The sequence below is a fragment of the Micromonospora sp. H33 genome (assembly GCF_052068455.1).
In the GTDB taxonomy this organism is placed as follows: Bacteria; Actinomycetota; Actinomycetes; order Mycobacteriales; family Micromonosporaceae; genus Micromonospora.
In genome coordinates, this window is record NZ_JBQHDE010000007.1 from 112,950 (window position 1) to 170,620 (window position 57,671).

Annotated in this window: 41 protein-coding genes (2 of these 41 cut by a window edge); 12 read left to right on the plus strand and 29 right to left on the minus strand. The window is 72.2% G+C overall.

Going from position 1 to position 57,671, the window contains the following annotated elements; all coding sequences use genetic code 11:
- From ACTMS0_RS17730 to ACTMS0_RS17780, 11 genes are all read right to left on the minus strand, one after another.
- Positions 1-456, minus strand: partial view of a TetR/AcrR family transcriptional regulator gene (locus ACTMS0_RS17730; RefSeq protein ID WP_441156316.1) — the 5' portion only. Its footprint begins 147 nt before the window's first position; only the first 456 of its 603 coding nucleotides appear in the window; its start codon is at positions 454-456; its stop codon lies beyond the left edge, outside the window.
- A 106-nt stretch (positions 457-562) separates the two neighbouring features.
- On the minus strand, positions 563-1,276 hold the full coding sequence (locus tag ACTMS0_RS17735; protein ID WP_441156317.1) for an alpha/beta hydrolase: 714 nt from the start codon (positions 1,274-1,276) through the stop codon (positions 563-565).
- 425 nt (positions 1,277-1,701) lie between these two features.
- Positions 1,702-3,183, minus strand: coding sequence for a rhamnulokinase (locus ACTMS0_RS17740; protein ID WP_441156318.1), 1,482 nt, complete (start codon positions 3,181-3,183; stop codon positions 1,702-1,704).
- Between the two features lie 32 nt (positions 3,184-3,215).
- Positions 3,216-3,431 (minus strand): helix-turn-helix domain-containing protein, encoded by a 216-nt coding sequence (locus tag ACTMS0_RS17745; protein WP_441156319.1) that lies wholly within the window; start codon positions 3,429-3,431, stop codon positions 3,216-3,218.
- A gap of 38 nt (positions 3,432-3,469) precedes the next feature.
- On the minus strand, positions 3,470-5,500 hold the full coding sequence (locus ACTMS0_RS17750; protein ID WP_441156320.1) for a bifunctional aldolase/short-chain dehydrogenase: 2,031 nt from the start codon (positions 5,498-5,500) through the stop codon (positions 3,470-3,472).
- 4 nt (positions 5,501-5,504) lie between these two features.
- Positions 5,505-6,686 carry an L-rhamnose isomerase gene (rhaI, locus tag ACTMS0_RS17755; protein WP_441156321.1) on the minus strand — a complete coding sequence of 394 codons (1,182 nt, stop codon included), beginning with the start codon at positions 6,684-6,686 and terminating at the stop codon, positions 5,505-5,507.
- Complete coding sequence (locus tag ACTMS0_RS17760) at positions 6,683-7,024, minus strand: L-rhamnose mutarotase (RefSeq protein ID WP_441156322.1); 342 nt, start codon at positions 7,022-7,024, stop codon at positions 6,683-6,685. The genes rhaI and ACTMS0_RS17760 overlap by 4 nt, the downstream gene beginning before the upstream one ends.
- Positions 7,025-7,044: 20 nt before the next feature.
- The gene (gene rhaS / locus ACTMS0_RS17765) at positions 7,045-8,100 is read right to left on the minus strand and encodes a rhamnose ABC transporter substrate-binding protein (RefSeq protein WP_441156323.1); all 1,056 of its coding nucleotides are present in this window, start codon (positions 8,098-8,100) and stop codon (positions 7,045-7,047) included.
- On the minus strand, positions 8,097-9,125 hold the full coding sequence (locus ACTMS0_RS17770; protein WP_441156324.1) for an ABC transporter permease: 1,029 nt from the start codon (positions 9,123-9,125) through the stop codon (positions 8,097-8,099). The genes rhaS and ACTMS0_RS17770 overlap by 4 nt, the downstream gene beginning before the upstream one ends.
- Entirely contained in the window at positions 9,115-10,173 is a 1,059-nt protein-coding gene (locus ACTMS0_RS17775; protein ID WP_441156325.1) for an ABC transporter permease, read from the minus strand. The genes ACTMS0_RS17770 and ACTMS0_RS17775 overlap by 11 nt, the downstream gene beginning before the upstream one ends.
- Before the next feature lie 55 nt (positions 10,174-10,228).
- Positions 10,229-11,725 (minus strand): sugar ABC transporter ATP-binding protein, encoded by a 1,497-nt coding sequence (locus ACTMS0_RS17780; RefSeq protein WP_441156326.1) that lies wholly within the window; start codon positions 11,723-11,725, stop codon positions 10,229-10,231.
- A gap of 221 nt (positions 11,726-11,946) precedes the next feature.
- Between ACTMS0_RS17780 and ACTMS0_RS17785 the strand changes: the two genes are divergently transcribed.
- Positions 11,947-12,987 (plus strand): LacI family DNA-binding transcriptional regulator, encoded by a 1,041-nt coding sequence (locus ACTMS0_RS17785; protein WP_441156458.1) that lies wholly within the window; start codon positions 11,947-11,949, stop codon positions 12,985-12,987.
- A gap of 155 nt (positions 12,988-13,142) precedes the next feature.
- Here the strand turns inward: ACTMS0_RS17785 and ACTMS0_RS17790 are convergent, their stop codons facing one another.
- Positions 13,143-16,997 (minus strand): family 78 glycoside hydrolase catalytic domain, encoded by a 3,855-nt coding sequence (locus ACTMS0_RS17790; protein ID WP_441156327.1) that lies wholly within the window; start codon positions 16,995-16,997, stop codon positions 13,143-13,145.
- 45 nt (positions 16,998-17,042) lie between these two features.
- A complete protein-coding gene (locus ACTMS0_RS17795; protein ID WP_441156328.1) occupies positions 17,043-21,716 on the minus strand; it encodes a family 78 glycoside hydrolase catalytic domain in 4,674 nt (1,557 codons plus the stop codon).
- A gap of 202 nt (positions 21,717-21,918) precedes the next feature.
- Between ACTMS0_RS17795 and ACTMS0_RS17800 the strand changes: the two genes are divergently transcribed.
- The 7 genes from ACTMS0_RS17800 (at position 21,919) to ACTMS0_RS17830 (ending at position 31,246) form a co-directional block, all read left to right on the plus strand.
- The gene (locus ACTMS0_RS17800) at positions 21,919-22,590 is read left to right on the plus strand and encodes a GntR family transcriptional regulator (RefSeq protein ID WP_441156329.1); all 672 of its coding nucleotides are present in this window, start codon (positions 21,919-21,921) and stop codon (positions 22,588-22,590) included.
- Positions 22,591-23,322, plus strand: a complete 732-nt coding sequence (locus ACTMS0_RS17805; RefSeq protein ID WP_441156330.1) for a (Fe-S)-binding protein — start codon at positions 22,591-22,593, stop codon at positions 23,320-23,322. It abuts the gene before it with no gap.
- Complete coding sequence (locus tag ACTMS0_RS17810) at positions 23,319-24,782, plus strand: lactate utilization protein B (protein ID WP_441156331.1); 1,464 nt, start codon at positions 23,319-23,321, stop codon at positions 24,780-24,782. Before ACTMS0_RS17805 ends, ACTMS0_RS17810 begins: the two co-directional genes overlap by 4 nt.
- Positions 24,769-25,386: a LutC/YkgG family protein gene (locus ACTMS0_RS17815; protein WP_441156332.1), complete on the plus strand. Its 618-nt coding sequence runs from the start codon at positions 24,769-24,771 to the stop codon at positions 25,384-25,386. The genes ACTMS0_RS17810 and ACTMS0_RS17815 overlap by 14 nt, the downstream gene beginning before the upstream one ends.
- Before the next feature lie 120 nt (positions 25,387-25,506).
- Positions 25,507-28,389 carry a hypothetical protein gene (locus tag ACTMS0_RS17820; RefSeq protein WP_441156333.1) on the plus strand — a complete coding sequence of 961 codons (2,883 nt, stop codon included), beginning with the start codon at positions 25,507-25,509 and terminating at the stop codon, positions 28,387-28,389.
- Between the two features lie 24 nt (positions 28,390-28,413).
- Positions 28,414-30,705: a M23 family metallopeptidase gene (locus ACTMS0_RS17825; protein WP_441156334.1), complete on the plus strand. Its 2,292-nt coding sequence runs from the start codon at positions 28,414-28,416 to the stop codon at positions 30,703-30,705.
- A 109-nt stretch (positions 30,706-30,814) separates the two neighbouring features.
- Entirely contained in the window at positions 30,815-31,246 is a 432-nt protein-coding gene (locus ACTMS0_RS17830) for a TIGR03668 family PPOX class F420-dependent oxidoreductase (protein ID WP_441156335.1), read from the plus strand.
- A gap of 28 nt (positions 31,247-31,274) precedes the next feature.
- On the opposite strand, the gene ACTMS0_RS17835 is transcribed toward ACTMS0_RS17830, so the two are convergent.
- The gene (locus tag ACTMS0_RS17835) at positions 31,275-32,186 is read right to left on the minus strand and encodes a TIGR03619 family F420-dependent LLM class oxidoreductase (protein ID WP_441156336.1); all 912 of its coding nucleotides are present in this window, start codon (positions 32,184-32,186) and stop codon (positions 31,275-31,277) included.
- 286 nt (positions 32,187-32,472) lie between these two features.
- Here ACTMS0_RS17835 and ACTMS0_RS17840 point away from each other — a divergent pair, with 286 nt between their 5' ends.
- Together ACTMS0_RS17840 and ACTMS0_RS17845 are read left to right on the plus strand one after the other, a co-directional pair.
- Complete coding sequence (locus ACTMS0_RS17840; protein ID WP_441156337.1) at positions 32,473-33,756, plus strand: erythromycin esterase family protein; 1,284 nt, start codon at positions 32,473-32,475, stop codon at positions 33,754-33,756.
- 176 nt (positions 33,757-33,932) lie between these two features.
- Positions 33,933-36,557: a tetratricopeptide repeat protein gene (locus ACTMS0_RS17845; protein WP_441156338.1), complete on the plus strand. Its 2,625-nt coding sequence runs from the start codon at positions 33,933-33,935 to the stop codon at positions 36,555-36,557.
- A 108-nt stretch (positions 36,558-36,665) separates the two neighbouring features.
- Here the strand turns inward: ACTMS0_RS17845 and ACTMS0_RS17850 are convergent, their stop codons facing one another.
- The 10 genes from ACTMS0_RS17850 to ACTMS0_RS17895 all read right to left on the minus strand — a co-directional run bounded on the left by ACTMS0_RS17850 (position 36,666) and on the right by ACTMS0_RS17895 (position 49,121).
- Positions 36,666-38,153, minus strand: coding sequence for an aminotransferase class V-fold PLP-dependent enzyme (locus tag ACTMS0_RS17850; RefSeq protein WP_441156339.1), 1,488 nt, complete (start codon positions 38,151-38,153; stop codon positions 36,666-36,668).
- Between the two features lie 73 nt (positions 38,154-38,226).
- The gene (locus tag ACTMS0_RS17855) at positions 38,227-39,579 is read right to left on the minus strand and encodes an amino acid adenylation domain-containing protein (protein WP_441156340.1); all 1,353 of its coding nucleotides are present in this window, start codon (positions 39,577-39,579) and stop codon (positions 38,227-38,229) included.
- Positions 39,576-40,784, minus strand: coding sequence for a cytochrome P450 (locus ACTMS0_RS17860; protein WP_441156341.1), 1,209 nt, complete (start codon positions 40,782-40,784; stop codon positions 39,576-39,578). Before ACTMS0_RS17860 ends, ACTMS0_RS17855 begins: the two co-directional genes overlap by 4 nt.
- Positions 40,781-41,011 carry a phosphopantetheine-binding protein gene (locus ACTMS0_RS17865; RefSeq protein WP_441156342.1) on the minus strand — a complete coding sequence of 77 codons (231 nt, stop codon included), beginning with the start codon at positions 41,009-41,011 and terminating at the stop codon, positions 40,781-40,783. The genes ACTMS0_RS17860 and ACTMS0_RS17865 overlap by 4 nt, the downstream gene beginning before the upstream one ends.
- Entirely contained in the window at positions 40,989-42,080 is a 1,092-nt protein-coding gene (locus ACTMS0_RS17870) for a hypothetical protein (RefSeq protein WP_441156343.1), read from the minus strand. Before ACTMS0_RS17870 ends, ACTMS0_RS17865 begins: the two co-directional genes overlap by 23 nt.
- The gene (locus ACTMS0_RS17875) at positions 42,073-43,401 is read right to left on the minus strand and encodes an MFS transporter (RefSeq protein WP_441156344.1); all 1,329 of its coding nucleotides are present in this window, start codon (positions 43,399-43,401) and stop codon (positions 42,073-42,075) included. The genes ACTMS0_RS17870 and ACTMS0_RS17875 overlap by 8 nt, the downstream gene beginning before the upstream one ends.
- Entirely contained in the window at positions 43,398-44,576 is a 1,179-nt protein-coding gene (locus tag ACTMS0_RS17880; RefSeq protein WP_441156345.1) for a condensation domain-containing protein, read from the minus strand. The genes ACTMS0_RS17875 and ACTMS0_RS17880 overlap by 4 nt, the downstream gene beginning before the upstream one ends.
- 273 nt (positions 44,577-44,849) lie before the next feature.
- Positions 44,850-46,139 (minus strand): MFS transporter, encoded by a 1,290-nt coding sequence (locus tag ACTMS0_RS17885; protein ID WP_441156346.1) that lies wholly within the window; start codon positions 46,137-46,139, stop codon positions 44,850-44,852.
- A 435-nt stretch (positions 46,140-46,574) separates the two neighbouring features.
- Entirely contained in the window at positions 46,575-48,161 is a 1,587-nt protein-coding gene (locus tag ACTMS0_RS17890) for a beta-N-acetylhexosaminidase (protein ID WP_441156347.1), read from the minus strand.
- A gap of 531 nt (positions 48,162-48,692) precedes the next feature.
- The gene (locus tag ACTMS0_RS17895; RefSeq protein WP_441156348.1) at positions 48,693-49,121 is read right to left on the minus strand and encodes a nuclear transport factor 2 family protein; all 429 of its coding nucleotides are present in this window, start codon (positions 49,119-49,121) and stop codon (positions 48,693-48,695) included.
- A 291-nt stretch (positions 49,122-49,412) separates the two neighbouring features.
- On the opposite strand from ACTMS0_RS17895, the gene ACTMS0_RS17900 reads away from it, so the two are divergent.
- Together ACTMS0_RS17900 and ACTMS0_RS17905 are read left to right on the plus strand one after the other, a co-directional pair.
- On the plus strand, positions 49,413-49,922 hold the full coding sequence (locus ACTMS0_RS17900) for a hypothetical protein (RefSeq protein WP_441156349.1): 510 nt from the start codon (positions 49,413-49,415) through the stop codon (positions 49,920-49,922).
- Complete coding sequence (locus ACTMS0_RS17905) at positions 49,919-52,789, plus strand: M48 family metalloprotease (protein ID WP_441156350.1); 2,871 nt, start codon at positions 49,919-49,921, stop codon at positions 52,787-52,789. The genes ACTMS0_RS17900 and ACTMS0_RS17905 overlap by 4 nt, the downstream gene beginning before the upstream one ends.
- Before the next feature lie 63 nt (positions 52,790-52,852).
- Here ACTMS0_RS17905 and ACTMS0_RS17910 read toward each other — a convergent pair whose 3' ends face one another.
- From ACTMS0_RS17910 to ACTMS0_RS17930, 5 genes are all read right to left on the minus strand, one after another.
- The gene (locus tag ACTMS0_RS17910; protein ID WP_441156351.1) at positions 52,853-54,466 is read right to left on the minus strand and encodes a beta-N-acetylhexosaminidase; all 1,614 of its coding nucleotides are present in this window, start codon (positions 54,464-54,466) and stop codon (positions 52,853-52,855) included.
- A complete protein-coding gene (locus tag ACTMS0_RS17915) occupies positions 54,463-55,311 on the minus strand; it encodes a carbohydrate ABC transporter permease (RefSeq protein WP_441156352.1) in 849 nt (282 codons plus the stop codon). Before ACTMS0_RS17915 ends, ACTMS0_RS17910 begins: the two co-directional genes overlap by 4 nt.
- The gene (locus ACTMS0_RS17920; RefSeq protein ID WP_441156353.1) at positions 55,308-56,252 is read right to left on the minus strand and encodes a carbohydrate ABC transporter permease; all 945 of its coding nucleotides are present in this window, start codon (positions 56,250-56,252) and stop codon (positions 55,308-55,310) included. The genes ACTMS0_RS17915 and ACTMS0_RS17920 overlap by 4 nt, the downstream gene beginning before the upstream one ends.
- A gap of 5 nt (positions 56,253-56,257) precedes the next feature.
- The gene (locus tag ACTMS0_RS17925; RefSeq protein WP_441156354.1) at positions 56,258-57,559 is read right to left on the minus strand and encodes an extracellular solute-binding protein; all 1,302 of its coding nucleotides are present in this window, start codon (positions 57,557-57,559) and stop codon (positions 56,258-56,260) included.
- 97 nt (positions 57,560-57,656) lie between these two features.
- Positions 57,657-57,671 carry the 3' portion of an alanine racemase gene (locus ACTMS0_RS17930; RefSeq protein WP_441156355.1) on the minus strand. 1,218 nt of this gene lie beyond the right edge of the window, so 15 of the gene's 1,233 nt are visible here — the last part of the coding sequence; the start codon falls outside the window, past its right edge; it ends in the stop codon at positions 57,657-57,659.

The following is a 57,671-nucleotide window of genomic DNA, read 5'->3' on the forward strand; positions in this document are numbered from 1 at the left end:
CCGGGCCGGATCGTCGGCGCCGGCAGCCGCGGCGAGGTCCTGGACCCACTGGCGTACCGCACGCTTGTGGTTGACGGCGACCTCGTACTGCGGTGTTCCGGGTTCGCTCTCCATCATGGCCTGGAAGAAGGCGCAGCCCTGGAAGTCCTCGGACCGGTACAGGGAGTTCAACGCGTCGAACATCGCTGACAGCTGGGCCGCAGGGTCCGTACCGCCGGCCGCGGCGGCCTGCTTCAGGCTGTCGGTCCAGGCCCGGTCGCGACGGCGCAGATACTCCGCGGCGAGTTGATCCTTTGAAGGGAAGTTGCCGTAGAGCGTCGCCTTGGCGACTCCGGACTCGGCGATGACCCTGTCCACCCCGACACCGCGCAGGCCGTGACGGTAGAACAGCTCGTCGGCGGTCCGCAGAATGCGCTCACGGGCGGAAGGCCGCTCCGACGCTGCCTGCGCCGCCATGGCCGTCTCCTCTCACATCCCATTGCACCGGATGGCCTACAGACTATTCCGTCTGCCCTTCTCGGTGGCCGTGGCGGGGCCCCCGCCGCGGCCACCGGTGCGAGGCTCAGGCGGTCTCGGTCGCCGCCCGCTTGATCAGCTGGGCTGTGGCGCCGGGCTGGGAGACGAGCACGGCGTGGGAGGCGTCCTGCACGGTCACCACGGCGCCGCCCGCACGCTCCGCCATGAAGATCTGGGCGATATGCGGGATGTTCTTGTCCGCGGTCGGAATCAGGTGGTACGAGGGCAGGAGCCGCCAGGCCGGGGCGCCGGAGGGCTCGTTGAGGGCGGCCACCGCGATCGGGCGCTGCGCCACGGCCATGAGTTCAGCGTCGTCCTGCTTCACGTCCGCCGCGAACTGCTGGTGGAACAGGTCCTGGCGGACGCGCACGTCGGCCTGGTTGTCGGGGAGTGCGATCTCCTCGAGGGTCTCCCCCAGCGTGCTTCCAGGGAACCGGCCCGAGAGCTCGGCGGCCGTCTCGCCGGCGTCTGGGGCGAAGCCGGCCACGTAGACCAGGGCCCGAACATTCCGCTGGTCGCGGGCGGCGGTGGTGATGACGCTCCCGCCGTAGGAGTGGCCGACGAGGATGACGGGTCCGTCGACGGCCGCAACCGTGGCCGCCACGTAGGCGGCATCCGATGCGACGCCGCGCAGCGGGTTCGCGACCGCGAGCACCGGGTAGCCGTCCGCGCGCAGCAAGCGGGTGACGTCGTTCCAGCTGGAGGAGTCGGCGAACGCTCCGTGGACGAGCACGATCGTGGGCTTGGCTGAGTCGGCCATGAGGGATCTCCAATCGCGTGGTGGACATTTCCGAACAGACAGGTCTGTCTGTTCGGAACAGTAACCGCGAGGCCGCTGCATGTCAACAGACAGGTCTGTCCGCTTCGCTCCGGGCCAGCTCGCCTCGGTGCACGACCCGCGCCGCCGTCGTCACACCGCTACCCGCGGCCCCAGGCCTTCGCGGTGCGGGCCCGGCCGCGGCAGTGCAGGGCGACGTCGGTGACCACGCCGACGCGACGATCAGGGCGAGCCGGCGAAGATTGGCCGAGCCGTCCGGGCCCCGGCTCGCATGCGGAGCTGGACGCGGCGGTCGACGCGGTGCGGGACCGGTTCGGGTCGAAGGCGCTCACCCGGACGGTACTGCTCGGCCGTGACCCGGGCCTGGAGATGCCACTTCTGCCGAATTGACACGTGGCCCGGCGGCACTAGGTGGTAGCGGGCGCGAGCCTTGTCGCGGCAGCCGCCCAGGCCCCGATGTCGCCGCTCGGCTCGTAGCGGCGGATCTGCTGGGTGGTGCGCAACAGCGACCGCATCGCGGCCAGATCCGCGCCGGTGGCCGCGAGCGCCCGTCCCTGGACAAGCACGTTGCCCAGCGCGCCCGCCTCCACCGGTCCGGCCTCTGCGGGTAGGCCGCACGCATCGGCGGTGAGCTGGCACAGCAATTCGTTGCGGGCACCGCCACCGACGATGTGGATGACGTCGACCTCGCGGCCGGAGAGTCGTTGCGCGTCCGCCACCGCAGAGCGGTAGGCCAGCGCGAGGCTCTCCAGGATGCACCGGACTGTCTCGGCCGGGGTCCGTGGCGGTGGTTGGCCAGTGGTGCGGCAAGCGTTGGCGATGCGGGTGGGCATGTCGCCGGGCGGTAGGAAGACCGGGTCGTCGGGGTCGATGACGGCGGTGAAGGCGGGCACCCGGGCGGCTTCGCGGAGCAGGGCGTCCAGGTCGGTGGGGAGGCCGGCTGCACGCCAGGCGCGCATCGACTCCTGCAGCAGCCACAGCCCCATCACGTTGCGCAGGTAGCGGACCGTGCCGTCGACGCCGACCTCGTTGCTGAAGTTTGCCGCCCGGCTCTCCTCGGTGAGCACCGGAGCGGACAGCTCGACACCGACCAGTGACCAGGTGCCGCAGGAGACGTACGCGAAGTTCTCACCCCGTGCTGGTACGCCGACGACGGCGGAGGCGGTGTCGTGTGAGCCGACCGACGTCACCCGCACCGTTCCGGTCAGCGTGGTTGTCCGGGCGACGTCGGGCAGCAGATCACCGATCGGGTCGCCCGGGTGACGCAGGGCGGGGAACAGGTCGGGTCGAAGGCCCACCCTGCGCATCAAGTCGGTGGCCCATTCACCGGTACGGGCGTTGAGCAGCTGCGTCGTCGAGGCGTTGGTGAGTTCGGCCCCGACCGTCCCGGTCATCCAGTAAGCGATGAGGTCGGGGATCTGCAGCAGTGTGGACGCCGCGGCGAGTTGGGCGGTGCCGGCCGCCGCGGCGAGCTGATAGATGGTGTTGAACGGAAGGAACTGCACCCCGGTGATCCGGTAGAGCTCCGCCGCCGGAACCTCGGCGGTCACCTTGTCGGCGACGCCGTCGGTGCGCCCGTCGCGGTAGTGCACGGGGTTGCCCAGCAGCCTGCCGTCGGCGTCGAGCAGTCCGAAGTCGACTCCCCAGGAGTCCACGCCGATCGAGGCGACGGGCCCGGCGTGCCGGCCGGCGGCGCGCAGCCCGTCGAGCACCCCCTGGTAGATCCGGAGGATGTCCCAGTGCAGGGTGCCGCCGGCGCGGACCGGAACGTTGTCGAACCGTTCGACCTCGGTGAGGTCGAGCGTGTCCGGTCCAACGCGGCCGAGCATCACCCGGCCGCTGGAGGCGCCGAGGTCGACTGCGGCGACGGTGACGGGCTTGGCGGTCACGTGCTTCTCCCCATACCAGAGTGGACCCTCGTTCAGAGCAGCCCGCGGCGGGCGGCCCACACCACCGCGGCGATGGGTGCCGGTACGCCGAGCCGGTCGCAGATGGCGCGCGCCCGGCGGCGTACGGTGCGCTCGGAGGTGTCGAGCCGGCGGGCCACGGCATCTGTCGGCAGTCCCTCGGCGAGCAGGCGTAGCAGGGTCAGGTCGTCTTCGTCGAGTGGTCGGTGCTCCATGGTCGGCGTGGCCACAGGGACCATTCCTTCCTGTTGGACGGCACGGCCGGTACTTACCGCAGGAACGCCGCCGCGACGCCGGCGTCGACGGGAATGTGCAGGCCGGTGGTGAGGGGCAGGTCGCCGGCGGTGAGCGCGACCACGGCCGCCGCGACGTGCTCGGGCAGGACCTCCTTCTTCAGCAGCGTGCGTTGGGCGTAGAAGGCGCCAAGCTCGGACTCCGGCACGCCGTAGACCGCGGCGCGTTGGGCAGCCCACCCGCCGGCGAAGATCCCCGATCCGCGGACCACCCCGTCGGGATTGATGCCGTTGACCCGGATGCCGTGCTCCCCCAGCTCGGCGGCGAGCAGCCGCACCTGGTGCGCCTGGTCGGCCTTGGCCGCGCCGTACGCGACGTTGTTCGGGCCGGCGAAGACGGCGTTCTTGCTGGCGATGTAGACGATGTCGCCACCGCCGCCCTGCTCGATCATCACCCGGGCCGCCTCGCGGGAGACGAGGAAGGAGCCGCGAGCCATGACGTCGTGCTGCAGGTCCCAGTCGTCGGTGGTGGTCTCCAGCAGCGGTTTGGAGATGGAGAGCCCGGCGTTGTTGACGACCAGGTCGACGCCGCCGAACCGGAGGACCGCCGCGTCGAACGCCGCCCGCACCGCAGTCTCGTCGGTGACGTCGACCGGCACGGCCAGCGCGGCGTCGGCGGAGCCGATCTCGTCGGCCACCCGGGCCGCCGCGTCGGCGTCCCGGTCGGCGAGCACCACGCAGGCGCCCTCCGCGGCGAGCCGGCGGGCGACGGCCCGGCCGATGCCCGAGCCGGCCCCGGTTACGAACGCCACCCGGGTGGCCAGCGGCTTCGGCGCCGCCATCCGGCGCAGCTTCGCCTCCTCCAGGGCCCAGTACTCGATGCGGAACTTCTCCGCCTCGTCGATCGGCGCGTACCGGGACACCGCCTCGGCGCCGCGCATCGCGTTGATGGCGTTGACGTAGTACTCGCCGGCGACCCGGGCGGTCTGCTTGTCCCGACCGAAGGAGAACATGCCCACGCCCGGCACCAGCACGATGGCCGGGTCGGCGCCGCGCATCGGCGGGGTGTCCGGGCCGGCGTGCCGGTCGTAGTAGGCGCGGTAGTCGTCGCGGTAGGCGGCGTGCAGTTCCCGCAGCCGCGCCACCACGTCGGGCAGCGGCGCGGTCGACGGCAGGTCCAGCAGGAGGGGGCGGACCTTCGTCCGCAGGAAGTGGTCCGGGCACGACGTGCCGAGCGCGGCCAGCCGCGGGTGGTCCTCGCCGGCCAGGAAGTCGAGCACGGCGTCGCTGTCGACGAAGTGTCCGACGACGCGCTGGTCGGTGGAGGCCAGCTCGCGGATGACCGGGGCCAGGGCCGCCGCGCGGGTGCGGCGCTCGGCGACGGGCAGCGCCGCGTTCGCGGGCACCGCCGGGCCGAACGGTTCGGGCCGGCCCCGCTGGTCGAGGAACGCCTGCGCGGTAAGGATGATCTCCAGCGAGTTGCGCTCGCACTCCTCGCTGGTGCTTCCCCAGGCGGTGATGCCGTGCCCGCCGAGGATCACCCCGATCGCGCGCGGGTTGGTCCGGTGCACCGCGGCGATGTCCAGACCCAGCTGGAAGCCCGGGCGGCGCCACGGCACCCACACCACCCGGTCGCCGAAGCACTCCTTGGTCAGCGCCTCACCGTCGGCGGCGGTGGCCAGCGCGATGCCCGCGTCGGGGTGCAGGTGGTCGACGTGGGCGGCGTCGACGAGGCCGTGCATGGCGGTGTCGATCGACGGTGCCGCTCCCCCACGCCCGTGCAGGCAGTAGTCGAAGGCGGCCACCATCTCGTCCTCGCGCTCGACGCCCGGGTAGACGTCCACCAGCGCCCGCAGCCGGTCCAGCCGCAGCACGGCCAGGCCGGCGGGCGTGAGCGTGCCGAGGTCCCCGCCGGACCCCTTCACCCAGAGCAGCTCGACTTCGCCGCCGGTGACGGGGTCGATGTCGTGGCCCTTGGCCGAGGTGTTGCCGCCGGCGTAGTTGGTGTTGCGGGGATCGGCCCCGAGCCGCCGGGACCGGGCGACAAGCTCCTGTGGTGTGGACATCGTGTCACGCCCCCCAGCCGGCGGCCTGCCCGCCGACGCGTTCGGTTCTGGCCTTCTCGAAGTAGCCGGAGCGCTGGTACGCGCCGACCGGGTCCGGGTCCAGCCCCATGTCCTCGCGCAGCTGCCTCAGCAGCGGCCGGACGTCGGTGTGGTAGGCGTCCATGAGCACCGCGTTGGCGGCCAGCACGTCGCCGTCGGCCTGCGCGGCGCGCAGCGCCTCGTGGTCGACCAGCAGCGCCTTCGCGGTCGCCTCCTGCACGTTCATCACCGAGCGGATGACCGCCGGGATCTTCGGCTCGATGTTGTGACACTGGTCGAGCATGAACGCGATCCCCGCGCCGGGCCGTACGGCGTCGGCGAGCACGATCTCGTGCATGATGCGGAACAGCTGGAACGGGTCCGCCGCGCCCACCATCAGGTCGTCGTCGGCGTAGAACCGCGAGTTGAAGTCGAACGCGCCGAGCTTGCCCTCGCGGAGCAGGAACGCGACGATGAACTCGATGTTCGTGCCGGGTGCGTGGTGTCCGGTGTCGATCACCACCTGGGCCCGCTCGCCCAGTCGCAGACAGTGGGCGTAGGCGGTGCCCCAGTCGGGGACGTCGGTCAGATAGAAGGCCGGCTCGAAGAGCTTGTACTCCAGCAGCATCCGCTGCCGCGGCCCCAACCGGTCGTACGTCTCTCGCAGGGCGGCGGCGAGCCGGTCCTGCCGGGCGCGGGTGTCGTCCTGCCCCGGGTAGTTGGTGCCGTCGGAGAACCACAGCTTCAGGTCGCGGGACCCGGTGCGGTCCATCACGTCGACGCACTCGAAGAGGTGGCCGATCGCCTTGCGCCGGATTCCCGGGTCGGGGTTGGTGACGCTGCCGAGCTTGTAGTCGTTGTCCTGGAAGACGTTGGCGTTGATGGTCCCCAGCGTGATGCCCTGCTCGGCGGCGTACCGGGCCAGGTCGGCGTAGTCGTCGACCAGGTCCCAGGGGATGTGCAGGGCGACGGTGGGTGCCACCCCGGTGAACCGGTGCACGGTGGCCGCGTCCGCGACCTTCTCGTACGGGTCGCGGGGCACGCCCTCCTGCGGAAACACCTTGAACCGGGTGCCCGAGTTGGCGTACGCCCAGGACGCCGTCTCGATGCGCTGGTCGCGCAGCGCCGCCGCAACCCGTGATCGGGTCGCCGGGGCCAGGTCAGTCATCCGTGTCTCCCCAGTTGCTCGTTCAGATCGAAGATCTCGGCCAGCACCTGCATGCCGCGATCGGGCCGGCCGTCCGGCAGGTCGGCGAAGAACGGGGCCATCTCCGCCTGCCAGCGGCGGTTGACGCCGGTGGCGTCCATGGCGGCCAGCGCGGCGTCGAAGTCGTCGGTGTGGAGGTAGCCGACCAGCAGGCCGTCCTCGCGCAGGAACAGCGCATAGTCGTGCCAGCCGGCCGCCCGCAACGCGGTCAGCATCTCGGGCCACACCGCGGCATGGCGGCGCCGGTACTCCTCCAGCCGGTCCGGCCGTACCTGGAGGGTGAAACAAACCCGGCGCACGCCATGCCTCCCCATGTGGGTCAGAAGGTGAACTGGTCGACGTTCTCGGCGGTGAAGGTGAACGGATCGCCGAGCACGACCACGCCGTCCTTGCCGACGGTGAACTCGCCCAGCTTGCCGGCGGTGAACTTGTCACCCTCCTTGCCGCTGATCTGGCCCGAGGCCAGCGCGCCGCCCGCGTACGCGGCCAGGTAGCCCAGGTCGGCGGGGTTCCACAAGGCGAACGCCTTCACCGTGCCGTCCTTGACGTACGCGCGCATCTGGTTCGGCGTGCCCAGGCCGGTCAGCTGCACCTTGCCCTTGTACGCGGAGCCGGACAGGTAGCGGGCCGCCGCGGCGACACCGACCGTGGTCGGCGAGATGATGCCCTTGAGGTTGGGGTGCTTGGCGAGCAGGCCCTGGGCCTCCTGGAACGACTTCTGGTCGTCGTCGTCGCCGTAGACCGTGTCGACGAGCTTGAGCTTGGCGTACTCCGGCTTGGCCAGCTCGGTCTTCATCATCTCGATCCACGCGTTCTGGTTCGTCGCGTTCGCGGTGGCGGACAGGATCGCGATCTCGCCGCCCTCCGGACCGATCGCCTCGGAGATCAGCTTGATCTGCGACTTCGCGATGCCCTCCGCGGTCGCCTGGTTGATGAACAGGTCCCGGCAGGACGGGTTGGTGTCCGAGTCGTAGGTGACGACCTTCGCGCCTGCCTGCTGGGCCTCCTCGAGCGCCCCGCAGATCGCGTCCTTGTCGTTGGCCGAAACCACGATGACGTCGGTCTGCTGCTGCGAGAGGGTGTTGATGTAGCTCACCTGCGCCGACGGGCTCGCCTCCGACGGGCCGGTCTGGCTGTAGGAGCCCTTGAACTCCTCCACCGCGACCTTGCCGCCCTTGTTGTCGGAGGTGTCGAAGTACGGGTTGTTCACCTGCTTGGGCAGGAACGCCACCTTCAACCCGGACTTGATGGCGCCGTTCCCGGCGCTGCCGTCGTCGCCGGCTCCGGAGCCGGCGTCCTCGGCGCACGCGGTGGTGGTGAACAGCAGCGCCAGCAACGCCGCCGACGCGATCGTTCGTATGCGTCTGGTGCTCATGCGGGTGTCCTTTCAACGGCGGGGATGGGTCGTCGCCGGCTCAGCCGGTCACGGGCCAGGCGAACGACGTTCGGCCCGACGACGGAGAGAATGAGCAGGGATCCGGTCACGATGGTCAGCGCGTTGGCCGGCACGTCGGCCAGTTGCAACGCGTTACGCAGGGTCCCGAGCAGGGCGACGGCGGCGAGCACTCCGACGAGACCCCCGCGCCCGCCGAAGATCGATACGCCACCCAGCAGGACCGCCGCGACAACCGACAACTCCAGGCCGGTCGCGTTGTCCGCGCGGGCGCTGGCGAAGCGGAACGTCCAGAAGACGCCGGCCAGCGCGGAGACCGCACCGGTGGCGACGAAGAGCCAGAACTTGGTACGGGCCACCGAGATGCCGGAGAACGTGGCCGCCTCTGCGTTGTTGCCCATCGCGTAGAGGCCCCGACCGATCGGGGTGTAGTGCAGGACCGCCCCGAAGAGCACCGCCAGCGCGGCGACCACGAGGACGAACCACGGGATGGTGGTGCCCGGGATCGGACTGATCGCCTGCCGGGTCCACTCGACCGGGTAGTCCGCCACCGCTCGGTCGCCGAGCACCACGTAGGCCAGGCCGCGGTAGAGCGCGAGCGTGCCGATGGTGACCGCCAGCGATGGCAGCCCGAACACGGTGACGAACAGGCCGTTGACCGCGCCGAGGAGGGCACCCAGCGCGAGGCTCGCCACGACGAGCACCGGCAGAGACGTGACACCCAGGTGCCAGAGTTGTCCGAGCACGGCGCACGTCAGTCCCACGATGCTCGCCACCGACAGGTCGATCTCGCCGGTGATCACGACGAGGGTGAGCGGCAGGGCGATCAACGCGATCGGAATCGCTTCCAGCACCAGGAACCGGTAGAACCGGGGGTTGCTGACACCGTCGATGGTCAGGCTCCCCACGACGATCACGGCGACGAGCGCGACGATGACGACGGCGTCCCAGGAGCCCAGCACCGACCGCCAGGCCGGCCGGTTCGGCAGGGTGTGCTCACGCGCCACGGGCCTTGCCTCCTTGCAGACGGTGGGCCATGCGCACGGCGAGCGCGCGGTCCAGCCCGATGGCGGCCAGGATCAGCGCACCGACGGCGGCGCGCTGCCAGAAGGGGTTGATGCCGAGCACCGGCAGGGCGCTGCCGATGGCGGTGAGCAGCACGGCGCCCAGCGCCGCGCCGTAGACCGAGCCGCTGCCACCGAAGATGGCTACGCCGCCCACCACGACCGCCGCCACGACGTTGAGTTCCGAGCCGAGACCGGCGTTGGCGTCGAGCGTGCCGAAGCGGGCGGCGTAGAGCACGCCGGCGAGCCCGGCGAGCGCGCCGCTGACCACGAAGGCGGCGAAGACCCGCCGGCCGACGGGGATCCCGGACAGGCGGGCCGCGTCGGGGTCCGAACCGATCGCGTAGAGCTCCCGGCCGCTGCGGTACGAGTGCAGGGCGTATCCGGCGACGACGAGCACCACGACCGCGAACAGGGTGAGCACGGGGACGCCGAGCACCGTGGCGGTGCCCATGCGCAGGAATCCGGCGGGCATGTCGGCGGCGTTGATCTGCCGGCCGGTGGCCCAGGTGTAGTCGATGCCGCGGAAGACGTACAGGGTGCCGAGGGTGACCACGAGGGCGGGCACCCGGGCGGCGGCGATCAGCGCGCCGTTGACGGCGCCGCACACCGCGCCGAGCGCGGTGCCGACGCCGATGGCGAGCGGGATCGGCAGTCCGGGAGCGGCGAGGAACAGGGTGCCGGTCGCGAACGCCGACAGGCCGAGGATGGAACCGACCGACAGGTCCACGTTGCGGGTGATGATGACGATGGCCTGGCCCACCGCGAGGATCGCCAGGATGGTCGAGCCGAGCAGCAGGTCCTTGACGCTCTGCGCGGACAGGAACCGCGGGTTGGTCAGCGCGGTCCCGGCCACCAGCAGCGCGAGGGCGAGGGCGATGCCCAGCTCCCGGACGACGAACAGGCGGTGCGCGGCGCGCGCTCCGGCCCCGGCCTGCGGTGGTGAGCCGCCCGGCGTCGGGTCGGCCCGGCGTACGTCCGTGGTGGTCACGGGCGCCTGCCCTGGTTCGCGACGGCGGTGCTCCGCCGCGTTGCGCTGCTCGCGCTCACGATCCCTCCCGTTGTCCGGTTGCCGCGAACATGACCGACTCCTCGTCGGCCTCCTCGCGGCCGATCTCGCTGACCAGTCGGCCCTCGTGCATGACCAGCACCCGGTCCGCCATGCCGAGTACCTCGGGCAGCTCGCTGGAGACCATCAGGACGGCAACGCCCTCCGCGGCCAGCCCGGACAGCAGCCGGTGCACCTCGGCCTTGGTGGCGATGTCGATGCCGCGGGTGGGTTCGTCCACGATCAGCACCCGCGGTGCGGTCGACAGCCATTTGGCCAGGACGACCTTCTGCTGGTTACCGCCGGAGAGGGTGGAGACCGGATCGGTAAGCCGGGCCGCCTTCACCTGCAACCGCTGGGTCCAGCTCCGCGCCGACCGGCGCTCGGCCGAACCGAAGAGCAGGCCCAGCCGGCTGAGCGACCAGCGCCGCGGCAGCGTCGTGTTCTCCGCCACCGACAGGTCCATGACGAGTCCCTGCTGGCGGCGGTCCTCGGGCACCAGGGCGAGCCCGGCGGCGATCGCGGCCGGGGTGCTGCCGCCCGGTAGGCGGCGCCCGCCGACGAGGACCTCGCCGCGGTCGTACCGGTCGATGCCGAAGATGGCCCGGACGACCTCGCTGCGGCCGGCGCCGACGAGACCGGCCAGCGCGACGATCTCGCCGCTGCGGACGGTCAGGTTGACGCCTTCGAAGTGGCCGTACCGGGTCAGGTCGCGGACCTCCAGCCGCGCCTCACCGATCTCGGCGGGGAGCTTGGGGTAGAGCGAGGAGACGTCGCGGCCGACCATCCGGCGGACCAGCTGGTCGACGGTCAGCTCCTCCGCCCGGTCGGTGGACACCCACCGGCCGTCGCGCATGACGGTGATGCGCTGGCAGAGGGCGTAGACCTCGTCGAACCGGTGGGAGATGAACAGGACGGCCGCGCCGGCCTCGCGCAGCGACCGGGCCACCGCGAACAGCCGCTGCACCTCGACGCCGGACAGCGCGGCGGTGGGTTCGTCCATCACCAGCACCCGCGCGTCGAACGAGAGCGCCTTGGCGATCTCCACCAACTGCTGGTCGGCGATGGAGAGCCCACGGGCCGGCCGGTCCGGGTCGATGTGGACCCCGAGCCGGGCGAACAGCTCCCGCGTCCGCGACCGCATCGCGGCGGCGTCGATGCGCCGCATCCCGCGCAGGGGTTGCCGCCCGATGAAGATGTTCTCGGCCACCGAGAGGTCGGGGAAGAGGGTCGGCTCCTGGTAGATGACGGCGATGCCGGCGGCCCGGGCGTCGGCGGGGCCGCCGAAGACGACCTCGCGCCCGTCGAGGGTCACCGTCCCGGTGTCGGGCTGGTGGACCCCGGCGAGGATCTTCACCAGGGTGGACTTGCCGGCGCCGTTCTCCCCCACCAGCGCGTGGGCCTCACCGGCGTGCAGGTCGAGGCGCACGTCGCGCAGCGCGGCCACGGCCCCGAAGGATTTGCTCACGCCGTGCAGTGACAGCACCGGTTCCACCGCGGCTCCCTTCAGAGCATCGACGGTCGACGACTTGACGAAGTGATGAAACGTTTCATATCTTCGTGGCCACGACACTAGGGACGACCGCATCGATACGTCAAGGGTTTCGCAGGAGTTACCTGGTTGTTACGTCCGAGCGGAGGCACACTCCTCAGTGGAACGATTCAATCCGGCCTCCGTCCACGCGCCGCTGGCACCCGATGGAGAGACTGGTGAGCATGTCGACCACGAGCATCAAGGAGGTCGCCCGCCACGCCGGCGTGTCGATCGGCACCGTCAGCAATGTGCTCAACCGGCCCGACCTCGTCGCGCCCGCGACCCGCCAGCGGGTGCTCGACGCCATCGGTCAGCTCGGCTACGTCCGCAACGACTCGGCCCGTCAACTGCGGGCCGGCCGCAGCCGCACCATCGCGATCGTCGTGCTCGACGTCGCCAACCCGTTCTTCGCCGACGTCGTGCGCGGCGCCGAGATGGAGGCCGAACAGGCCGGCGGCGTGGTCGTCGTCTGCAACAGCGGCGAGGACGCCGCCCGGGAGCGCCGCCACCTCGACATCCTCGAGGAGCAGCGCGTCCAGGGCGTACTCATCACCCCGGTGCACGACGGCCCCGACTCCCGCCTGGAACAGCTCATCTCCCGGGGCACCCCGGTCGTCCTGGTCGACCGCGGCTCCGGCCACCACCACCGCTGCTCCGTGGCCGTCGACGACGTGCTGGGCGGGCGGCTGGCCGGTGCGCACCTGGTCGAGCAGGGGCACAGCCGGATCGCCTACGTCGGCGGGCCGGCCTCGATCCGGCAGGTCGCCGACCGGCACGCCGGCGCCGCCGCCGCCATCGGCACCAACGGCGACCTGCGGCTGGTCGAGACGGCGAGCCTGACCGTGGCGGCCGGCCGGCGCGCCGCCGATGAGATCGCCGACCTGCCCGCGCGGGAACGGCCCACCGCCGTTTTCTGCGCCAACGACCTGCTCGCCCTCGGCGTCCTGCAGGAAATGACCCTGCGAGGCCTGCGCGTCCCGCGCGACATCGCCATCGTGGGCTACGACGACATCGAGTTCGCCGCCGCCGCTGCCGTCCCGCTGTCCTCGGTGCGCCAACCCCGCGAGCAGCTCGGCCGGACCGCGACCCAGCTGCTGCTGGAGGAGGTCAACGACCAGGACCGGCACCAGCACCGGCACGTCGTGTTCCAGCCGGAGTTGGTGGTACGCGAATCCAGCAGCCGCCAGCACCGCCGGCGAGCTCGGGCCAACCCCGCGGGGTGAGGCGACGGCCCGCCAGGCGCACCGCCGGGCCACGGCGACGGCCCGTCCCGGCGCGGCGGGCGGCAGCCCGCGACGGTGGGGAGCGCCGGCCGCGCCCCGACCGGGCCGGCCAGGTGGTGGCGCCGGCCGCCCGACGACGGCCGGCGCCACCACCGTCACATCGCCGGTTCCGACCGGCTCACGAACCGCCAGGTCCCCGAACCCACGGTGTGGACGAGGTAGCCGGGCTCCATCCGCCGGGCCGACACCAGCCCACCCGGCGACGCCTCCACGTCCTGCGCGCGCTCGGCCGGAACGTGCACCTCCGCGGTGGCTCCCACGGGCACCTCGACGGTCAGCAGGAACTCCCCGTCCGCGCGCCGCCACGCCAACGACACCCGGCCACGGACCGTGTCCATGCCCAGGGAGGCCGACGACACGGCGCTGCGCGCGTCAGGACGGACGACGAACCGCTCCCAGCCGTTGGCGGCCGGCCGCAGGCCCGCCACGTTCTCGTACAGCCACTGCACGACCGTCCCCTGAAAGTAGTGCTGCCGGGACCGGGTCGACGTGGGCCACATCTCCCACATCGTGTCGGCGCCGTTGTCGACCCAGTAGCCCCAGCTCGGGTACGTCCGTTGCCGCGCCACGCGGGCCGCCACCTCGGCATGGCCGTGCGCGGTCAGCACCGGCAGCAGGACACTGGTCCCGAGGCAGCCGGTGTTGAGGTGCCACCCGCGCGCCTCGATGTCGGCCACCAGGTTGTCGACGACCGCCCGCACCATGTCGTCGGGTACCAGCCCGAACGCCAGCGGGACGGCGTTCGAGGTCTGCCGGTAGCCGGGGTCCCGGCTCGTCCGGTACAGCCCGCGCGCCCGGTCGAGGAAGGTCTCGTTGAGCCGGTCGCGCAGGCCGGCGGCCGCCTGCCGCAGCCGGGTGGCCTCCGCGCCGTGCCCGGTCAGCTCGCCCACCTCGGCGATCGAGATCAGCGCCCGGTGCAGGTACGCGGTCGCGGTCAGCCGAGTGTCCTCGGGCGGGTTGCCCCCGGTGCCGGGCGACAGGTAGTCGCCGAGTGCCGTCACGGCCAGGCCGTTCTGCAGCCGCCCGAGTTCCCAGTCCAGGTAGTCGACCACCGGCTCCCAGTGCTCCCGCAGCAGCCGGTCGTCGCCGTACCAGCGGTGCATCTCCCGCAGCAGGTACGGGTAGACCGTGGTCCACTCCGGCGCGGGCGCCAGTTCCTGGTATCCCCAGCCGCCGCTCGGCACGATCACCGGCACCTGGCCGGAGGAGACCTGGCTGTCGCGCAGGTCGCCGAGCCACTTCGTGAAGAACCGCGCCAGGTCGAGCTGCCCGGCCATCGTCGGCGCGGCCACCTGCGCGTCACCGGTCCAGCCGTTCTTCTCGTACATCGGCGTGTCGGTGGGGATGCCGTGCAGGTTGTTCCGCACGGTACGGCCCATCATCCGTTCGAACTGCTCGAAGAGCGGCTCGCTGCACCGGAACTGCCCGGCGTCGCGGACGTCGGAGTGCACCACCTGCATCGTGACCGTGCCGGTGGTGGCCGCCCCGGCCAACCCGTCCAACTGGACGTACCGGAACCCCTTGTACGAGAAGCGCGGCTCCCACACCTCCTCGCCGCCGCCGCGGGCGACGTACTCGTCCTGCTGGAACCGTCCGCCCTGGACGTGGCCGGTCGACGCCTCGACGGTGCCGTCGGCCCGCAGCTTCTCCCCGTACTGGATGCGGATGGTGGTACCCGGCGCGGCGGCGGTCCGCAGGCGCACCCAGCCGGCCGTGGTCCGCCCGAAGTCCGCCACCCAGACACCGGCGCGCGGCGACGTGAGGCGCACCGGCGCCACGCTCTCGACGACCCGGATCGGCTCGTGCTCCTGCGCGGTCAGGGTGCCGGCCGGGGCGTCCAGGACCATCGCGCGCTCCCAGGCGGAGTCGTCGAAGCCGGTCACCGACCACCCCGCCGGTTCCCGCCGCGCGTCGTAGGTTTCCCCCGCGTAGAGCGAGTTGGACAGGGTCGGGCCGGAGGTGACCCGCCAGGCGTCGTCGCTGACGATCTCGGTACGCGAACCGTCGGGGTGGTCGACGACCAGGCGCGCGAGCAGTCGGGGCTCACCGTGCCAGGGCGGCTGGTGCCAGCGCCACACGTTCCGGGTGGTCATGCCGTAGAAGCCCCGCCCGAGTTCCGCGCCGAGGACGTTCTCCCCCTCGTCCAGCAGGTCGGTGACGTCGTGGGTCACGTACAGCACGGTCTCGTCGTAGTCGGTGAACCCGGGGTCGAGCACGGACGTGCCCACCCGCGCCCCGTTGACGTGCAGCACCTGGTAGGCGAGACCGCTGGCGTACAACCGGGCCCGCGTCACCGGCTTGGCGAGCCGGAACGCCCGCCGGAGCAACGGCGCGGGCCGCTCCTCCACCGGCGGCTCGACGCCGCTGCCCCACGGTCCCTGCCCGTACGGCGCCAGCACCACGACCGGCGACCACGCCGCGTCGTCGTGACCGGGCTGCTCCCATCCGGCCTCGTTCGCGCCGGCCGTCCGCCACCCGCCGTCGGTGACCAGGACCAGTTCCCGGCTGTCGGCGGTACGGACGACGAGTTTCGCGATGAGGCCGCCCGGGTTGACCGACGGGCCGCCCCGGTTGGTGGCGACCGCCGCCAGCACGAGGTCACCGCCGATGGCCTGCCGGACCTGCCCGGTCACGTCCGCGACGCGGGCGGTGCGCCACCCGTCGGTCTGCTGGGGTGCGGAGAGGGTGAGCTGACCCTGCAGGTAGGCGGTGAAGTCGTCGTCGGCAGACATGATCAAACGCGCGGAGGCGACCTCGACGTCCGCCGGCAGGGCCAGCCGGCCGCGGAACCAGCGCGGCCCCACGGGCGCGTTGTTGACCGTCGCTCCCGGGCCCCAGATCCACGACGAGCCGACCAGGTCGAGCGCCCGCGGTTGGGGAACGGTGACGTTGCTCCCCCACGGCCCCTGGCCGTACGGCGCGAGGACGGCCACCGCCGTCCATCCGCTGTCGTCGTGCCCGGGCTCCTGCCAGCCCGGGCGTTCGCTGTCGCTGCTGCGCCAGGTGCCGTTCGTGCTCCGCACCAGACGCTCCCCGGCGGCGGTGACCAGGACCAGCTTCCCCAGCAGGCCGGCCGGGTTGACCGACGGGCCCGGCCGGTTGGTGGCCACGGCCGCCACCACCAACGCGCCGCCGACGGCCGCCCGGGCGAGTTCGGTGACGTCGGCCACCTCGGCGCTGCGCCAGCCGTTCGCCTGCTGCGGCGCGTGCAGGATCTGCCGGCCGTTGACGTACGCCGTGTAGTCGTCGTCGGCGGTCACGACGAGGTGCGCGGCGGCGATCTCGACGCCGGCGGGGACGTCGAGCCGCCCGCGGAACCAGCGTGTCCCGGCCGGCGCGCTGCTCGCCGTCGCGTCCGGCGACCAGATCCAGGCCGCGCCGGTCAGGTCGAGCGGCACCTGCTCCACATCGGGTCGGGCCCCGACCCACCGGGCCGCCCCGAAGCCCTCCTCGAGCAGCCCGGTCTCGAACCAGGCGGGGGCGGCCCAGGCGGTCACCCGGCCCGCCGCATCCCAGACCCGCACCGTCCAGTGGTAGCGGGTTCGCGCGACCAGCGGCGGCCCCGCGTAGGGCACCCCGAGGGCCTGCGCGGACGCCACCCGGCCCGAGTCCCAGACGTCCGCCTCGCCGGGCGCGAGCCGGTCGCGGCTCGTGGCGACGAGAACCTGGTAGGCGCTCTGCGTGGCGCCGTGCCCGAGCGCGGTGCCCACCCAGGACAGCCGGGGCTTCCGCACGTCGGTCCCAAGCGGCTCGGCGGCGTACTCGGTGCTCAGGCGGCCCAGCGCGAGCGGGCCGGCGCCGGTCGACGGGGCCGGCGCGGCCGCCGCCGGCGCGGCGACCGTGGCGCCGAACGCGACGGCTCCCGCGCCGGCGACGCCCCAGCCGAGGAACAAACGGCGGTCGAGCCCTGGTTGCGGCTCACCCGGGACCGGACGTGGTGTCTGCGCCATGGGTCATCTCCTCGAGACGGTCGTGGACGTGGTCGACGGGCGGGATCAGGGCGTGCTGCCGACGGCCGGGCCAGCCGGCACCGGCGTCGACCAGACGTCGGCGATCGACGGGTCGTAGCCCTCGCCGGTGTCGCGGAACCGCACCCGCACGGTCCCGTCCTGCGTCGCCTCCGGCAGGTCCACGACGAACTGGTAGCTCACCGTGCCGGCCCCGCCAGCGGTGCGCCGGTACGAGCGGGAGTGCGCGAGCGCACCGTCGACGACGACCTCGTAGTCCTTCAGCTGCGCCTGGTCGTACGTCTCGACCGCCCGCAGGATGAACGGCCGGCCCGGCTCGACGGCGAGGTCGAACTCGAACCAACCGCCGGGGTAGCTGACATTCGTGTAGCGCCGCGTCACGCCGGCCTCGACGTTGGTGCCCGAATGGGTCGAGGCGACGAGCCGGTGGGCCTGCTCCGACGCGGCGTCGCCCAGGTCGACGTGGTCGAGCACGACCGCAGGCGGGTTGTCGAGGCGTACCGGCACGGCGAACGTCCGGCGTTCCGCATCGGTGGCCCCGGTGGCGACGGTGACACCGGTCGGCCCCTCCGTCACCGACAGCGGTGCCGTGAGGACCACCGGCACGATCGTCTCCGCGCCGGGCGCGAGCTCGTACGCCTTCGTGGCCGGTTCGACGCTCCACCCGTCCGGTGCCACGGTGGTGAGCTGACCCGTCACCGGCACCGTCGCGCGGTTGCGCAGCGCGGTGCGCACCGTCGTCGCCCCGCCGGGCGTGACCCCGGCCGGCTCGGCGGCCGTCGACACGATCGCCACCGCGGGCGCGGTGGTCAGCGAGCCGGCGACCGGCACGGTCGCCATGCCGGCCTGGTGGCGGTAGCCCGCCGACCCGGTCACCGGCACCGTCGACGGCGACTGGCCGGCCGGGACGCGCAGGTCGTAGCTGTGCCGTACGGCCGCTCCCGGGGCCACCTCCGTGGGGTGGCCGCCGACCGGGGTCACCGTCCAGCCCTCCCCCACCCCTAGCGTGGAACTCAGGCCGGTGAGCGGGGTGGCGCCGCCGTTGGCGATGACGACGGTCGCCCGGACCACGTCGCCGGGCAGCCGCTCGCCGACCGGGAGGTCGAGTTTCGCCACCGCGCCGATCAGTGCCGACGACGCGGCGGAGAGGCGCTCGTCGATCCGGGTGAGCGGCGCGCTGAGCCGGTCGGCGGTCGCCGCCGGCACCCGAGCGACCTTGACCTGCGTACGCAGCCACCGGTCGAGGTCGGCTGCGGTGGCCAGGGCCCGGTGGACGCCGGCGGCCGTGGCGAGCCGGTCGCCCGCCGCGTACGACGTGCGCGCCTTCGCCGTCTCGGCGGTGAGCTGGGCGAGCCGGGCCCGCAGGTGCTCGACCACGGACGGACCGAGGTCGCCGGTGAGTTCGTCCACCAGCGCGACCAAGGCCGCCACCGCGTCGGCGGCCTCGCCAAGGTCACCGAGCACCCGGTCGACGGCGAAGGCGTAGGAGCCGGAGCCGATCTCGAAGACCGCGTTGCCGCCGTCCATCGTCACGAACCGCACGCCGTCGGCCTGTTCCGCCGGCCGCCCGCCCTCGGTGACCGCGTGCCGGCCGGGTGCGGGGACGCGGACGGTGGCCGTGGTGTTGGCGGGAACGGACAGGTTCAGCCGCATGTCGCCCCGCTCGTCGAGCTTCCAGTCGGTGCGGACGACGCCGTGCACCGACCGGTACGACGCCCGGGCCCAGGTGAGGTTCCCGCCAGGCCGGGGGGCGATCGTGAGGTGGGCGTAGCCGGGGTTCTCCGGGTCGGGCTGGATGCCGGCGACGGTGCGGTACATCCAATCGCCGACGGCACCGTAGGCGTAGTGGTTGAACGAGTTCATCGACACGTCGCCGAAGCTGCCGTCCGGCATGATCGAGTTCCACCGCTCCCAGATGGTCGTGGCGCCCTTGGCGATCTCGTAGCCCCACGACGGGTAGGTGTCGTTCAGCAGCAGCCGGTAGGCGACGTCCAGGTGTCCGGTGTCGCTGAGCGCGGGCAGCAGGTCGGGCGTGCCGAGGAAGCCGGTGGCCAGGTGCCAGTCGTGCCGCTTGACGTTGGCGACCAGCCGCTCGGCGGCCTTGGCCCGCAACTTGCCGGGGAGCAGGTCCATGCCGATGGCGAGGACATACCCCGTCTGGCTGTCGCCCTGGACCGTGCCGTCGGCCGCCACATAGGAGTCGACGAACGCTTCGGCGATGTCCTTCGACAGCGCCGCGTAGCGTGCGGCGTCGGCGTCCTTGCCGATGGCGCCGGCCATCTCGCCGAGCAGGCGGATGCTGTAGGCGTAGTAGGCGGTGCCGATGACGCCGGCGGGCGTCGGATCGTCGAGGTTGAGCCAGTCCAGGTACGGCCCGGCGTTGGTACGCCGCTTGCCGGAGCTGGTGTTCTGCAGCCAGGTGGCGTAGCGCACCATCGACGCGTAGTGCTCCTCGATGACCCGGGTGTCGCCGTAGCGCTGCCAGAGGGTGTGCGGGACGGTGATGCCGGCGTCGGCCCAGCCGGTCGCGCCGTCGCCGCAGCAGGCGCGCGGCGCGACGTCGGGGTAGGCGCCGTTGGCCGACTGCGCGTCGCGCAGGTCCTGCAGCCACTTGGTCAGGAAGGTCAGGCTGTCCATGTTGAACGTGGCGGTCTCGGCGAAGACGTTGATGTCGCCGGTCCAGCCGAGACGCTCGTCGCGCGCGGGCGTGTCGGTGGGGATGGAGAGGAAGTTGCCCCGCTGGCCCCAGGTGATGTTGCTGTGGAGCTTGTTCACCATCGCGTTCGACGTCTCGAACTCGCTGGTGAGCTCGCCGTCGGTGTGCATGACGAGCCCGGTCACCGTGCTGAGGTCGGGGGTTCCCGGGTAGCCGGTCACCTCGACGTAGCGGAATCCGTGGAAGGTGAAGGTCGGCTCGTACGTCTCGGGACCGCCGCCGGCGAGCCGGTAGTGGTCGGTGGCCTTCGCCGAGCGCAGGTTGTCGGTGTAGGCGGTCCCGTCCGGGTTGAGCACCTCGGCGTGCCGGATGCGCACCGTCGCGCCGGCGGGGCCGTCGACCCTGAGCCGCACCTTGCCCACCATGTTCTGGCCGAGGTCGAAGATCCAGGTGCCGGGCGTGGGCTGGGTCAGTGTCTTCGCGGGCAGCTGCTGCACGACCCGGACGGGCGGGTCGACCTGGGCGACCAGCCGGGCGGTGGCGCCCGTGTCGTCGACGGTGGCCGGTGACCAGCCGGAGTCGTCGAAGCCGGGCCGGTCCCAGCCGGCCGGCAGCCGGCGCGCGTCGTAGGTCTCGCCGTGGATCAGGTCGCTCTGCAGGAACGGGCCGGGCGTCGCCCGCCACGAGCCGTCGGTGCGCACGGTCTCGGTCCGACCGTCGGCGTAGTCGATGACGAGTTGGGCGCTCAGGTGCGGCCGGGAGCCGTAGTTGTCGGTGCCGAACCAGGCGATCGTGCCGGAGTACCAGCCGTCGCCGAGCATGGCGCCGAAGGCGTTGTCGCCCGGCCGGAGCTGGCTGGTGACGTCGTACGTCTGGTACTGGACCCGCTTGGCGTAGTCCGTCCAACCGGGCGCCAGCTCGTGGTCGCCGACGCGCTGGCCGTTGAGGGACAGCTCGTAGACGCCGAGCGCCGTCGCGTAGACCCGTGCCCGGGAGACCTCGCCGTCGACCCGGAAGCCGCGGCGCAGCAGCGGGTTCGCGTCCAGCGCCGTCAGCATGGCCTCGGTGTTGCCCGAGATGCGCAGGCCACCGGGGGTCGGGGTGCCGGCCGCGAACGGGTTCTCGCCGTCGGTGAGCGGTGCCGAGAAGAGGGTCCGGCCGCCGCTGGTCACCGAGAAGTCGGAGAAGACGCCGGCCTCGGTCCCGCTGGAGCGCAGGCCGACGGAGCCGGAACGGTGCGCCGTGCTGCTGGTGACGTCGACCTGGACGTCGTCGACCCAGGTGGTGAGGGTGTCGCCGGTCGCCGTGATGCGCAGGGTGTGCGGGGCGGTCAGCTTGTCGGCCGGTACCACGTTGCCGAGCGGCACCTCCTTGATGACCGCCCAGTTCCCGGCGGTGCGTACGTGCGGCCGCAGCTTGGCGATGCCGCCGGTGATGGAGAACTGCCACATGTAGGCGTTGGCTGGGCCGCTGGCCCGGAAGAAGATGCCCGCGGCGTCCCGCTCCAGGCGCACCGTCGTCCGCACGGTGTAGTCGGTCCAGGACTCTGCGGGTGAGGCCAGGCCGATCCAGTCGGCCTGCCATCCGTCGGCGCCCCTCACGCCGGTCTCCCAGAAGGCGGGCGTGCTCCAGCCGGAGGTGCGGCCCGCGCTGTCCCAGACCCGGACCTGCCAGGCGTAGCGGGTACGCGGCTGCAGAGCCGGGCCGGCGTACGCGACCAGGGAGCTGCGCCGGGACGTGACCCGGCCGCTGTCCCAGACGTCGGGGTCGCCAAGGCGGTCCGGGGCGGTGGCCACCCGCACCTGGTAGGCCTCCTGGACCACTCCGCGTGCGGTGGCGCTGATCGTCCAGCCCAGGCGGGGCCGCGCGACGTCCAACCCGATCGGGTTCGTCGCCCGCTCGGTGCTCAGGCCGCCGACCGTCAGCTGGGGGGTCTCCGGTTCCACGGCGATCGCCGGACCCGCCGCGAACGCGAGCCCCGAGAGGCCTAGCAGCAACACGAGTACGGCGGACAGTCCGGGCCGGAGCCGCCTCGTTGGCACCATGCGCCGACTCCTCACCTCGACGGTATGAAACGTTCTAAGAGCCTTCTCGAAATGCATCCTTCACAATCGGCCCCGCCCGGATCAATGGATCCGGATGGCCAGATCCGGACAACGGCCCTCGCGTGGCGGGGCCGGGTCGGGTCCGGCACCGCAGGTCGGGCGGCACTTCCCGGAGCCCCCCCGGATCCTATAGGATTCGGCCATGCGTGCCGGCCGACGGATCCTCACCGAGGACGTCTACAGCGCCATCCAGGCCCTGATCATGGATCACGCGGTCGCCCCCGGGGAGCGCATCGGCATCGACGCGCTCGCCCGACGGCTGGCCGTGTCACCCACCCCGGTCCGGGAGGCGCTGGCCCGGCTGGAGTCCGACGGACTGGTCCGCAAACGCCCCCTGGCCGGATACACCGCCACCCCGCTGCTCACCCGCGCCGAGTTCGACGAACTTGTCGAAATGCGACTGATCCTGGAGACCGCCGCCGCGCGCCGGGCCGCCACCGAGGTCGCCGCCGGCACCGTGGGCGCGGACGACCTGTCCCGACTCCGCGGCGAAGCCGACCTGCCCGGCGCCACCCCCGACGCGACCGGCTTCGCCGCGATCGCCGCGTTCACCGCCCAGGACGCCCGCTTCCACCACCTGCTCGCCGAGGTCGCCGGCAACCGGATGCTGCACCAGGCCGTGGTCCGGCTCCGCGCCCACCTGCACCTGTTCCGGCTGCACTTCCCGACCAGCCACTACGGAGTCAGCACCGCCGAGCACCATCGCGTCGTCGACGCCGTCGGCGCCGGCGACCCCGACGACGCCGCCGACGCGATGCGCGCCCACCTGCTCGCCGCCCGCGAGCGCCACCTGCCCTTCTTCGAAGGACCGTAGATGCGTGTCGCTCTCTTCGTCACCTGCGTGAACGATCTGGTGTTCCCCGGCACCGGGCAGGCGGTGGTGCGGGTCCTGGAGCGGTTGGGTCACCGCGTGGAGTTCCCCCAGGCGCAGACGTGCTGCGGGCAGATGCACGCGAACAGCGGCTACCGGGCCGAGGCGATGCCGATGGTGCGCGGTTTCGTCGAGACGTTCGAGCAGTACGAGGCGGTGGTCGCCCCGTCCGGTTCGTGTGTGGCGATGGTCCGCGACGCGTACCCCCGCCTGGCGGCACCGGAACCGCGGCTCGCGGCGGCGGTCGCCGCCCTCGCGCCGCGGACCTTCGAGTTCTCCGAACTGCTGGTGGACGTGCTCGGGGTGACCGACGTCGGCGCCGAGTTCCCGCACCGGGTCGCCTACCACCCGACGTGCCACGGCCTGCGGATGCTGCGCCTAGGCGACCGGCCGCAGCGACTGCTGCGCGCGGTGCGCGGGCTGGAGCTGCTGCCGCTGGCCGACGCGGAGCAGTGCTGCGGGTTCGGCGGCACGTTCGCGGTGAAGAACAGCAAGGTCTCGACCGCGATGCTCGCCGACAAGTGCGCCGCCGTGGCGGACACGGGGGCGGAGTTCCTGGCCGCCGCGGACAACTCCTGCCTGGCACACATCGGCGGTGGACTGTCCCGCCGGGACGGCGTGGCCCGACCGATCCACTACGCCGAGATCCTGGCGAGTACGGGAGGCAGCACGTGACCGGCACCGGCAACATCATCGCCCGGCTCCCCTTCCCCACCGCCGCCCGCGAGCAGCTGGCGAACCCACAGCTGCGAGCGAACCTGCACCGGGCCACCCGGACCATCCGGGACAAGCGGCTGCGGGTCGTCGGCGAACTCGACGACTGGGAAGGGCTGCGGCTGGCCGGCGCCGCGATCAAGGACGACACCCTGAGCCGGCTGCCGGAGCTGCTGGAGCAGTTCGAGGCCGCCGCGACCGCCGCCGGCGCCGTGGTGCACTGGGCGCGGGACTCCGCCGAGGCGTGCGAGGTGGTCACGGGCCTGGTCCGGCGTACCGGCGCCGACGAGGTGGTCAAGGTCAAGTCGATGGCCACCCAGGAGATCGGGCTGAACGAGGCCCTCGCCGAGGCCGGCATCACCGCCGTCGAAACGGACCTCGCCGAGCTGATCGTGCAGCTCGCCGACGACACCCCCTCGCACATTCTGGTGCCGGCGATCCACTACAACCGTGCCCAGATCCGCGACATCTTCGCCCGCCGCATGCCCGGGGTGGATCTGGGACGGTTGACCGACGAGCCGGCGGTGCTGGCCGAGGCCGCCCGCCGGCACCTACGGCAGCGGTTCCTCACCGCGCGCGTCGCCGTCTCCGGCGCGAACTTCGCCATCGCCGAGACGGGCACGCTGGTGGTGGTGGAGTCGGAGGGCAACGGTCGGATGTGCCTCACCCTGCCCGAGACGCTGATCTCGGTCGTGGGGGTGGAGAAGATCCTGCCGCGCTTCGCCGACCTCGAGGTCTTCCTGCAACTGCTTCCCCGCTCCGCCACCGGCGAGCGGATGAATCCCTACACCTCCAGCTGGACCGGGGTCACCGCCGGGGACGGACCGCGCGAGGTCCACATCGTGCTCGTCGACAACGGCCGCAGCGACACGCTCGCCGACACCGTCGGCCGGCAGGCGTTGCGCTGCATCCGCTGCTCCGCCTGCCTCAACGTCTGCCCGGTCTACGAGAAGGTCGGCGGACACGCCTACGGATCGGTGTACCCGGGACCCATCGGCGCCATCCTCTCCCCCCAGCTGACCGGCCCGGACGGTGGCGCGAACCGGACCCTGCCGTACGCCTCCACCCTCTGCGGCGCCTGCTACGACGCCTGCCCGGTCCGGATCAACATCCCCGAGGTGCTCGTCCACCTCCGCCAGGCCGGCGTGGACGCCCGACGCGGCCGACCCTCCGTCGAACGGACCGCCATGCGGGCCATGTCCTTGGTCATGCGCGACCGCCGCCGGTACGCGGCGACGCTGCGCGCCGCGCGACGGGGCTCTGCGCCGCTCCGGCTGATTGCCGGCGGCCGCGGCGTCGTGCGCCGGCTACCCTGGCCACTGTCCGCCTGGACCGACAGCCGCGACGCGCCGCTGCCCGCCCGGCAGACCTTCCGCGAGTGGTGGGCGGCTCGGAATGAGGACGCCGATGGGCGCCCGTGAGGAGATTCTGGCCCGGCTCCGCGCGGCCCGGCCGGCCGCGCCGGTGCCGGTGCCGCGGGCGTACGACCGCGCGACGGGGTACCCGGACCTGGTGGGGCTGTTCGTCGACCGGCTGGAGGACTACCGGGCGACGGTGCACCGGTGCCCGGCCGGTGAACTGCCGGCGGTCCTGGCACGGTTGTTGGTGGACGTGCCGGAGGTGGCGGTGCCGGCCGGGGTGCCGACCGGCTGGCTGGCCGCGTACCCGGGGTCGGTCCGGCGCGACGATGCGGCGCGGCCGCTGACGGTGACGGACCTGGACGCACCGGCGCTCGCCGTGCTCACCGGCTGCGCGGTCGCGATCGCCACGACCGGCACCCTGGTCCTGGACACCGGACCGCACCAGGGGCGCCGGACACTCACCCTGGTGCCCGACCACCACATCTGTGTCGTCCACACTGGCCAGATCGTCGGGGGCCTGCCGGAGGCGCTGGCCCGGCTGGCGGATCCGACCCGCCCGCTGACCCTGATTTCGGGGCCGTCCGCCACCAGCGACATCGAACTGAACCGGGTGGAGGGGGTGCACGGCCCCCGCCGGTTGCAGGTCGTGATCGTCGACACCTGACGGCGGGTGCGGTTGGTGGCCGAATTCCGACCGAGCCCTTCCGCCGGCACGGACGTTGTTGGTGCAATGCTGCCGAGCCGCAACCGCTCATGGACGTCGCTCGGTGGGGAGCCAGCACGCATGGAACAGGTCTTTCGGATGCTATTGGTGCGCAACGCCGAGGCGGCGGATCCCGAGACCGACGCGGTATCGGTGCCGGACACACCGCTGCAGCAGGAGCTGGGCAGCGTCACCGGCGACGTGCCACGCGGCGAGGTCATGGAGCGCGCGCGGGCGTTCGTCGACAGCGACCGGTTCGTCGGTGACGCCGAGGGGATGACCGGCGGGCCGCGGCTGCGCAAGCTGCGTACCAGGCTGAAGGAGTTGCGGGATCCCACCGAGGAGCAGGTGGAGCAGACCGTACGCGACGTGCTCGGTGACGACTACGCCGAGCAGGTCGGCGGTACGTCGTGGCGGGAGCGCAAGGAACGACTGGCCGACAGCGCGCTGGCGCTGAAGCTGTTGTCGACCAGCGACCCGGGGTCGATGGCGGAGCTGGTCGGGCTGCTGCGCACGGTGCGCTTCGTCGAAGCCTGGGTCGAGGACCGCGACGGCGCCGACCGGGCGGCGGCCACCCTGTCGATCCTCGACATGCCGCTGGTGCTGCCGGTGCTCTCTAGGCTGAGGCTGGCGCCACAGCGGCCCGACACCACCGCCCCTCCGACGCGTACGGTGCCGCCGCTGGCGGACTTGCAGCAGGTCGGTCGGCAGGTGCAGGCCATCGACAACGTCGTGCGGGAGCTGACGACGATCGCGCCCCGGTTCTTCCGTACCGTCAACGGCAAGCCGCACAAGCCGGGCGGCGCGCGGCTCGACGACGGCCCACCCGGGCCGAAGGCGGCCGCGAAGGCCGCTGGCATCAGCATCGCTGGCACCCAGGACGGCGCCAGGCTCGTGCTCTCCGACGCCGGTGTCGAGGTGATCAGCGAGGCCAGCCACCGCTACCTCGGCCAGCTCGGGCTGGACCTGTCGCGAGACTCGGTGAGCCAGGTGGTGGCTCGGCTGGACGCCGAGAAGGCCGGGTCGGTACGCGACCTGCGTCCCGCGGCGGGGAGCACCGTACTGGCGCTGGCCGACATGTTCCGAGCCGGCACGTACGGGCTCGGTGGCGCGTACCTGTGGCGGTTCCCCGGAGGCGGCCGGCAACCGCTGCCGACAACGCACGGCACGGTACGGCCGGTCGGGGAGGGTGAGCTGCTGGTGGTCCGGCAGCAGCTCACCGGATATGAGCTCGGCGAGGTCGCCCACATCGAGAACGTGCTGCGGGGTGAGAACAAGCAGCGCACCCACCGGCGTCGCGAGGTCACCGAGGAGATCTTCGTGACCGAGCGCGAGATCGAGCGGGAGGAGGAGCGCGACCTGGAGACCAGCGAGCGCTTCGAACTCAGCCACGAGGCGTCCGAGGTGCTCAAGGAGGAGGCGGAGGTCGAGGGCGGGCTGCGGATCCGGGCCCAGGTCAGCCCCGCCGTGGTGATCGAGGCGAACGCGCGGGCGGCGTACACCAACGCCCGGGAGAGTGCCCGGAAGAAGGCCAGCGAGTACGCCCGCGAGGTGGTCGACAAGTCGGTGAGCCGGCTCGCCGAGCGGATCCGTACCCAGGAGACGCGGCGGGTGACCCGCGAGGTGGAGGAGATCAACGACCACAGCGTCGACAACATCGACGGGGACGGCCACGTGGTCGGTGTCTACCAGTGGGTGGACAAGCGGTACGAAGCCCAGGTGTTCCGCTACGGCGGCCGCACCATATACGACTTTGTGATCCCGGAGCCGGCGATGTTCCTCAGCGGCGCGCTGGAGGAGGACGCCACCCGGGAAGTGGGGCGGCCGCGGCCGGAGCCGTTCGAACTCGACGCCGGCCAGCTCACCGAAGCCGACTACCTCTACTGGGCGAACAAGTACCACGCCACCGGCATCCAGCCGCCGCCGAGGTTCGAGGAGACCCGCTCGGTGACCTTCTCCTCAGGCGGCGGTGGTGAGGCCGGGGACATGTCGCAACGCCAGGACCTGACCATCCCCGAGGGGTACACCGCGGTGCAGGCCCACGTCACCGCCGGGTTCGCCGGATCCCAGATGTACATCTCGGTCGGGCGCCGGGTGTTCCTGTACGAGTCGCACTCCGGTCTGCAGTCGGCGAACCTCGACCTGGAGGAAGGCACGATCCCGATCACCATGGTCGCCAACGACACGCCGCTGTTCGCGGTCAGCATCGAGGTGGTCTGCCGGCGTACCGAGCGGGCGATGCTGGACTGGCAGATCCGTACCCACGCCGAGATCAAGCAGGCGTACCTGGAGCAGCAGGCGCGGTTCGACGAGGCGACGGCCCGTGCGGCGGCCAACCAGGGGGTGGTCATCGACGGCCGGAACCCGGGGGTCAACCGGGCGCTGGAGCTCACCGAGCTGAAGAAGGCGTGCATCTCGGTGCTGACCCATCAGCACTTCGACGCCTTCGACGCGGTGGAGACCGGGGCGCTGGGCGTGCCGCAGGTGGACGTGGCGGTGGTCGAGGAGCAGGGCAACTACATCCGGTTCTTCGAACACGCCTTCGAGTGGCAGCTGATGAGTTTCGTGTTCTACCCGTACTTCTGGGGCCGGAAGAGCACCTGGCTGGACCGGGTGCGGTATGACAACAGCGACCCGGAGTTCGCCGAGTTCGTACGCTCTGGTGCCGCGCGGGTGCTGCTGCCGGTGCGGGAGGGGTTCGAGACCGCGGTGGAGCACTTCATGCGTACCGGTCAGGTGTGGCAGGGCGGGCCGCCGCCGGAGATCACCGACCCCGAGTACCTGCCGATCGTCAGGGAGATCCAGGAACGTACCGGCGCCCCCGGCGACGAGGTGCCGGAGGGAGCGCCCTGGCCGGTACGCGTGCCGACCCGGCTGGTCCGGCTGCGCCCCGACAGCGAGCTGCCGAGCTGGGTCAAGCAGGACGACGGCACGTGGCGGCCGGTCGGATCGGACGACCGGTGACGGGTTCGGCCGCTCGGCTCCACCGTGGACGGTAACGAGGACTTCCGGCGGTTTCTGGAGCTGCTGCTGGCCGACATCACCGCCGCCGGCTGGTTCGACCCGGACGCGGCGGGCTCCTCGGCGTCGCTGACCGACGACGTGATCCCGCCGCACCGCGTCACCCTGCCCCCGTCGGGTGGGGACGGCGGCGGTGACCCGCCCGACGGTGGTGGTGCCGATGGCGGGAGCGGGTCGTCTCTGCTGCGGCAGGCGTTGGCGACGGTGCTCGCCGACGGCGGCACCGCCACGCTGGGGCGCGCCAGCTCACCTGCGGTGCGTGCGCTACTGGACCCTGCGGCGCGCGACGAGGTGCGACGTACGGTGAGCGCCGTCGTCGCCGCGACGGACGCGTACCGGAGCGAGCTGGACGCCGCCGTACCGGCCGACGCGCCGCACGACATGGTGCTCGCGGTGCTGCTGTCGCTGCTACACGGCCCGGCGTGGGGCGCCGCCCTGATCCGGCTGCACGCGCTGCTCGCCTGGTACGAGCGGACGATCGCGCTCGGCGTGGTGATCACCGCCGAGCGGTTGGGCCGCCGCGACTCGGAGCCAGGCTTGTTCCGCGACCTGACCGGGGCGGTGCGGCTGGGCCGCAACCGGCTCAGCACCGCAGTACGCGCCCTCGTCGACGCCACCGTCCACGTGCCGCACACCCACCAGGCGCTGGTGGAACGGCAGCTCACCATGCTCGCCAGCCGGCGGGCCGACTGGCAGCGGCGACAGCTGGTGGCGCGGCTGGCCGGGGTGGCACCACCGTCGCCGGCCGACCTGGAGGCTTACCGGCGGCTGCGGGCGCTGACCCGCCGCCGGACCGACATGGAGGTGGTGCTGAGCGCCGACCGGGCGGAACGGGAGCGGCTGCGCCGGCAAGCCGGCTCCTCCGCGGAGACCCGTGAGGCCCGTTCCGCTGCCCGGGCCCGGCTGCGGGTGCTCTGGCCCCAGATTCAGGAGCAGCAGCAGGAACTCGCGACGATGAACCGCGAGATCGGCAGCCTCCGCCGTACGCTCAGCGGCGCGACGATGAGCCGGATCGCGGCGTACCAGGACGCCGAACGCCGCGGGATCCGGGACGACGAGGCCCGCCAGGAACGCGACGCCCTGCTGCGGCGCATGGACCAGGAACTCACGTCGCTGACGAGCCACCGGCTGGCGGTCGCCGACGAGACCGGCCGCTGGCAGCGGTACGAGCTGCTGCTGGAGCGGCTGCTGAAGAACAGCCACAACCTCGGCCTGGAGCTGTTCATGGACTCGTTCCTGAAGGTCAGCTCGTCGGTGGAGCGGCGCCGCGACATCGGGATCTCGGCACATACCACCGGCCAGGTGCACTGGCTGAGCTACCCCGGCCACGGCGACAACGCCGTCGACTGGAACTGCGACGCCGGCCTGCCGCTGCTGCTCTCCGCGCCGCAGGAGTTCCGGCTCCCCGAGCGGTTCCGTGCCACCCCGCAAGACGCGGCGGCGTACCACCTGGTGGGTGGCAGCGCGGTGGTCGAGGCGCGCGCGTCCGACGACCTCCAGGACATCTTCGGCAAGATCGCGTACGGCCTGCTCGGCCGGCAGGGGTCGCAGGAGACGGAGCTGGGGGCGCTGCTGCGCGCGCACGGCGACGACGAGATCGCCCCGGCCGAGGTGCTCACCCGTTCGTCCAGCGGCAGCGAGGTGTCCCGGCTGCTCACCGGCCTGGTCGCCCGCAACCTCACCCCGATCGACAACGCCGCCGCCTTCGACGCGCTGCGCGCGGGGATCGTCCGGGACCTGGAAGCCGGGGTGGTGCGTGCCCGCGGCCTGCCGGTGGGGACGGTGCTGTTCCGCCGGGATCGGCTGCACGCCGACTCGGGCGCGTTCGGGCTGGGTCGTATCGTCACCCCCCACATCACGGTGGGCGAGCTGCTCACCTCGGTACGGGAGCTGCTCTCCAGCGACAGCAGCTCCGTCTACGACACCGAACGGCGCAGGTTGGTCAACCGGATCTGGCAGCTGCTGCTGTGGCTGCGCTCGGCCGGCGCCGACGACCACCGGCGCGCGGCCTCGGTGTCGGTGGGCCACGTCTACCGCGGCAGCACGCCCGACGAGCTGACGGTACGGGTCTACTACTCCCACATGTACGACATCGCGGTACGCGCCGGCACCCCGGTCAGTGTCGGCGACCGGCTCGGGCTCACCGGCTCCACCGGCAACGCGGTCAACTCCCACGTACACATCGAGATCTTCCTGTACCGGGGCCGCAGCCAGCTCGGCGCCTGCCTACCCCACGAGTTCTTCCCGCCCACGCCATAGCTTGATCTTCAACCTGTGCGGCGCGGGCGGCGCCGGTTTCTCCCAGGGGCGGAGGTCGGCGGTGGCAGAGGCCGCATGCCTCCGAGCAGCCTCGGCTACGGTCGAGCGTGTGCCCACAAACGAACTCCGGCACCGGGTCGGGTCGGCCCGGGTGGCCCGGCTGGCCACCGTCGGGGCCGACGGTCGTCCACACCTGGTGGCGGTGTCCTTCGTCCTGCTCGGGGATGTCGTCTACCACGCCGTCGACGAGAAGCCCAAGCGCCACCGGCAGCTACGCCGGCTGGAGAACATCCGGGCGACGGGGCACGCCTGCCTGCTCATCGACGAGTACGACGAAGACTGGTCGAAGCTGTGGTGGATCCGGTTGGACGGACACGGCCGGTTGGTGGACGACCCGGCGGAGGAGGACCGGGCTCTAGCCGCACTGGCTGCGAAGTATCCGCAGTATGTCGAGCGGCCACCAGCCGGGCCGGTCGTCGCGGTCAGGGTGACCGCCTGGTCGGCGTGGTCGGCGGAAGGAGCAATGGACCCGGCCGGGTGAGGTAGCGGAAGCGCGCCGTCCGGAGGCGTCAGTGAGTCGGGGCGAGGGCGTCGAGCACCTCGTCGGCCCGTCGCAGCGACGCCTGGGCACCGACCCGGGGTGAGCCGATCTCGGGATCGAAGTTGAGGTCGACGAACAGTTCCGTGACGCCAGCCTCGGCGAGTCTGGCCAGATCCGACCGGATCTGTTCGAGCGTGCCGGTGAGCGGCTCGCGATCGGCAGTGCCGGCCGCCCGTACTCGGACGGCGCCCCGGCAGACGAACCGCAACAGCCGGGGATCGCGCCCGGCGTCCGCCGCGGCGGCCTTGACCGTCGCGACCGCCGCGCCAATGCCCCGCAGGTCGGCCTGACTACCACTGACCCAGCCGTCGGCGAGCCGGCCCGCCCGGCGCAGCGCCGGAGGTGCTGCGCCGCCGAGCAAGATCGGCGGGTGCGGTCGCTGCACCGGCTTCGGCTCCATCCGCGTCGGCGGGACCTGGTAGAACTCGCCGCGATGCGCCACGACGTCGTCCTGCCAGAGGGAGCGAAGGACAGCGAGGAACTCCGCAGCACGCGAGCCCCGCCGGTGCTTGCTCGCACCCGTCGCCTGATACTCCTCATCCGACCAGCCCAGACCGAGTCCGACGTCGAGCCGTCCACCGGTGAGGATGTCGAGAGTCGCGGTCTGCTTCGCCAGCACCACCGGTGAGTGGAACGGCATGTTGAGCACCGCCACGCCAAGCCGGATCCGCGTGGTGTGGGCCGCGAGGAACGCCAGCGTGGTCAGCGGGTCCTGAACACTGTGGTATGTCTCGCTCCAGCCCAGGTCGGCCGGGACCAGCAGGCGCTGGAACGTCCACAGCGAGTGGTATCCGAGCTGCTCAGCCCGGCGGGCGACGTGGATCATGTTCTCCGGCGTCGCCCACGAGCCGGAGACGGGCGGGGCGAATCCAATCTCCACCCCGGGCACGGTACCCAGTCCTGCCCCGGTCCGGCGCCGCAAACCGGCAACACCGACCGGTCAGCGCGGTGCCGGCCACCCTGCCGACCAGCAACCACACCACGAACCAGTCGAGCCACGGTGCGGCAATCAGTAACGACCGGTGTCCCGCACCGGACGTGTATCCGGGCCTAGAGGGCCAGGTGCCGGGCGCCCCGTCCGGCACGGGTGGCGCGTATGGCCGATGCCTGGGCGGGTACGACAGGGGTATATCCGCAGGTAGGGACCTGACGCGGCGGGGGTGAGCATGGGACGTTACGACGACGAGGTGGCCGGGCTGGCATGGCCGCTGGCCGACCCGGGTGACCTGGACGTGCTGCTGGATCGGATCGGGGACGCCCGGGTGGTGATGCTCGGCGAGGCGAGCCACGGCACGCACGAGTTCTACACCTGGCGCGCGGCGATCAGCCGGCGGCTGATCGAGGAGAAGGGCTTCTCGTTCGTCGCCGTGGAGGGCGACTGGCCCGACTGCGACCGAGTGGACCGCAGCGTCCGCTGCCAGGCCGCCGCGCCCAGCGACCCGCGGGACGCGCTCGCCACCTTCGAGCGCTGGCCGACCTGGATGTGGGCCAACGAGGAGGTCATCGACTTCACCCGCTGGCTGCGTACCCGCAACGCGGAGGTGGACGAGCCGGACCGCGCCGGGTTCCACGGTCTGGACGTGTACTCGCTGTGGGAGTCGCTGCGGGAGATCATCACCTGGCTGCAGGAGCACGACCCGGAGCAGGTGCCGGCGGCGCTGGCCGCGTACCGCTGCTTCCAGCCGTACGACGAGGACCCGCAGCAGTACGCGCTGGCGACCCGATTCGTGCCGAACAACTGCGAGAACGAGGTGGTGGACCTGCTCGTCGGGCTGCGCGAGCGGGCCGTGGCCGACGGCGCTGGCCGCTTCGAGGCCTGGCAGAACGCCGAGATCGTCGCCGGGGCCGAGCGCTACTACCGGACGATGGCGCGCGGTGGCCGGGAGTCGTGGAACGTCCGCGACCGGCACATGGACGACACCCTCGACCGGCTGCTGCGGCACTACGGGCCGGGGTCGAAGGCGGTCGTCTGGGCACACAACACCCACGTCGGGGACGCCCGCGCCACCGACATGACCGACGCCGGAGAGGTCAACATCGGCCAGCTCGCCCGGCAGCGGTACGGTCCGGACCGGGTCGTGTTGGTCGGCTTCGGCACCCACCACGGCACGGTGATGGCCGGTGACGCCTGGGGCGCGCCGATGGAGGTGATGCCGGTGCCGCCGGGCCGCCGGCACTCCCTGGAGGAGGCCCTGCACGCCGCGCCGGCGCAGGCCCTGTTCGTCTTCCCGGGCGACGGCAAGCCCGATGTGCTCACCGACGAGCTCGACCACCGGGCGATCGGAGTCGTCTACCACCCCGAGCGGGAGAGCTTCGGCAACTACGTACCGACGGTGCTCGGCGACCGCTACGACGCCTTCTGCTGGATCGACGAGACCCGGGCGGTCCGACCGCTACGCGTGCGGCCCACCAGCCTGGCCGAGCCCGGGACGTACCCATCCGGCGCCTGACGGCGGCGCTGTCACATCCGCTCCAGCGTTCGGCTGCCGGGCGGGCCCGCGTCTATCCACTCCGGAGTGACGGGGCGGCGATCCCTGGCGCGGGCCCTGTACGGTATGACGCACCCTGGCAGAACCGCCCGGCACCTCTCGGCTCCGGGCACGTGACATCTGACGTGAGGGCGCGCATGACGGCCGCCGACTTCGGCGTCGACCCGACCACCGCGACCAGCCCGGAGCAGTACGTCATGCTGCTGCGTCGCGTCCGCGACCAGTCCGGCCTCGCCTACCGCGAGACTGCCCGCCGCGCGCAGCGCAACGGGGACGTGCTGCCGGCGAGCACCCTGGCGACGATGCTGGGCCGGTCGACGCTGCCCCGCCGCGATCTGGTGTCGGCCCTGCTGCGAGCCTGCGATGTGCCGGACGACCGCGCGGCGGCGTGGCTGGCGGTGTGGGGCCGACTGGCCGCCGCCCGCCCGGCGGCGAGGCCCCCGGCCACACGCGGACGCCCATCAAGCCAGCCGGGACACTCCCCGGTCGGGCCAGCCACCCGCACCACCGGTCCGAGCGGTCCGGTCGCCGCGCCGGGCACTGAGGGCATCGGGCCGACATCCCACACGGAGGGCTCCGCCGCCCTACGCCTGATCCCTGCAGGCGGCGGGATCGGGTCGGCCGGCCCGGAACGGGGACGGGCCGACGCGTCCGGCGGGGGGCGGGACCGGGCCGTGTTGCGTGGGTTGCCGTGGCCGACCGTCGACGAGGTGCGGCCGGTAGAAGGCGGGTCAGGGGCACCGGTTCCGTATCAACTGCCACCGGCGCCGCCCCTGATGGTCGGCCGCTCGGCGGAAATCGGCCGACTGCTCTCGTCGACCGAGGCCGACGCCGCGGTGTGCCTGGTCGAAGGAGCCGGCGGTGTCGGCAAGTCGGCGCTCGCCCTGCATGTCGCGCACCGGATCGTCGGGCGTTACGACGGGGGCTGCCTCTACGCGGACCTGCGCGGGGCCACCGCCGGCATCGCGGCGGCCGAGCCTGCGGACGTGTTGGGCCGGTTCCTGCGGGCGCTGGGCGTGCCCGCCGTCCCCGCCTCGCTCGACGAGGCGTCGGCGTTGCTGCGCACGTGGACCGCCGAACGGGGTGTGCTCGTTGTACTGGACAACGCCGCGTCGGCGGCGCAGGTCCGACCGCTCCTGTCCAGCGGGCCTGGGTGCACCACGATCATCACGAGCCGGTGGAAGCTCCCTGACCTGGACACCACGGCCCGGGTCCGCCTCGATCCGTTACCCGACGACGCGGCGCTCGCCCTGCTCACCGGGCTCACCGGCGCCCAACGCGTGCAGGCGGAGCCAGCCGCCGCCGCGACGGTGGTCCGCCGGTGCGGCGGGTTGCCGCTGGCGTTGCGAATCGTCGGCGCCCGCGCCGCGGCCCGGCCGGACGCCTCGCTCACCGGTCTCGCCGAGCGGATGGACGACGAGGGCCTGCGGCTGGACGTCCTGGAGGTCGGTGACCTGTCCGTACGGACCAGCCTGCACGTGGGCTACCAGGCGTTCGGGGACTCGCCGCAGGGCGCACGCCAGCAGGCGGGCCGGCTCTTCCGGCTCGCCGCGCTGCCGGACTGGACGCATTTCACGCCGTACGGCTGCGCGGCGCTGGCCGATCTGCCGGTCACCGCCGCGGAGCGGGCGCTGGACGCGTTGGTCGACGCGCACCTGATCGAGTCGGCCGGTGGCGGCCGATACCGGTTCCATGACATCGTCCGGCTCTACGGCCGGGAGCGGGCGCAGGCGGTGGACGACCCGCCACACCGCGAGGAGGCCCTCGGCCGCTTGACCGCGTGGCTGCTCGCGGCCACCACCCGCGCTGCCCGGTTGCTCTACCCGCACGACCGGTTCGGCATCGACGAGCCGGCTGGCCCGGCGCACCCCGGCCCACCACTCGGCAACACCGCCGACGCTTGGGCCTGGTTCGAGCGGGAGCACACCAACCTGTTGCTGATAGCCCGCCAACAGACGGCGGCCGGACGCTCCCTCACCGAGGTCCGCGACCTGGCCCTGGTAGCAGCCAAGTTCCTCGACTACGCCGGATACATTGCCGAGCAGCAGCAGTTCGGCCACCTCGCCGTCACGGCGGCGACCCGACTTGACGACCGTTCCGGCGCGGCGTCCGGGCTCAACATCGTCGCAGTCGCGCTTCTGCGCCAGGGGCGGCTCGACGAGGCGATCCCGTTGCTGGAGCGGTGCCTGGCCGTCCATCGCGACCTCGGCGACCGGAGCCGGGAGGCCGCCGTCCTGAACAACCTCGGAAACGCCCTGCGCGACAGCGGCGACCTGACCGGCGCCCTACACCACCTGCAGGCCGCGCTTGTCGTCCGGCGACAACTCGGCCATCGGCACAAGGAAGGGTTGGTGCTCGACAACCTGGCCCTGGTGTACCAGCGCCTCGGCGACTACTCCCGGGCCATCGCCTGTCACGAGGCGGGACGCGCCGTCGCCGATAGCGGCACCGATCCGTTACGCGAGGCCCAGGCGCTGGTCAACTTCGCCGAGACGCTGGAGGCCTCCGGCGACCACCGGGCGGCGATCGCCCGCGCAGCGGAGTCGCTGGAGGTCTGCCGACGCTACGAGCACCAGCGGGGCATCGGCTTGGCGCTGCAGGTGCTGGGCAACGCCCATGCGGGCCTCGGACACCGCGCCGTGGCGCGCCGGCACTGGCGGGAGGCCCTGGACCGGCTCGACGGGCTGGATCCGCAGGCGTGCACCCGGCTCCGCGCCGCCCTGGCGCCAGCCACGACCCCCGACCCCCTGACCCCTCACTGACGGCAGCGCCATTCCTGGCGTGCCGAAGCCACCCCAGGACGCCCCCTCCCCGCCGACGCCGTCCGGCGCGACGTACGTCGAGCGATTGCTGGGCGGGTGGTCGCCTCGTCAGCAGCGTATCCGTGGTGCCAGCCGGACGGCGGCGGGGCCGTTTCGGTCCAGGTAGGTCGACTCGGCGAAGGCCAGGAAGCGTTCCGCGTCGGTCGCGGTCGAGGCCAGACCGAAGGAGACGCGTACCGCCCCGCCGGTCGGCAGCCGCAGCGTGGCGAGGTGCTGGTCGATCGTCTCGGCGTGCGCGAGGAGCGTACGGCGCAGGGAGTCCCGGCTGATCCCGAAGGCGGCCTCGGCCGCGCCCGGGTTGCAGAAGCATCCCGTACGGAGGGCGAAGCCGGCCGCCGACGATTCGAGCGCGACGAGCCGCTCGTCAACGAGCGAGCCGTCCGGGTAGCGGAAGTTGAACGCCACGGTGCCACCTCGAGCATCGCCCGTCGGCGGCCCGTAGACCCGGACCAGCGGCCGGCCGTTCCGGTGCCGCAACGCGGTCAGCTGCTCCAGCAGCCACCCGGTGAGCAGGCCGACCCGGGTGTGGACGAGGTCGACGCCGATCGAGTCGAGCCAGCCCAGCCCGAACTCCACATCGGGGATGCTGAGGAAGTTGAGCGTGCCGTCCTCGAACCCCGACTCGTCCTCCATCGGCTGGTGCCAGTCGCCCTGGACGCTGACCGCCCGGATGGTGCCACCCGCGAACCAGGGGCGGCGCAGCCGGGTCAGCGCGTCGCGCCGGGCGAGCAGCGCCCCCACGCCGGTGGGGTAGCCGAAGAGCTTGTACCAGCTCAGGCAGACGAAATCCGGCCGGACGACGCTCAGGTCCAGCCGGTTCGTCGGGGCGAATGCGGCGGCGTCGAGCAGCACGTCGTACCCGTGCTGCTGGGCCAGGTCCACCCACCCCAGCGGATGCTGCACCCCGGTGAAGTTGCTCTGTGCCGGGTATGCGAAAAGCCCCAGGGTGCCGGACCTGCGCCACCGGAGACGGTCAGCCAGCCCCCTTCGGCCGGCGGCCAGCGCGGCGATCACGTCAGATTCGGCGACCCGCAGCTCGGGCCCGGCCAGCGGCACGTAGCGGACCGGCGCGCGGGCGGCGCGGGCGTACTCCCGGATGCCGTTGACGGAGTTGTGGTTGTCCCAGGTCAGCACGAGCGGGCAGCCGCGGCCGAAGCCGTACGCCTCGCCCACGAGGCGGCAGGCGCCACTGGCGTTCGGGGTGAAGATGACGACGTACTCGCTTGGGTCGGCGCGGAAGAAGTCGAGCACCGCGCGCCGGGCCGACTCGACCAGTGAACCGGCCGCCTCGGAGGTGTGGTTCTCCGAGTGCGGATTGCTGTACAGGCCCGAGACCAACCGGCCGTGGTGGGCGACGATCTGTGCCCGTGCGGCCACCCCGGCCCCCGCGTAGTCGAGGTATACCTGGCCGTCGCGGTCGAGGTGCCGATACTCGGTGGCGCGCAGCTCGTCGATCCGGGCGGTGCTCGCGTACGCGGCGGTCGCCGCGATACGTACGCCGGCCTGTGCTGCGGACGTGTGCTTCTCGGTTGTCATGTGGGGTGCGGCCAACCCGGTCGGTGGGTTGAGCCGTCGGCCCGCGCCCCTCGAAGATCGCATATCGTCGGCGTCACGTGGCTGTCGCAGTCTGGCGGGAGGCGGAAGCGCCACCGGGCGGTCCATCGTGGCCATGTCCCGGTCGGCCGGACCGGCTCAGGGCGCGCCGGTCGAGTTTGCCGTTGGGTAGGGTGGGCAACCGCTCCACCCGCTCGAACACGGTGGGAACGGCCACGGCGGGCAGCCGGTCCAGCAGGTGCGCGCGCAAGGCTCTCTGATCCACCGGTTCGGCGGAGACGACGAACGCGACACCCTGGTAAGGGACCGCGACGCCGGCTAGGAGCACCGCCGGGTGGGACATCAGGGCGTGTTCGATCTCGGCCGGTTCGATCCGCATGCCGCCGATCTTGAGCTGCTCGTCGATGCGTCCGTGGTATCGGAGCAGGCCGTCCGTGCCCATGATGACCCGGTCGCCGGTGCGGTACACCGGCGCTCCGGACACCACCCCGGGTGAGGAGATGCACAGCTCGCCGTCGTCGATCGAGATCGTTGTGCCGGGGATCGGACGGCCGATGGGTACCGGGTCCTCTCCCGCCGCGCACCTGTGCACAGTGCTCCAGACCGTGCACTCGGTGGGACCGTACTCGTTGTAGAGCGCCGCGTGCGGCGTTCGCTCGTAGTGCAGGTCGACCAGGCCGGGTGGGCAGCTCTCCCCGGCCACGATCACGGTGGTCAGGCTGCGCACCGGCGAACGCAACACCAGCCGGTACAAGGACGGCACCATCAGCGTATGGGTGGGCCGGTGCGCGGCGCCGGCCCGGACCAGCGCCCTCACGTCGAACGGCCGGTCGCTTGGGATTACCAGTGTGCCCCCGGTGCACAGCGTCCAGTAGATGCCCACCACGGAACTGTCGAACGAAATCGACGAGCACAGCAGGAACCGCTCCGGCGGGAGACCGTAGTACTCCAGCCGGGCGCCGGTCGAGTAGCTCAGCGCCGCCCGCGACACGGTGACGGCCTTCGGCACGCCGGTCGAGCCGCTGGTGAACATCGTGTAGGCGTCGGGCCCGTCCCGCCAGTGGGAGGGGGCCGGGCGCAGCGACGCCAGCAGCCTCTCGGTCAGTGCGACGCGCGCACCGCTGCCCGCGGCCATCAGTTCCCGGCGGGTCACCGGGAAGGCCGCGTCGATCGGGACATACCGCGCTCCCGCCCGCAGTACGCCGAGCATGGCCACGATGGCCCAGCGCGACAGCCGGGTGTGCACGATCACCGGCTCCCCGACGGCCACTCCCCGCTGTTCGAGATAGGCCGCGACCGCGCCGCTCAAACCGTCCAGGTCCGCGTACGTCAGGGCCTGCTCGGGATCCACCACGGCCAGCGCCTCCCGGCGGGAGCGCAGCTGAGCGGCCAGTGCATCGGGGATCAACGCCGCCTCCCCACGACCGGCATCCGCTTGATTCCGCCCAGCCAGGTCGACCGCACGCGCTCGACCTCGCCGGCAGGCTCGAAGGACGCGAAGGTGGCGAACAGTTCCTCGAAGAAGATGCGCAACGTCAGCCTGGCGACGGCCGCCCCCAGGCAGTAGTGCCGCCCGTCCCCGAAGGCCAGATGCCGGTTCGGGTGGCGGTCCATGTCCAGCGTGTTGGCACCGGGAAAGATGGTCTCGTCACGGTTCGCCGACCCGAGCCACACCACGACGGCGTCGCCCGCCGCGATCCGTACCCCGCCGAGGGTGGTGTCCCGCGTCGCCAACCGCATGAAGTGCCCGGCCGGCGAGGTGAACCGCAGCGCCTCCTCCACCGCGCGGTCGACCCGCTCGGGTCGCCGGGCCCAGTCCTCGTAACGTCCGCGGCGGATCAGCTCGGCCAGGGCCGCGCGGGGCACGTGCGGGATGGCGGCGCTGCCGCCGAGGAGCAGGCTGTAGCAGTTGGCCACGACCGCGCCCGGGCGCAGCGGCATGGACCCCAGGACGTCCACCAGGTCCCCGCGCGGGCGCCGCCGGTGCTCGAGCACCAGGTTGAGCAGGTACGCGAACAGCTCCCGGTGCCCGCGGTCGAGGGTCGCGGACGGCCCGTCCGGCAGCATGACGTCCGGATCGTGCTCGGCCACCGACATGGACACCCACCGGGCCAGGGCGGGCCAGTCCGCGGCCGGGACGCCCATCAGCGGCCCCAGGAAGGCCAGCGGCAGGGCGGAGGTGAGCTCGGCGAAGTCGAAGACGCCGCTGGTGGGGCGGAGTATCGACCGTACGAAGGAACGGATGGCCGGCGCGTGCCGTGCCACCGCGCGCGTGGTCATCTGGCGTTGCAGCGGCCCGCGGATGAGGCCGTGCCGCGGCGGGTCGGTCGCCGCGAACTGCTGGTTCTGCGCCGGCTCCGGCCGGCCGAGCATGTTGAGCATCACGCCACCGGTGGAGGTGAACCTGGCATGGTCGGTCAGGACGGTTCTGGCGTCGGCGTAGCGGGTGACCGCCCAGAAGCCCAACGTGCCCTCGACCGGCTGCCAGCGGACGGGTCCCCACCGGCGCAGCATCCGCCACACCGCATGCGGATCGCAGGTGCCGTAAAGGGCGGGGTCGGCGAGTTCGACCCCGCCCGGGGGTCGGATGTGGCCACACGGCGGGGTTCTCATGCGGCGAGTACCTCATCGACCAACTCGGCGATGGTCGGCTTGAGGAACAGCACGGCGGCGTCGACCTCGACACCGAGCCGCTCGTAGATGTCCATCAGCAGGTCGGCGGCCAGCAGCGAGTCGCCGCCGAGGGCGAAGAAGTTGTCCTCTACGCCGACCGGCGTGATGTTCAGCTTCTCGCTCCACAGCCGGGTCATCATCGACTCAAGCTCGGTTCGCGTCGGCATGGATCCCCTCCCATCTGTCGATAAACCGAGTCACCAGGGCACGCATCTCGGCCTCCCGGTACGAGCGGCGGTACCGCAGGCAGGCGGTGTAGCCGCCGCCCGCACCCGGCTCAAGCCAGAACGCCAGCCCGTTGACGGGCAGCACCGGCCCGCCCAGCCCGAGTCCGGGAGGGATCGTCAGCGGCTCGATCCCGGCGCCGTCCGGCACCTGGATGACCTCGAACTGGGCCAGACTCGGTCCGCCGTGGGCGAACAGCGCATCGGCCTGCGGCACCGCGTCCAGCAGCACCGGAAACGGGATCTCGTGCGCGTACGCCTCGGCGAACGCGCGGTGTACCGGGCCCACCGCCGGCGTGCCGAGCCGCACCGGTAGCACGTTCATGTACAGCCCCACGGTGTCCCAGTCGGACCGCTGCCGGCCATGGGTCAACACCGGAATGACGGCCTCGCCGTGGCACAGCGGACCGAGGGCACGCGCGAACGCGGTGAGCAGGACGACGAACGGCGTGCTGCGCATGGTCCGGGCGACCGCTGCCGCCTGCTCCTGGGTGATGCCGCTCGACGTCCTGATCTCGGCCGTGCCGGCCTCGCCACCCGTACCCGGGGCCAGGGCTGGCACGTCGGCGAGCATCCGGTGCCAGAACGGCACGGACCGGGCCACCCGTCCGGGAGCGTGAGTGGACACGCTGTCGTGGTAGGAGGGTGCCCGGCCGGTCCTCGGCCTCAGCACCTCGCGGAGCAGCAGCCGCATCGACCACGGGTCGGACACGGTGTGGTGCGCGACGAGCAGCAACTCGGGACCGGCCAGGTAGGCCCAGAGCAGGCACCGCGCGTCGGGCGGGTACCGGCCCGCGGCGGCCGCCGCCCACACGTCATCGACCGTACGCAGCGGGACCGGCCCCTCCCCCAGTACGGGGTGCCGGGCGACGGCCGCATCGAGGGCTCGCCGCAGCGCAGCATGGTCGGGCTCCACCGGCAGCCGGATCCCACCCAGCGCGACGAACCGGTCGGCGTCCGCCGGCCCGCCCGCCCAGGACAGGATGCGCTGCCCGAACGGCTGGTCATCCACGTCGTCCTCCTCCCGTGGCCTTCCCGGCCATGTCGATGGGCACCGGCCCGCGCGGCGCCGAAATCTCCGTCGGCTGCGCGTCGTCCGGCGCGGTGGCGTCCTCCGGCAGGTCACGCCCGAGCCGGAGGGGCGAGAAGTAGAGCAGCAGGCTGGACGCCCACACTCCGGCGGCCGCAATCCACAGCGTCGGCCGTACCCCCAGCCAACTGCCCAGCAGCCCGCCGGCCAGGGCCCCCACCGGCATCACCCCGAAGATCACCCACCGGACCGAGGCCGTCATCCGCCCCAGCAGGTCCGGCGGGCAGACCCGTTGCCGGTAGCTGACTGCCGCCGCGTTGTAGATGGCGAACAGGGCTCCCAGGCCCGCCATGCCGGCCGTGTAGGCGAGCGCACCCCAACCGGGCTGGGCGGCCGGTACGAGCAGCACCGTCCAGCCGAGTCCCAGCGGAGCGATCCAGATGATCCGGGCCGTGCCCACCAGGCGCGCCAGCCGCGCGGACAGCAGGCCGCCGCCGATCCCGCCCAGCGTGGTCAGCGCCAACACCACACCGACCATGTGCTCGCTCAGGCGTAGGTCGCGCACCAGGTACAGGATCGCCAGCGCGAAGATCATCTGACTGAACATGTTGAGCGACGCCGAGGCTGCCACCAACCTGGGCATGATCGGGTGGCGGAACACGAAGGACAGTCCGGCGGCCAGCTCGCGGCGGAAGTCCCGCCGCCGCGTCACAGCCGGTGGGTCCTCCGGACGGCGGATCAGCATGAGGGAGACCGCGTTGACCAGGTAGGCGAGCGCGTCGACGCCCACGGTACGCGCCACGCCCAGCGCCGACACCAACGCGCCGCCCGCGCTGTACCCGGCGATCTGCGAGACCGAGTACGTGGTCGCCAGCTTGCCGTTGGCGTCGAGTAGCTGGTTCCCGGCGACGACCGACGGCAGGAAGCTCTGGTGCGCCGTTTCGTACAGCACGGTGCAGACACTGGACAGCAACGCCACGATCCACAGGTGCGCCATCGTGACCCAGCCGGCCCAGGCGCCGGCGGCGACGGTGGCCACCAGCCCGGCCCGCACGAGGTGACAGGCCACCATGACCCGACGTTTGCGCATCCGGTCCACCCACACTCCGGCGGGCAGGGAGAGGAACAGGTAGGCGACCATCCGGGTGGCGCTGAGGATGCCGACCTCCGCGGCGGAGGCGTCCAGGACGGTGACCGCCAACAGCGGGATGGCCAGCAGCGAGACGGCATCACCGACCTCGCTGAGGGTCCGGCCCGACCACAACACCATGAAGTCACGATGTCGCCACAGGTTTCCGCTCATGCCGTGTCCTTGACCGCGCGCAGCAGGAGGTCCGTCATGGCGGTCAGGAAGCGTTCCACGTCGGCGCGACCGTACCCGCTGCGCATCACGCGCAGGGTGAGCTGGACGTGCGGGTACACCCAGGCCACCAGGTAGAAGCTGGCCCCGCTGTATGCGCGGGCCGGGAGCCACTCGAAGCTCCCGGGTACCACCTCGGACGGCACCGGATCGGCGTCGACCGGCGCCGGGATGAACGTGAAGTAGCTGCCATGGTCGAAGTCCTGCGGTGTCACGGCGAACGGGTCGTACACCCCGTGCTGCATGGCGCGCAACGCCGCGACGTTGACCTCGCGGGCCACCGGAGGCAGCCCTCCATCGGGATCGCCGGGGACCAGCAAGGGCACCCACTGGGTCATCGACGACACCAGGCGCCGCACCGCTGGATCCAGCCGGTTCGCGGCCAACTGCCACAGCAGCTGATCCGCCACGCCGGTGGTCGCGGCCAGCGCCTGCGCGTAGACCGCGAGCAGCAGGTTGGGCAGGGTGACCTGCAGGCCCTGTGCCGCGCGGCGGGCCATGCCGTACGGGATACCGGTGTGCGCGCGAGCCCGCACCAGAGGACCCTGGGTCACCGGTACCCGCGGTGCCGCCTCGGCGGTCCGCCGGCGGTACTCGCCGGCCGCGGTCAACCTGGCCCGGAACGCGTCACTGCGCTGGCGTTCGGCCACCTCGCGTGGTGCGGGGGCGTCGTCGAGGGGGTCACCGCGCAGCAAGCTGTGAAAGTCGGACTCCAGGATCCGCACCGCGGCACCATCGGCCGCGATGTGGTGGATCACCAGGTTTACCTGCGGTGACCCGTCGTCGGGAGCACGCACCCAGGCCCGCCACGCCGGCTGGGCGGCCAGGTCGAACGGCTCCCGCACGGACCCTTCGGTGAACTGCACGAGCGGGTCGCGCAGGACCAGCTGCCGAACACCGCCGAGCTCATCCGCCGGGCGGTAGACGGTGCGAAGCGACTCGTGCCGCACCGCCAGCGCGGTGAGAGCGCGCCGCACCTGCTCCACCGTGGTCCCGGCCGGTATCGGCCACACTATGTCCTGATTGGACTCCCACAGCTGCTCTGGTGGGCGCACGGCGAGGGCGTTCCACATGGAGAGCTGGCCCATGGTGAGCGGGTAGGTGCCCTGAATCCGCATGAATCCTCCGGCTTCGCAGGGGTGGGTGGTCACCTTGCGGTGACCACCCACCGTGGTTCGCGTGTTCTCAGTTGGCGCAGTCGCCCTTCCGCATCGCCCACACCTCCTCTCGTCAGAGCCGCCGACTCCCCCGGCTATGTGGTTGGATCCGGAGGCGCGTCGCCGATGTGATGGAGCTTCATGTTCAGGTCCAGCTGACGCCACGCTTGCGGACGCTGCGCATGCGTTTCTCCTCTCCCCTTACGGGGGCGGCCCCGTGCCCGCCCGGTCATCTCAGCGTCGGCGGCCGCTCGCTTCAGCGGTAGGGCTATCGGCGGTCGAGGTCGTTCGAGGTTGTTCGATCGGGACCTCGAACGTCACCGGGGCCTGGGCACGCCGCCGTGGCCACAGCGGTGCGAGAGCGAGGACCGCCACCGCTCCCGACAGTCCGCTGAATCCGATCACCGTGGTGGCCGGCCAACGGTCCGCGGCCAGACCCGCCATGACCATCGCCGTCCCCTGGAGCCCGCTCAGACCAGTGATGGCCACCCCGAACGCGCGTCCCCGGTACTCCGTCGGCACGGCCCGGCCGAACAACGCGTTCAGCGGGATGGCGAAGGCACTCGCAGCGCCGGCCAGCACCAGCAGCAGGAGCACCAGCCACAGTGGAGGAACGAGCCAGACCGCCGCCAGCACCCCGGCGGACAGAGCGGCCAGGGGCAGGATCAGTTGCGCCCGGGCCGCCGGCGGACAGAGCCGGGTGAGGGCCACCCCACCGAGGGCCATCCCCAACGGCGCCGCCGCCAGCAACAGCCCGACGGTGCCGGCGCCGCCGCCGTACTGGCGGGCCAGCGGCGCCATCAGCCCCTCGGCGGCATAGGTGAAAGCGCTGGCCGTCCACAGGACGACCACGTAGGCACGCAACCGGGGATCGGTGCAGATCACCCGCAGGCCGGCAGCCCGGCCTGGGCGGGCCGGACTCAGCGGCGGGCGGGGCGCAGGGCGGGCACCGACGCCGATCATGATCAGAAGCGCGGAGACCATGAACGTGCCGGCGTCCACCAGCAGCGCACCGCGCAGCGACAGCAACGCCACCAGACTCCCCCCGACGGCGAAGCCGACCACCTGCACGACCTGGGCGCAGATGTTGTCCACGCCGTTCGCCACCGCGTAACGGTCACCGTCGAGCACCTCGGGCATCAACGCCGCCCGCGCGGCCACGAACGGCGGCCGCAACAGGTTGACCGTAAAGAGCAACACCACCAGGGCAGGCGCGGCGAGGCCCGGCAGCGCCGCCGCCGGGATGAGCGCCGCGCGAGCAAGGTCGCACACGACCAGGATCCGCCGCCGCGGAAACCGGTCGGCAAGGCCAGACAGCAGCGGCCCGCCCGTGAGCCAGGCCAGGTAGGAACTGGCGTAGGCGGCCGCCGCCAGCGCGGCCGAGCCGGTACCGGTGTAGACGAGGTACGCCACCGTCACGGCCGTGAGCTGGTCACCTGCCAGGGACAGCAGGTACGCCGCGAACAGGTAGCGGTACTCGCGCACCGCGAACACCTCGGAGTACGTCGCGGCGCGCTCGGTCACCCCGCACCCCCGTCCTGCCCACCACCGGCTGCCAGCACGGCGCTCGGTCCAGACCGTATCCGCCCCGGCACCCTCCGGGCCGGGACCAGGCGTTCGGGGCCGTTCGGGGCCGTTCGGGTGGGGCTCAGGCGGCCGGCAGGGCGGCGCCGAGGGGAAGTCCTTGGCGCACCGCGTCCCGTGGGCCGTCTACCGCAACGTGTACATCTTCCCAAGGTCGACATCGACAGCGGCAAGATCGCCAAGGCGTGGGAGTACGCGAACCCGTCGCGTACGCCAAACCTGGGCATCGAGAACTCCGAGGCGGAAGCCGCCGCCCAAACGGGCTGACCCATGTCTTGGGCCCGGAGCCGGCGAACGCCGGCTCCGGGGTGCGGAAGAAGGCAAGGACGCCGGGGCGGGTCCGGGCCACGTCGGCCCGGACCCGCGGCTCACCGGTCACGACCACGGCACCTGCGGAGAGGGGTAGAAGTCGACCTCCTGCAGGCGCCACCGCGGCGCCTGCGCCCCCAGTCGCGTCCGGAACGACTCCCAGTCGTGGCTGGCCGCCGTCGACCAGCCGAGTTCGGCGATCGCGGGCAGGCGCGGGAAGGCCATGTACTCGATGTCGTCCAGGCTGCGTAGCGTCTCCGACCACAGCGGCGCCTCGACGCCGAGGATGGCGTCTTCGCCGACGCCGGTCACGCGGTGTGCCGGATCCCAGCCGTACGCGTCGCGCACCTCGATGTAGCCGGCCCACTGCAGGCCCAGGCGGGTGGTCGCGTCGTACTTCATGTCGAGGTAGGACTTGCTCGCTGGTGACATGACCACCTTGTTGCCCCGGGCGGCGGCCTCGGCCAGATCGGCGTTGGTCGTCCCGGTCCCCCAGAACTGGGCCGCGACGTCGGTCGGCGGGTCGACCTGCATGATCTCGTTCCAGCCCGAGGCGCGCTTGCCGTACTTCGCGACGAGCGGCAGCACGCGCTCCATGAAGGTGCGGTAGTCCTCGTCCGTGGTCGCGTGCGCCTCGTCGCCGCCGATGTGCAGGAACGGCCCGGGCGTGATCTCGGCGACCTCTCGGATGACGTCCTCGACGAACCGGTAGGTCAGTTCGTCGTCGATGCACAGGGAGCTGTAGCCGACCGCCATGTCGGTACGCGGCGGCGGCGCGACCCCGTCGCAGTTGAGCTCGGCGTAGGTGGACTGGGCGGCGTTGGTGTGCCCTGGCATGTCGATTTCGGGAACGACCGTGATGTGCCGCTCGGCGGCGTAGGCGACCACGGTCTTGTAGTCGGCCTTGGTGAGGAACCCGGGTCCGGCGCCGTCGACGCCGGTGCCTGGACCGCCGCCGACCGTGGCGAGCCTTGGCCAGGAGTCGATCTGGATCCGCCATCCCTGGTCGTCGGTCAGATGGAGGTGCAGGTAGTTGATTTTGTACTGGCTGAGCAGGTCCACGTACGCGGTGATCTCGTCGACCGTGTGGAAGTGCCGAGCCAGGTCGAGCATCGCCCCCCGGTACGGGAAGCGCGGGTAGTCCACGATCCGCCCGCCGGGCACCGTCCAGGTGACCCGCTGCCGTTCGGACGCCTCGATCTGGGCGGGCAGCAGCAGGCGCAGCGTCTGCGTGCCGGCGAACAGCCCGGCCGCGGTGTTCGCCCGGATCGTCACGGCCCGGCGGGTGACGTCGAGCTGGTACCCCTCCTGGCCGACGCGTCCGTCCGCACTCCCCATGACCAGGGCGATCTCGGGCAGCGGTGTCGAGCGGACCGGCAGCACCGGCAGCGGGTACCCGGTCGCGGGGCGCAGTGTCTCGGCGAGTTGCCGCCCCACCCGCCAGGCGGCGACCGAGCCGGGCGACGTGCGGATGACGGTCTGCGGGCCGAGCGTGAACGCGCCCCGGGCGTCGGGGCGGGTCTCGACCGGTGCGGGGACCACATCGCTCAGCTGCCGGGCCGGGGCGGCGACGGCCGGGGCTCCCGGGAGGACGAACGGCAGTCCGAGTGCGGCTATGGTCAGCAGCCGCGTCATGGTGTTTCGTCGACGCACGAATACCTCCAGGCTTTCGTCGTCATCGGTGGCGATCGATCCGATCCGCACGCTACCCGGGTCGCATGTCGGCTGTAAACCTTCCTTACAGTGATGGATTCCGACGTCCATCGGGAGGCCGGGGCGCATAAGCCCGCGGAATCGGGCGGCCGGCACCCTCACGGCGGCTGCCCCGTGGCTGCCCGCTCCTTCATGGATGATCGGCGGCCCTCGGCAGCCCGCTGGGCCATGCGGGCGAACACGAACGTGGTGAACTACGCGTCGTCGGCTTCCTGTGCCATCGTCGACGCCTGCGCGTACCACCAGTCACCGTCGGCACGGTCTGAAACACGATCGACAGTCAAGACCTCGCCCGCAGTGACGAGGGGTTGTCGGGCGTCATCGATCGAACCTGCTCACCGGTGGGCCGACGGTGTACGACCGGCAGCACCCGTCTCGCAGGTTTCGACAAGCTTCGCGACGGAAGGAACGAGAAGGTAGACCGGGGAGGTCGCTTCGCGGCGTTTCGGCATCGGCGGCGGGCGCCGGTGATCATGCGGATGGTTGGGTGGCCTCCGGTTCCATCCGCTCGACCCACTGTGCCCGCCAGGCCGGCGGCTCCCAGGGCTCCCCGAAGTAGATGCGCTCGCGGACGACCTTGCCGTCGCGGAACTCCATGATCCCGACGGCCATCACGAGCCGGTCGTCGTACCGGATGGTGTACTCGTTGACCCACAGATCCCCGCAGCCGATGGTCCGGTGCAGCTGGAACTCCTGTCGGGCGGGGTAGCTGGACCTGAAGGCGGTGATGTTGGCCTTGCCGCGGATGCGCTCGCCGCCCTGGGGCCACTCCAGCACCGCGTCGTCGGCGTAGATATCGGAAGCGCGGGCGATGTCGTCGCCCGGCCCGCCGCCGGGTGCGCTGACGTTGGAGGCCTCGAAGTGGGCTTTGATCATCGCCCGTGCCACGGTCTCGTCCATAGCTCAACCTTCCGTCCGCACGGAGGTCTGCGTGTTGGCCTGCGCAACGGACGCTACCACCGGCGGGAGCCGCCGGGCGCGGTACGTCGCGGATGCCCTCCCGGCGGACCGCGCACCGCCGGCGTCGTGGCGGGGCCGCAGCTCTTACTCGTCTGGGCAAGGATTGTTCCTGGTGACAGCCGCACCGGCGAGCGCCGGCCCTGTCGGGATAGTGATCGAAGTCCTTGACTGGGGCGTGTTGACTTGGGTGACGTAGTGACGAGCCGGTCGACCCGGCGAAGGGTGGTTCCCGTGACCGACCGTATCGAGCGAACGGATCCCGCGCCGCCGGCCGCCGTCGACGTCGCAGTCGCCGTCGCCAGGGTTGCGGTCGCCCGCCTCGCCCCCGAGGAACTGGCCGTCTTCGATCCGGTCGCCGCCGCTTGGCGGAGACGGCCCGAGCCGGGCCACTGGTCCGCGCCGGGACGTTCGGTCGGGTTCGGCGTGGAGACGGTCCTCGTCACCGAGGTCGCCCTCCAGGCGGCCGGACAGGCCGTCGCCGAGGTGCTCGTCCTCGGTGGTGCTCTGCTCGGCCGCCGCTGGTGGCGGCGCCGGCGATCCGAGCCGCCGGTGGCGGTCCGGGTCGTCGAGCCCGGCGACGCCGGCCAGCCGCCGCGGTTGGCGCTCACCGCTGAGCAGGCGCGCCGGCTGCGGGACGCCTGCCGCCGGCACGCCACCGCGCTGGGCCTCGACACCGAGCGGGCCACGGTCCTCGCCGACGCCGTGGTGGGCGCCCTGCACGTCGACGCCGGGGCGCGATGACGCCGCCGTCGACGGAGCGGGCCGACCCGGCGACACTCGCCTGGCTGTACGTGCTGGTCGCCGCGTTGACGGCCAGCTTCGGCGCGATGGTCGGCGACCTGTGGTTCCACGCCTACCGGCCGCTCGCCGTCGGGTACGCCGTCGCCCTCACCCGGTGCGACCGGGACTTCCCCGGCTACCCGTTCACCCGGCCGGACCGCGACCTCGCAACGGTAGACGCCTTCCTGGCCTGCATTCGGGACCCGACCCGGGTGCGCGGCTGGGCGATGCTCGCCGGCGCCGCGCTGCTGCTGGCCGGTCTCGCCGTGCTACTGGTGCTGGTACCGCTGGTCGATGCCGCCCGGCTCCGCCGGCACCGGGTCGCGCTGCCGGCCGCGAGGGAGCGCTTCGCCACGCTCTGCGCCGAGGCCGGGCTCACCGGCCGGCGCCGGCCCCGGCTGCTGGTAGCCGGTCCGCCGGTGCGCGAAGCGTTCACCACCGTCCGGCCGGGCGGGCGGCCGTTGGTCGTGCTGCCGGCGGCGGTGGCGGCAGCACACGCCGACCCGGCCCGCTTCGACCCGGTCGTCCGGCACGAGCTGGCGCACGTACGGGCCCGTGACGTGGCCTGGGTCTCGACCGTGCGCGGGCTGCCGTGGGTGGTGCTCCCGGCCGTGCTGGCGGTGGCGGCCCTGCGCCCCGAGGACAACTGGCCGGCCGTCACGCCGGCGCTGCTCCGGTCGCTGATCCTGGTCACGGCGATCGCGCTGCTCGCGGCAGCGCTGCTGCGGCTACGCGAGCATGCCGCCGACCGGCTCGTCGCCGACCCCGCCCCGCTCGCCGCCCTGCTTGCCCGGGCGCCGGCCACTCCGGGACGGGCCGGGCCTCGTCGTCTTCTGCGCCGCGCCCTGGGCCGCCACCCCGATCCCGCGGCGCGGATCGCGGCGCTGGAGGCGCCGGCGGCTGCCTTCGACGGCGGCTTCACCCACGCCATGGTCAGCGCCGTCGTCACCGTGACCGCGATGGGCGCCGCGAGCGGCGTCGCCCACGCGCTGGACACGACCCGTGACGCGTCGGGCCCGGCGGCCGTCGTCGCCGGCCTGCTGTTCGGACTCGGTCTCACGCCGGCGATGGTCCGGCGTGCCGTCGCCGCCCGCCGCGCCGACCGTGCCGGGGTCTGGTGGCGGCCGGTGGCGGGGGCGGCTGTTGGCTTCGTCGCCGGGGCGTTCCTGCTGCCGGTCATCTCGTTGCCCGACGCGGTCGCCTTCCCCGGCGGCACCACCGACCCTGGCACCGCGGCGAGCTACGCCGCCGTGACCGCCGCTGCGGGCACCGCCCTCACCGCGCTCTGCGTCCTCGTCGGACGGCTGCTCGCCGAGGCGGCCCCGTCGGGCGGGACGCGCGACCGCGCGCGACGCGCGATGACCTACCTCGCCGTCGCTGCCGTCGTCGCCCCCGTCGTCTGGGCGGTGCCGGTCGCCGCACAGGCGACCCACTCCCCCCGCAGGCACATCCACGACTGGTTCGTCTTCTTCGTACCGACCGCGTGGTGGTCGCTGTCGGCGCTCGTCCCGCTGGCCCTCACGCTGCTGCTTCGCCGGGGAGCGGGGCGCGACTGGTGGCGGGTGCCGGCGCTGGCAGCCGCCGCCGCGGCGCTCGCCGCCGGCACGGTGGCGGCAAGGCACACCGCCCGGCACCCCGATCCCACGATCCCCGAGCTGATGGCGGTGCTGCAGGACGGGCAGTGGGCGGCTGCACTGGCCGGCTGGGCGGTCCTCGTCGCGCTCGGTGTGCGACGCGGCCGGCACACGATCCCGACCGCGATCGTCGCCGCCTGGACGACGACGGCGGCGGTCGGTGTCGCGCTCTACCTCCAGTCGCTGGTCGCCGGCTATCCACCGGACCTGTGGCGGTTCCGGGCGCACACCGTCGCCCCGCTGGTATGGCTGCTGTACCTGGCGGTGCTGACCACCCCGGTGCTAGCCGCGGTGGCCGCCGTCCGAGGCCGGAGACCCGCGACCACACCCACTCCGCCGGCGGAGGTTCCGGCCGGAGGTCCGGCGCGGGCCGCGCGGAGGTGGGCGGCGCCGCTCGGCGCCGCCAGCGTCGCGCTCGCGCTGGCGCTGCTGGCGAGTGGGCCCGCCGCCGCACTGCTGCGCGCCCCCGGCACCGCCAGGTACGCCGCGGCATCCGCCGGGACCGAATCGCCGTCGCCGGCCGGCGGCCCGCCCACCCCGCAGCCGCCGCGGCCCGGCCAGGGCGCCGACCCGGGCCGGGCCCTGACGAAGGCGGACGCCGACGCGGCGGCCCGGGCGGTCGAGCCGACCCTGCCGGCCCACTGGCTGCCGAAACCGTGGAGCAAGGCGCCGGAGAACCCGATCACCCCCGACAGCTGCCTGCCGTTCGTCCGTAACCACTTCCTGGACGCGCTCAAGCCGCGCGAACGGGTCGACACGGTGGTCCGCTACGAAACCCGACCGGGCCCCGTGCCACTGGCCTCCACCAGCCTCGAGGTCGGGGTCACCTCGTACGCCGAGCCGGTCCCCGCGTCGGTGCTCGACCGGGCCGAGGCAGCACGCGCGGCGTGCCCCCGCTTGGTCACCCGGAGCGAGCTGCCGATCGCCATCGACGTGGCGCCAGGCGCGGCGCCGGGCCTCGGCGAGCAGTCCTGGCGGGCCGACCTGCGGATGTCCGCCACCAGTTCCGGAATGTCGCTGACCGGAACCTCGGCGTACATCCTGGTCCGCGTCGGGCACAACCTGGTCAGCGTGCAGATGACCGCTGTCATGGGGCCGCTGGACGACCACCTGCTCCGCCAGGCGGTGACCCACACCGTGGCCGCCCTATCGACGCCGCCCGCCTCCGTCCCGGCCGCCACGCCATCCCGATAGCCCCCTGGGTTGTCCGCGCCGCACGTCGGCGCCCCAACCGGCCGCCGGCGCCGGGGCTCCGGTTCACCGATGGGGTCGCAGGTTCGCGGTCAGCGCGGCGAGCTGGGCCCGCCGGTCGGAGGCGGTACGCGGCCACCCCTTGGCGTCCGGGCGGGTCTGCCAGGGCCGTGGCCCCGACTCCGGGCGGTACTCGACACCCAGCGCGTCCAGCCGCGCGAGGTGCGCACCCAGCCGGCCGCGGAAGTCGGCGGGATCCCGTTCGCGGGGGCCCCAGGCCACCTCCGCGAACGCGCACAACCGGGGAAAGGCCATGTAGTCCACCACCCGGGCGGAGTCCATGTGCTCGGTCCACACGTTGCATTGCGCGCCGATCACCCGAGCCGCCTCGGTCGGGTTCAGCCCGTCCGGTACTGGCTCGAACCCGTAGACGTCCATCGTCGACAGCACGGTGCCGACCGGGATCGGCTCGTCCGCCTGCTCGGACTGTCGATAGTCGAGGTACGCCCACATGTCCGGGCAGGCCACGACGTCCAGCCCGGCACGCGCGGCGAGTGCGGCCGTATGCGGTCCGCGCCAGGCGGCGACCGTCGCGCCGGCCGGGGCGCCACCCTCCATGATCTCGTCCCAGCCGTAGACCCGGCGTCCCCGACCGGCCAGGTGCGCGGCGAGCTGCCCGACGAACCAGCTCTGCAGCGCGTCCTCGTCGGGCAGTCCCCACTCCCGCATCCGGGCCTGCGCCTGAGCGCTGGCCCGCCACTCGTCCTTCGGGCACTCGTCGCCGCCGATGCTGATGTACCGGCTGGGGAACAGCTCGCACACCTCGTCGAGGACGTCTCGGCAGAATCGCAGGGCCACGTCGGACACGTTGAGGACGTGGGTCGAGCAGCCCCATCCCGTCCAGACCGGTAGCTCCTCGGCACCGTTGCCCAGCCACGGGTACGCCGCGATCGCGGCCTGCGTGTGCCCGGGCAGGTCGACCTCCGGTACTACGGTGACGTGACGGTCGGCCGCGTAGGCGACGATCTCCCGGATGTCGTCCGGGGTGTAGAAGCCTCCGTGCGGGCGAGCGTCGTATGTGCCGTGCTGGCGGGAACCGCGCATGCTCTCCGCGCGCCAGGCGCCGACCTCGGTCAGGCGCGGATACTTGTCGCAGGCCAGCCGCCAGCCCTGGTCGTCGGTCAGATGCAGGTGCAGCACGTTGAACTTGTGCAGCGCGAGCAGATCCACGAAGCGCAGCACGTCGGCCTTGGGCAGGAAGTGCCGCGCGACGTCGAGCAGGCAGCCCCGCCAGGCGAACCGGGGTGTGTCGGTGATGTCGACGCAGGGCAGCTCCCACGGCCCGTCGCCAACCCGGGCGCGTCGCAGCGCCGACGGTGGCAGGAGCTGCCGGAGGGTCTGCGCGCCGTAGAAGACACCGGCCGGTGAACCACCGGCGAGATCCAACCCGTCCGGTGTCACGCTCAGCCGGTACCCCTCACCGGGAAGCACCGGGTCGAGCCGCAACCGTACGGCAGCGTCGGCCTGCGGCGGCAGCCAGCAACCGGTCGGTGGGCCGAGCGTGGCGCGCAGCCCGGCCACGACCTGGTTGAGTTCGGGTGGTGCGGCCAGACCGGTGCCCGCGTCGATCCGGAATGTGCCGGGCCTTCGTTCGATGCTTGAGGGCCGGGGAATGATCAATCTTTCACCGCCCCGCCGAGGCCGGACACCAGCCGCTTCCGCACCAGGATGAAGAAGACGAGTACCGGGATCGTCATGAGCACCGACGCGGCCATGATGCCACCCCAGTCGTTCTCATCCGGCTTGAAGAACACCAGCAGCGCCATGGGCAGGGTCTGGTTGTCGGTCGCGCTGATGATGAACGTCCGCGCGAACAGGAAGTCGTTCCAGGCAACAATGAAGGAGAAGACGCTGGTGGCGGCAAGTCCCGGCGCGACGAGCGGGAAGAGGATCCGCCACAGCACGGTGCGGCGGCTGGCACCGTCGAGCATGGCGGCCTCCTCCAACTCCTCCGGGATGGCCGCGACGAAGCCGCGCAGCATCCAGACCGCGAACGGCAGCGTGAACGCCAGGTGCACCAGCACGAGCGAGCCGAGCGTGTTGAGTCCCACCTGCGGTACGACGGCGCCGACATCCCGGATCAGGAAGAACAGCGGGATCGTCAACGCCTCGATCGGCACCATCTGCGCCACCAGGAACATGACCAGGATCGTGCCGCGGAAGCGGAACCGGAACCGGGTGAGCGCCACCGCGGCGAGGAACGCCACCAGCCCGGACAGCGCCACCACGACCAGAGCGACCAGGAGGCTGTTGACGAGGTACCGGGCGAAGCCCTCCGCACCCAGCACCCGCCGAAAGTTGTCCAGCGTCGGAGCGAGCGTCCACGGCTTCTGCGACAGCGACTGGATCTCCCCTGCCGGCTTCAGCGCGGAGAGCAGCATCCAGTAGATCGGGAACACGGTGACCAGTGCGACGACAGCGGCGGTCAGGTCGGCGGCTCGCCGCCACCACGATGTGGTCGTCACAGCGGCTCTCCCCCGCGACGCAGCGCCCGCAGATAGAGCAGCGTGACCAGGAGCAGGATGAGCATCATGACCACGCCGATCGCCGAGCCCAGGCCGTACTCGGAGGCGGCGAACGCCTGCTGGTACGCGTACACGTTGAGGGTGAGGTTCTGCCCGGCGATGCCGCCCCCGCTGGTCATCACGTAGATCTGGGTGAAGACCTTGAAGTCCCAAATGATCGACTGGATGACCACGATGACCAGCAGCGGGCGGATCATCGGCACCACGATCTGCCAGAACGATCGCCAGTGGCTGGCCCCGTCCAGCGCCGCCGCCTCGAGCACCTGGCCGGGGATGGCGCGGATTCCCGCGTACAGCGTGACCATGACGAACGGGAACGAGTGCCACACCACGACCGCGCCGACCAGCGCGAAGGTGCTGTACCGGTCGTAGGTCCAGTTGTACCCGTCGAGCCCGAGCACCTGGTTGACCAGGCCCAGGTTGGCGTCGAACAGGAACATCCAGACCGTGGAGCCGGTGATCGCCGGCGCGGCCCAGGCCGCCATCGCGGCGAATGACAGGGCGTACCCGGGCCAGCGGCTGACCCGGGTCAGCAGGACGGCCAGTGCGGCGCCGACGGCCAGCGTCGCGGCCACGCAGGCGGCGGCGAACCCGACGGTGGCCAGCAGGACGGACCAGAACTTCCCATCCCGCAGCAACGTCAGGTAGTTGTCGAAGCCGACGAACCGGGTCGGCTCGCCGCCACTGACCTGTGCCTGCCGGAAGTCCAGTACGGACAGCAGACCGAGTTGGTAGATCGGATAGGCGAACAGCGGCAGCAGTACGGCGGCGGCCGGGATGAGCAGCCATAGCGGGGTGTGCCGGCCCCATCTGAGGCGGGTGCGGCGGTCCGCGGTGGCGGGGCGGACCCGCGACTGCGGGTCCGCCAGCGCTGTTGACACCGTACTCATGGTGCGAGGGCGGCGTTGATCGCGGTCGCCGCTTCGTCGGTCGCCTGCTCGATGGTCGCCTGACCGGTGACGATCTTCTCCAGCATCGTGGGGATCACCGCCTGCGCGTCGATCTTGCCCCAGCCCGGGTGCAGCGGTACGAAGCGGGTACCGGCCGCGATGGTGTCGAGGAACGGCTTGAGGAACGGCTCCTTGCCGGCCAGCTCGGTACGGGCCGAGGTGAGCGTCGGCAGGTTGCCCATCGCGTCGTACATCTGCTGCTGGTACTTCTTGCTCGCGAGCAACGTCAGGAAGTCGGCGGCGAGCGTACGGCGCTGGGTGTTCTTCATGATGCCGAGGTTGTTGCCGCCGGCGAAGGCGGGGGCGATCGAACCGGGCTTCGTCCCGGGCAGCGGCAGCACGGCGTACTTTCCGTTGGCCGCGCCGGCCGCGCCGGCCGCGACGGCGGTGCGGTTGAAGTTGCCGAGGATGGCCATCGCGGCCTTGCCGCTGGCGAACAGCTCGACGGTCTTGCCGCCGGTGAGGTCCGCGCACTGCTGCGGCGGGCAGTTGTCCGGCTTGATCAGGTCGGTGTACGCCTTGATTCCCGCACGGGACTGCGGGGAGTTGATCGCGGCGGTGTAGTGGTCGCCGGACTTGGTCGCGACGTCACCTCCGGCGTCCCAGATGAACGGCAGGGCGCCGAAGGTGTACTTGCCACCGACCGCGAGGCCGAACAGGTCCGGTTTCGCAGCACGGATCTTCCGGGCCGCGGCGACCAGTTGTTCCTGCGAGGTCGGCGGGGCCAGGCCGAGCTCGGCGAAGACGTCGGTCCGGTAGTAGAGGGCACGCACCCCCACGTACCAGGGGACGCCGTAGAGCTTGCCGTCGATCGTCGCACTGGCTCGCAGATCCGTGCCGAGATCCTTGCCCTCGGCCCAGCCGTCGACATCGGCACCGAGGTCGGCGAGCCCGCCGGCCGCCACGTACTCGGGCAGGTCTGTGTTGCCGAACTCCACCACGTCCGGTGCGCTCGCCGGGTCGTTGAACGCGCCCCTGAACCGCTCGCTGCGAGTCTGTACCGCGATGTACTGGACATCGACGGTCACGTCCGGGCGCGCGGCGGTGAACTCGGTGATCACCTCGTTGATCACTTTTTCCTTCGGTGCGCGATTGGGTTCGTCGAACAGCCAGACCCGCAGGGTCCCGGTGGTCTTGTCGTCACCGCCACTCGAAGAGGGCGCGGTGGAGGGCGCGCACCCGACGACCAGGAGACCGGCCACCACCACGGCAACTGCATTCGCCCATCGAACGTTCATTGCGGCTCCTTGAAAACGGGCCAGGTTCGGAAGTAGTTCGTAGTAGCAGGGTCATAGCGTGGGCCCGCCGTCAGCCGGTAGTCAAGACCTCAGGGATTCAGAAATAGGTCTG

Coding starts and splice junctions, on each gene's coding strand:
- rhaS (WP_441156323.1), bottom strand. CDS start 8,100: ATGAGCACCAGACGCATACGAACGATCGCGTCGGCGGCGTTGCTGGCG.
- ACTMS0_RS17840 (WP_441156337.1), top strand. CDS start 32,473: ATGGGACGTTACGACGACGAGGTGGCCGGGCTGGCATGGCCGCTGGCC.
- ACTMS0_RS17805 (WP_441156330.1), top strand. CDS start 22,591: ATGCGTGTCGCTCTCTTCGTCACCTGCGTGAACGATCTGGTGTTCCCC.
- ACTMS0_RS17750 (WP_441156320.1), bottom strand. CDS start 5,500: ATGTCCACACCACAGGAGCTTGTCGCCCGGTCCCGGCGGCTCGGGGCC.
- ACTMS0_RS17785 (WP_441156458.1), top strand. CDS start 11,947: ATGTCGACCACGAGCATCAAGGAGGTCGCCCGCCACGCCGGCGTGTCG.
- ACTMS0_RS17895 (WP_441156348.1), bottom strand. CDS start 49,121: ATGGACGAGACCGTGGCACGGGCGATGATCAAAGCCCACTTCGAGGCC.
- ACTMS0_RS17800 (WP_441156329.1), top strand. CDS start 21,919: ATGCGTGCCGGCCGACGGATCCTCACCGAGGACGTCTACAGCGCCATC.
- ACTMS0_RS17905 (WP_441156350.1), top strand. CDS start 49,919: ATGACGCCGCCGTCGACGGAGCGGGCCGACCCGGCGACACTCGCCTGG.
- ACTMS0_RS17815 (WP_441156332.1), top strand. CDS start 24,769: ATGGGCGCCCGTGAGGAGATTCTGGCCCGGCTCCGCGCGGCCCGGCCG.
- ACTMS0_RS17925 (WP_441156354.1), bottom strand. CDS start 57,559: ATGAACGTTCGATGGGCGAATGCAGTTGCCGTGGTGGTGGCCGGTCTC.
- ACTMS0_RS17850 (WP_441156339.1), bottom strand. CDS start 38,153: ATGACAACCGAGAAGCACACGTCCGCAGCACAGGCCGGCGTACGTATC.
- ACTMS0_RS17880 (WP_441156345.1), bottom strand. CDS start 44,576: ATGCGGATTCAGGGCACCTACCCGCTCACCATGGGCCAGCTCTCCATG.
- ACTMS0_RS17845 (WP_441156338.1), top strand. CDS start 33,933: ATGACGGCCGCCGACTTCGGCGTCGACCCGACCACCGCGACCAGCCCG.
- ACTMS0_RS17860 (WP_441156341.1), bottom strand. CDS start 40,784: ATGAGAACCCCGCCGTGTGGCCACATCCGACCCCCGGGCGGGGTCGAA.
- ACTMS0_RS17735 (WP_441156317.1), bottom strand. CDS start 1,276: ATGGCCGACTCAGCCAAGCCCACGATCGTGCTCGTCCACGGAGCGTTC.
- ACTMS0_RS17875 (WP_441156344.1), bottom strand. CDS start 43,401: ATGAGCGGAAACCTGTGGCGACATCGTGACTTCATGGTGTTGTGGTCG.
- ACTMS0_RS17820 (WP_441156333.1), top strand. CDS start 25,507: ATGGAACAGGTCTTTCGGATGCTATTGGTGCGCAACGCCGAGGCGGCG.
- rhaI (WP_441156321.1), bottom strand. CDS start 6,686: ATGACTGACCTGGCCCCGGCGACCCGATCACGGGTTGCGGCGGCGCTG.
- ACTMS0_RS17795 (WP_441156328.1), bottom strand. CDS start 21,716: ATGGTGCCAACGAGGCGGCTCCGGCCCGGACTGTCCGCCGTACTCGTG.
- ACTMS0_RS17790 (WP_441156327.1), bottom strand. CDS start 16,997: ATGGCGCAGACACCACGTCCGGTCCCGGGTGAGCCGCAACCAGGGCTC.
- ACTMS0_RS17865 (WP_441156342.1), bottom strand. CDS start 41,011: ATGCCGACGCGAACCGAGCTTGAGTCGATGATGACCCGGCTGTGGAGC.